This is a genomic window from Streptomyces sp. NPDC050617 (genome assembly GCF_040654795.1).
Taxonomy (GTDB): domain Bacteria; phylum Actinomycetota; class Actinomycetes; order Streptomycetales; family Streptomycetaceae; genus Streptomyces.
This window is the reverse complement of record NZ_JBFAIS010000027.1, coordinates 1-56,098: the sequence shown is the minus strand read 5'-3', so window position 1 is coordinate 56,098 and position 56,098 is coordinate 1. Positions and strand designations below refer to the sequence as shown.

The 56,098-nt window shown below is 69.5% G+C and carries 55 protein-coding genes and 1 pseudogene (1 of these 56 cut by a window edge); 31 read left to right on the top strand and 25 right to left on the bottom strand.

Translation table 11 applies throughout. The features are described from left to right. From AB0I49_RS29480 to AB0I49_RS29460, 5 genes are all read right to left on the bottom strand, one after another. Positions 1–584, bottom strand: partial view of a hypothetical protein gene (locus tag AB0I49_RS29480; protein ID WP_363230160.1) — the 5' portion only. It extends 352 nt beyond the left edge of the window; only the first 584 of its 936 coding nucleotides appear in the window; its start codon is at positions 582–584; the stop codon falls past the left edge of the window. After that, complete coding sequence (locus AB0I49_RS29475; protein ID WP_363230159.1) at positions 581–1,033, bottom strand: BlaI/MecI/CopY family transcriptional regulator; 453 nt, start codon at positions 1,031–1,033, stop codon at positions 581–583. The genes AB0I49_RS29480 and AB0I49_RS29475 overlap by 4 nt, the downstream gene beginning before the upstream one ends. A gap of 181 nt (positions 1,034–1,214) precedes the next feature. Continuing rightward, the gene (locus tag AB0I49_RS29470; protein WP_363230158.1) at positions 1,215–1,754 is read right to left on the bottom strand and encodes a GNAT family N-acetyltransferase; all 540 of its coding nucleotides are present in this window, start codon (positions 1,752–1,754) and stop codon (positions 1,215–1,217) included. A gap of 377 nt (positions 1,755–2,131) precedes the next feature. Next, entirely contained in the window at positions 2,132–2,725 is a 594-nt protein-coding gene (locus tag AB0I49_RS29465) for a snapalysin family zinc-dependent metalloprotease (RefSeq protein WP_363230157.1), read from the bottom strand. Between the two features lie 201 nt (positions 2,726–2,926). Beyond that, positions 2,927–3,367, bottom strand: a complete 441-nt coding sequence (locus AB0I49_RS29460; RefSeq protein WP_363230156.1) for an SRPBCC family protein — start codon at positions 3,365–3,367, stop codon at positions 2,927–2,929. 402 nt (positions 3,368–3,769) lie between these two features. On the opposite strand from AB0I49_RS29460, the gene AB0I49_RS29455 reads away from it, so the two are divergent. The 4 genes and pseudogenes from AB0I49_RS29455 (at position 3,770) to AB0I49_RS29440 (ending at position 6,869) form a co-directional block, all read left to right on the top strand. Next, on the top strand, positions 3,770–4,639 hold the full coding sequence (locus AB0I49_RS29455; RefSeq protein ID WP_363230155.1) for a helix-turn-helix transcriptional regulator: 870 nt from the start codon (positions 3,770–3,772) through the stop codon (positions 4,637–4,639). Beyond that, a pseudogene (locus tag AB0I49_RS29450) lies at positions 4,636–5,081 on the top strand (aldo/keto reductase). Before AB0I49_RS29455 ends, AB0I49_RS29450 begins: the two are co-directional and overlap by 4 nt. 127 nt (positions 5,082–5,208) lie before the next feature. Further along, on the top strand, positions 5,209–5,985 hold the full coding sequence (locus AB0I49_RS29445; protein ID WP_363230154.1) for an alpha/beta hydrolase: 777 nt from the start codon (positions 5,209–5,211) through the stop codon (positions 5,983–5,985). A gap of 677 nt (positions 5,986–6,662) precedes the next feature. Then, the gene (locus tag AB0I49_RS29440; protein ID WP_363230153.1) at positions 6,663–6,869 is read left to right on the top strand and encodes a hypothetical protein; all 207 of its coding nucleotides are present in this window, start codon (positions 6,663–6,665) and stop codon (positions 6,867–6,869) included. Positions 6,870–6,899: 30 nt separating this feature from the next. Here the strand turns inward: AB0I49_RS29440 and AB0I49_RS29435 are convergent, their stop codons facing one another. The 3 genes from AB0I49_RS29435 to AB0I49_RS29425 form a co-directional block, all read right to left on the bottom strand. Beyond that, positions 6,900–8,072, bottom strand: a complete 1,173-nt coding sequence (locus AB0I49_RS29435) for a DUF6183 family protein (RefSeq protein ID WP_363230152.1) — start codon at positions 8,070–8,072, stop codon at positions 6,900–6,902. A gap of 148 nt (positions 8,073–8,220) precedes the next feature. Beyond that, complete coding sequence (locus AB0I49_RS29430) at positions 8,221–9,207, bottom strand: SDR family NAD(P)-dependent oxidoreductase (RefSeq protein ID WP_363230151.1); 987 nt, start codon at positions 9,205–9,207, stop codon at positions 8,221–8,223. A 116-nt stretch (positions 9,208–9,323) separates the two neighbouring features. Then, the gene (locus tag AB0I49_RS29425) at positions 9,324–10,769 is read right to left on the bottom strand and encodes a carotenoid oxygenase family protein (RefSeq protein ID WP_363230217.1); all 1,446 of its coding nucleotides are present in this window, start codon (positions 10,767–10,769) and stop codon (positions 9,324–9,326) included. A gap of 847 nt (positions 10,770–11,616) precedes the next feature. Between AB0I49_RS29425 and AB0I49_RS29420 the strand changes: the two genes are divergently transcribed. From AB0I49_RS29420 to AB0I49_RS29410, 3 genes are all read left to right on the top strand, one after another. After that, positions 11,617–13,029 carry a family 2B encapsulin nanocompartment shell protein gene (locus AB0I49_RS29420; RefSeq protein ID WP_363230150.1) on the top strand — a complete coding sequence of 471 codons (1,413 nt, stop codon included), beginning with the start codon at positions 11,617–11,619 and terminating at the stop codon, positions 13,027–13,029. A gap of 241 nt (positions 13,030–13,270) precedes the next feature. Next, the gene (locus tag AB0I49_RS29415; RefSeq protein WP_363230149.1) at positions 13,271–14,578 is read left to right on the top strand and encodes a family 2 encapsulin nanocompartment cargo protein terpene cyclase; all 1,308 of its coding nucleotides are present in this window, start codon (positions 13,271–13,273) and stop codon (positions 14,576–14,578) included. Positions 14,579–14,581: 3 nt separating this feature from the next. Then, positions 14,582–15,478 carry a geranyl diphosphate 2-C-methyltransferase gene (locus tag AB0I49_RS29410; RefSeq protein ID WP_363230148.1) on the top strand — a complete coding sequence of 299 codons (897 nt, stop codon included), beginning with the start codon at positions 14,582–14,584 and terminating at the stop codon, positions 15,476–15,478. Between the two features lie 188 nt (positions 15,479–15,666). Here the strand turns inward: AB0I49_RS29410 and AB0I49_RS29405 are convergent, their stop codons facing one another. Continuing rightward, positions 15,667–16,260, bottom strand: a complete 594-nt coding sequence (locus tag AB0I49_RS29405; protein ID WP_363230147.1) for a 3'-5' exonuclease — start codon at positions 16,258–16,260, stop codon at positions 15,667–15,669. A gap of 163 nt (positions 16,261–16,423) precedes the next feature. Between AB0I49_RS29405 and AB0I49_RS29400 the strand changes: the two genes are divergently transcribed. From AB0I49_RS29400 to AB0I49_RS29350, 11 genes are all read left to right on the top strand, one after another. Beyond that, on the top strand, positions 16,424–17,257 hold the full coding sequence (locus AB0I49_RS29400; protein ID WP_363230146.1) for a phytanoyl-CoA dioxygenase family protein: 834 nt from the start codon (positions 16,424–16,426) through the stop codon (positions 17,255–17,257). Between the two features lie 61 nt (positions 17,258–17,318). Beyond that, positions 17,319–18,686, top strand: a complete 1,368-nt coding sequence (locus tag AB0I49_RS29395) for an MFS transporter (protein ID WP_363230145.1) — start codon at positions 17,319–17,321, stop codon at positions 18,684–18,686. Between the two features lie 177 nt (positions 18,687–18,863). Next, on the top strand, positions 18,864–19,931 hold the full coding sequence (locus AB0I49_RS29390; protein ID WP_363230144.1) for an XRE family transcriptional regulator: 1,068 nt from the start codon (positions 18,864–18,866) through the stop codon (positions 19,929–19,931). A 188-nt stretch (positions 19,932–20,119) separates the two neighbouring features. Then, positions 20,120–20,293, top strand: a complete 174-nt coding sequence (locus AB0I49_RS29385; RefSeq protein WP_363230143.1) for a hypothetical protein — start codon at positions 20,120–20,122, stop codon at positions 20,291–20,293. Positions 20,294–20,478: 185 nt separating this feature from the next. Next, the gene (locus tag AB0I49_RS29380) at positions 20,479–21,036 is read left to right on the top strand and encodes a MauE/DoxX family redox-associated membrane protein (RefSeq protein ID WP_363230142.1); all 558 of its coding nucleotides are present in this window, start codon (positions 20,479–20,481) and stop codon (positions 21,034–21,036) included. A 2-nt stretch (positions 21,037–21,038) separates the two neighbouring features. Then, a complete protein-coding gene (locus AB0I49_RS29375) occupies positions 21,039–21,719 on the top strand; it encodes a hypothetical protein (RefSeq protein ID WP_363230141.1) in 681 nt (226 codons plus the stop codon). Next, entirely contained in the window at positions 21,716–22,225 is a 510-nt protein-coding gene (locus tag AB0I49_RS29370) for a hypothetical protein (protein ID WP_363230140.1), read from the top strand. Before AB0I49_RS29375 ends, AB0I49_RS29370 begins: the two co-directional genes overlap by 4 nt. Continuing rightward, entirely contained in the window at positions 22,216–23,622 is a 1,407-nt protein-coding gene (locus AB0I49_RS29365; RefSeq protein WP_363230139.1) for an ABC transporter ATP-binding protein, read from the top strand. The genes AB0I49_RS29370 and AB0I49_RS29365 overlap by 10 nt, the downstream gene beginning before the upstream one ends. 44 nt (positions 23,623–23,666) lie before the next feature. Next, positions 23,667–24,287, top strand: a complete 621-nt coding sequence (locus tag AB0I49_RS29360) for a S26 family signal peptidase (protein ID WP_363230138.1) — start codon at positions 23,667–23,669, stop codon at positions 24,285–24,287. 379 nt (positions 24,288–24,666) lie between these two features. Next, positions 24,667–25,197 carry a VOC family protein gene (locus AB0I49_RS29355; RefSeq protein ID WP_363230137.1) on the top strand — a complete coding sequence of 177 codons (531 nt, stop codon included), beginning with the start codon at positions 24,667–24,669 and terminating at the stop codon, positions 25,195–25,197. Positions 25,198–25,713: 516 nt separating this feature from the next. Beyond that, positions 25,714–26,445, top strand: a complete 732-nt coding sequence (locus AB0I49_RS29350) for a nucleotidyltransferase family protein (protein ID WP_363230136.1) — start codon at positions 25,714–25,716, stop codon at positions 26,443–26,445. Positions 26,446–26,578: 133 nt separating this feature from the next. Here AB0I49_RS29350 and AB0I49_RS29345 read toward each other — a convergent pair whose 3' ends face one another. After that, complete coding sequence (locus AB0I49_RS29345) at positions 26,579–28,123, bottom strand: FAD-binding protein (RefSeq protein WP_363230135.1); 1,545 nt, start codon at positions 28,121–28,123, stop codon at positions 26,579–26,581. A 368-nt stretch (positions 28,124–28,491) separates the two neighbouring features. Between AB0I49_RS29345 and AB0I49_RS29340 the strand changes: the two genes are divergently transcribed. Next, on the top strand, positions 28,492–29,439 hold the full coding sequence (locus AB0I49_RS29340) for a chlorophyllase (protein WP_363230134.1): 948 nt from the start codon (positions 28,492–28,494) through the stop codon (positions 29,437–29,439). A gap of 185 nt (positions 29,440–29,624) precedes the next feature. Beyond that, a complete protein-coding gene (locus AB0I49_RS29335) occupies positions 29,625–30,575 on the top strand; it encodes an NAD(P)-dependent oxidoreductase (protein WP_363230133.1) in 951 nt (316 codons plus the stop codon). A gap of 119 nt (positions 30,576–30,694) precedes the next feature. On the opposite strand, the gene AB0I49_RS29330 is transcribed toward AB0I49_RS29335, so the two are convergent. Further along, the gene (locus AB0I49_RS29330) at positions 30,695–31,261 is read right to left on the bottom strand and encodes a nucleoside deaminase (RefSeq protein WP_363230132.1); all 567 of its coding nucleotides are present in this window, start codon (positions 31,259–31,261) and stop codon (positions 30,695–30,697) included. Positions 31,262–31,524: 263 nt separating this feature from the next. Continuing rightward, the gene (locus AB0I49_RS29325; protein WP_363230131.1) at positions 31,525–32,271 is read right to left on the bottom strand and encodes a TetR/AcrR family transcriptional regulator; all 747 of its coding nucleotides are present in this window, start codon (positions 32,269–32,271) and stop codon (positions 31,525–31,527) included. Between the two features lie 98 nt (positions 32,272–32,369). On the opposite strand from AB0I49_RS29325, the gene AB0I49_RS29320 reads away from it, so the two are divergent. After that, the gene (locus tag AB0I49_RS29320; RefSeq protein WP_363230130.1) at positions 32,370–33,233 is read left to right on the top strand and encodes an NmrA family NAD(P)-binding protein; all 864 of its coding nucleotides are present in this window, start codon (positions 32,370–32,372) and stop codon (positions 33,231–33,233) included. Between the two features lie 170 nt (positions 33,234–33,403). Here the strand turns inward: AB0I49_RS29320 and AB0I49_RS29315 are convergent, their stop codons facing one another. The 3 genes from AB0I49_RS29315 to AB0I49_RS29305 form a co-directional block, all read right to left on the bottom strand. Next, positions 33,404–33,745 (bottom strand): hypothetical protein, encoded by a 342-nt coding sequence (locus AB0I49_RS29315; protein ID WP_363230129.1) that lies wholly within the window; start codon positions 33,743–33,745, stop codon positions 33,404–33,406. Between the two features lie 432 nt (positions 33,746–34,177). Continuing rightward, a complete protein-coding gene (locus AB0I49_RS29310) occupies positions 34,178–34,552 on the bottom strand; it encodes a 2-oxo acid dehydrogenase subunit E2 (protein ID WP_363230216.1) in 375 nt (124 codons plus the stop codon). Between the two features lie 305 nt (positions 34,553–34,857). Continuing rightward, positions 34,858–35,196, bottom strand: coding sequence for a helix-turn-helix domain-containing protein (locus AB0I49_RS29305; protein ID WP_363230128.1), 339 nt, complete (start codon positions 35,194–35,196; stop codon positions 34,858–34,860). A gap of 85 nt (positions 35,197–35,281) precedes the next feature. Between AB0I49_RS29305 and AB0I49_RS29300 the strand changes: the two genes are divergently transcribed. Genes AB0I49_RS29300 through AB0I49_RS29290 form a run of 3 tightly spaced genes read left to right on the top strand, consistent with a single transcriptional unit; the run spans position 35,282 to position 37,867 of the window. Beyond that, positions 35,282–36,646 (top strand): MFS transporter, encoded by a 1,365-nt coding sequence (locus AB0I49_RS29300; RefSeq protein WP_363230127.1) that lies wholly within the window; start codon positions 35,282–35,284, stop codon positions 36,644–36,646. A gap of 11 nt (positions 36,647–36,657) precedes the next feature. Beyond that, positions 36,658–37,677 (top strand): LLM class flavin-dependent oxidoreductase, encoded by a 1,020-nt coding sequence (locus AB0I49_RS29295; protein WP_363230126.1) that lies wholly within the window; start codon positions 36,658–36,660, stop codon positions 37,675–37,677. Positions 37,678–37,696: 19 nt separating this feature from the next. Continuing rightward, the gene (locus AB0I49_RS29290; RefSeq protein ID WP_363230125.1) at positions 37,697–37,867 is read left to right on the top strand and encodes a hypothetical protein; all 171 of its coding nucleotides are present in this window, start codon (positions 37,697–37,699) and stop codon (positions 37,865–37,867) included. A 77-nt stretch (positions 37,868–37,944) separates the two neighbouring features. Here AB0I49_RS29290 and AB0I49_RS29285 read toward each other — a convergent pair whose 3' ends face one another. Continuing rightward, complete coding sequence (locus AB0I49_RS29285) at positions 37,945–39,222, bottom strand: MFS transporter (RefSeq protein WP_363230124.1); 1,278 nt, start codon at positions 39,220–39,222, stop codon at positions 37,945–37,947. Positions 39,223–39,310: 88 nt separating this feature from the next. Here AB0I49_RS29285 and AB0I49_RS29280 point away from each other — a divergent pair, with 88 nt between their 5' ends. Continuing rightward, positions 39,311–40,375 carry an AraC family transcriptional regulator gene (locus AB0I49_RS29280; RefSeq protein WP_363230123.1) on the top strand — a complete coding sequence of 355 codons (1,065 nt, stop codon included), beginning with the start codon at positions 39,311–39,313 and terminating at the stop codon, positions 40,373–40,375. A 58-nt stretch (positions 40,376–40,433) separates the two neighbouring features. Here AB0I49_RS29280 and AB0I49_RS29275 read toward each other — a convergent pair whose 3' ends face one another. Beyond that, positions 40,434–40,835, bottom strand: coding sequence for a RidA family protein (locus tag AB0I49_RS29275; protein ID WP_363230122.1), 402 nt, complete (start codon positions 40,833–40,835; stop codon positions 40,434–40,436). A gap of 104 nt (positions 40,836–40,939) precedes the next feature. Between AB0I49_RS29275 and AB0I49_RS29270 the strand changes: the two genes are divergently transcribed. After that, on the top strand, positions 40,940–41,323 hold the full coding sequence (locus tag AB0I49_RS29270) for a helix-turn-helix domain-containing protein (protein ID WP_363230121.1): 384 nt from the start codon (positions 40,940–40,942) through the stop codon (positions 41,321–41,323). Between the two features lie 91 nt (positions 41,324–41,414). Then, entirely contained in the window at positions 41,415–42,122 is a 708-nt protein-coding gene (locus AB0I49_RS29265; RefSeq protein WP_363230120.1) for a methyltransferase domain-containing protein, read from the top strand. 59 nt (positions 42,123–42,181) lie between these two features. Here the strand turns inward: AB0I49_RS29265 and AB0I49_RS29260 are convergent, their stop codons facing one another. The 6 genes from AB0I49_RS29260 to AB0I49_RS29235 form a co-directional block, all read right to left on the bottom strand. Further along, entirely contained in the window at positions 42,182–42,925 is a 744-nt protein-coding gene (locus AB0I49_RS29260) for a DUF5825 family protein (RefSeq protein WP_363230119.1), read from the bottom strand. After that, positions 42,922–44,961, bottom strand: coding sequence for a RiPP maturation radical SAM C-methyltransferase (locus AB0I49_RS29255; RefSeq protein WP_363230118.1), 2,040 nt, complete (start codon positions 44,959–44,961; stop codon positions 42,922–42,924). Before AB0I49_RS29255 ends, AB0I49_RS29260 begins: the two co-directional genes overlap by 4 nt. A 61-nt stretch (positions 44,962–45,022) precedes the next feature. Then, positions 45,023–45,898 (bottom strand): hypothetical protein, encoded by an 876-nt coding sequence (locus AB0I49_RS29250; protein ID WP_363230117.1) that lies wholly within the window; start codon positions 45,896–45,898, stop codon positions 45,023–45,025. A gap of 47 nt (positions 45,899–45,945) precedes the next feature. Next, entirely contained in the window at positions 45,946–46,959 is a 1,014-nt protein-coding gene (locus tag AB0I49_RS29245) for a DUF692 family multinuclear iron-containing protein (RefSeq protein WP_363230116.1), read from the bottom strand. After that, a complete protein-coding gene (locus tag AB0I49_RS29240) occupies positions 46,956–49,109 on the bottom strand; it encodes a radical SAM protein (RefSeq protein WP_363230115.1) in 2,154 nt (717 codons plus the stop codon). Before AB0I49_RS29240 ends, AB0I49_RS29245 begins: the two co-directional genes overlap by 4 nt. Before the next feature lie 126 nt (positions 49,110–49,235). Further along, complete coding sequence (locus tag AB0I49_RS29235; RefSeq protein ID WP_363230114.1) at positions 49,236–49,388, bottom strand: hypothetical protein; 153 nt, start codon at positions 49,386–49,388, stop codon at positions 49,236–49,238. Between the two features lie 413 nt (positions 49,389–49,801). Between AB0I49_RS29235 and AB0I49_RS29230 the strand changes: the two genes are divergently transcribed. After that, on the top strand, positions 49,802–50,440 hold the full coding sequence (locus AB0I49_RS29230; protein ID WP_363230113.1) for a class I SAM-dependent methyltransferase: 639 nt from the start codon (positions 49,802–49,804) through the stop codon (positions 50,438–50,440). Positions 50,441–50,581: 141 nt separating this feature from the next. On the opposite strand, the gene AB0I49_RS29225 is transcribed toward AB0I49_RS29230, so the two are convergent. Beyond that, positions 50,582–51,358: a helix-turn-helix domain-containing protein gene (locus tag AB0I49_RS29225; RefSeq protein WP_363230215.1), complete on the bottom strand. Its 777-nt coding sequence runs from the start codon at positions 51,356–51,358 to the stop codon at positions 50,582–50,584. Between the two features lie 6 nt (positions 51,359–51,364). On the opposite strand from AB0I49_RS29225, the gene AB0I49_RS29220 reads away from it, so the two are divergent. After that, positions 51,365–51,760 carry a hypothetical protein gene (locus tag AB0I49_RS29220; RefSeq protein ID WP_363230112.1) on the top strand — a complete coding sequence of 132 codons (396 nt, stop codon included), beginning with the start codon at positions 51,365–51,367 and terminating at the stop codon, positions 51,758–51,760. A gap of 320 nt (positions 51,761–52,080) precedes the next feature. Next, positions 52,081–54,285 (top strand): prolyl oligopeptidase family serine peptidase, encoded by a 2,205-nt coding sequence (locus AB0I49_RS29215; RefSeq protein WP_363230111.1) that lies wholly within the window; start codon positions 52,081–52,083, stop codon positions 54,283–54,285. 61 nt (positions 54,286–54,346) lie between these two features. Here the strand turns inward: AB0I49_RS29215 and AB0I49_RS29210 are convergent, their stop codons facing one another. Next, positions 54,347–55,057 carry a hypothetical protein gene (locus tag AB0I49_RS29210; protein WP_363230110.1) on the bottom strand — a complete coding sequence of 237 codons (711 nt, stop codon included), beginning with the start codon at positions 55,055–55,057 and terminating at the stop codon, positions 54,347–54,349. 286 nt (positions 55,058–55,343) lie between these two features. Between AB0I49_RS29210 and AB0I49_RS29205 the strand changes: the two genes are divergently transcribed. Next, positions 55,344–56,042, top strand: a complete 699-nt coding sequence (locus tag AB0I49_RS29205) for a helix-turn-helix domain-containing protein (RefSeq protein ID WP_363230109.1) — start codon at positions 55,344–55,346, stop codon at positions 56,040–56,042. Positions 56,043–56,098: the final 56 nt, after the last annotated feature.

Genomic DNA, 56,098 nt, shown 5'->3' with positions numbered 1-56,098 from the left:
ATCCACAGCGGGTGGCGCGCTCTGGCGTGGGCGCGCTCGTGCTCGATGATCGCTGACGCCTCGGCAGAGTTGATCACCTGGGGGCCGAGGATGATACGCGGGCGCAGCAGGCCGACCGTGGAGGCTACGTCCTGAACGGCCCGGCCCGGCGCTGTGGTGATCCAGATGTCGCCATACCGCTGCGGCGCCAGCATCGCGACGGCGCGTCCCGTACGTACCGCCTTGGCAGCCCCCGCGGCGAATGACACGACCAGGCAGACCAGAGGTGCTACCGAGGCGGCGAGCATGAGCTGTGTCGTGAGGGCTGTCAGTGGGTGGCGGCCGTCGACGTCTGTGATGCCGCTGCTGATCCCCCATGCCATCGGTGCCCGCCATGGCAGCGCGTCGCGCAGCGGACTGTGTGGAACGTAGGGGACCGCCAACGCCATGAGCGGCGTGACGGCCGTAGCCATCGCGAGAATGAACCGCTCGCGGGCCGGCAGCCGCACTGATAGGCGGCGGAGGAGGTGCCACAGGCCGACCGCGACCAGTGGACACCAGCAGGCGAGCACCACCTGGGGATAGCCCAGCCAGCTCGCTCTCACGAGTCGGCCTCCGGCTCAGCCCGGTTGGCCCCTCGGGCCTCGACGTCTTCCTGTGGCTCGGCGATCCCGGCCAGCAGGGCGCGTACCTGGGCCAGCTGCTCGGCATCACCGCTCACGGTCTGGACGAAGTTGGCTACGGCCAGGTCGCCGAACCCGTCCATCACGCGGCGCACCTGCTCGGCCGCCACATTCTGCTCGACTTCGCGGCGGGTCTGCTCGGGCCAGTACACATAGTGGCGGCCCTGCTTCTCCCGCCCCAGCAGACTCTTGACGACCAGGCGCTCCATCACGGTCTTGACCGTGGTGTACGCCTGGCCACTGCCGAGGCGTCGAGCGCACTCGGCGACGTCCATTGCGCCCCCTGACCACATGACATCCAGGATCGCCAGCTCAAGTGGTCCGAAGTGACCCTCCAGGCCGGAGCGTTGGGACTTTCGCCACGATGACATGCTACGCAGTGTAGCAGTTGGATTTCCGACCCACAGGGGATCGGTGTTTGCTGAATGGGTTGGTGCGCCGGGGAGGGGGGTCTTCACACTGCGCGGTGCTGTCTACGTGCAGTGTGCGAGGTAGGGCAGTCCGAGAGAGGTCTCCCCTCGGGCTGCCCAGCCTGGCCTGGCGATGTTGGGCTCAAGCGGGCGGCGCGGCCGGGGGGCGGAGGCCGAGCCACTGTTCGGAGTCCCAGGCCTGGAACCGCTCTACCTCGGTGAACCCCAGCTTCGCCGCGAGGCGCATCGAGCCGATGTTGGCGCTCTGGGTGGTGAGCACCACGGGCTCGCCGGGAAGGGCGCCGTCGAACCAGTCGAGTGCCGCCGCGCACGCCTCGGCGGCGTACCCGAACCCCCACGCTCGCGGCAGGAACAGGTAGCCGAGGTCGGCTTTCCCCCTGGCGGCCGGGCGGCGGTGCTCCGTCGCCCTCCTGAGCAGGACCTGACCGATCATCGAACCATCGAGCTCGACGACAAAGCTCCCGGGCCACCGCTCGGGAATCGCGGGTATCTCGCGCTCGAGCTCGTCACGCGGGCGCGGACCGCCGAGATAGGCATGCACCTCTGGCGAGGCGAGCAACTCGACGAACCCCGCACGGTCTTGGGCCTCGGACTCGCGGAGCACGAGCCTCTCGGTCTTGATCGGCTCCGGCGGCCAGGTGATGGGTCCCAGGTCTGACATGCGTGCACGCTACAGCAGATCTTCTCGCAGGGCGTTGCGGGATCAGCAACTTCAGCGGCGTCGCGAGGATCTCTTGCATTGCATTGCATTGCATTGCGTTGCGTGGCGGCGGGGGTGGGTCGGGGCCGACTGCCTATCGGTACGCGGCCGGGGTGTGCCGAATTACGCGACGACCCATCAGGGCCCCGGAAGAACTCCACGTTCAACTGCATCTGCCGCTTCCGTTCCGCTCCCGGCCCGCAGAGGCCCTGTACGGTCCCGCGGTCGTCGCGGTACCGCACAGGGGGCGCGCGTGCCTGCGTGGCGCGGTTCGCCTCCGGTTCTGCGGTCAGGTGGCGGCCCCGGAAGCGTTCGCGGTGAGTGAGCGCCAGCGAGTGTCAGTGAGCGCCGGAGTGAACCTGGCCGGGCCAGACGTCGATGACCACCTGGTGCTGCTGCCGGGTACGCGTCGCCGAGGCGCCCGAAGCGTAGTTCCTCTCGACCCGGGCGGCCTCGGCCGCGTTGGGTTTGGCGTTCGTGCAGGAGGGGCCTGGGCCGTGGCCGGACATGAGTTCCGAGCACGGGCCGTTGTAGGTGTCGCGCAGCCCGAGGATGTGCCCGGTCTCGTGTGCCGTTATCCGGGTTACGTCGTAGCCCTGGTCCACCGCCTGCTGGCCGAGCTGTACGTTGCCGCGGCCGCCGGGGAAGATCGGCCCCAGCGTGGTCATCGGCCAGCCGCTGGTCGCCTTGTAGATGTAGTCGGCCCGGCCGGGGGTGCTCGTCGGCTTCAGCTGTACGTTGTGCACCGCGGCGTTCCAGATCTGTACGGCCTGCCGGACCGCGCCCTTCCACTGACCGGCCCGGCTGTCGTCGTAGGTCAGGGTGACCACTGCCCGGTCCGCGTGCGGTGCGGGGGCCGCCGAGGCGACGCCGACCGTGGTGCTCAGCAGGGCAGGTATGAGTGCCGTCAGAACGGCCATTCGCTTGCGCATGGGACGGGTGCGCCTCCTCGAGTCTCAACTGCTGCACGTAGTAAAGAATGTAGACGCGGACATGACAACCCCCTGGCCCCTCCCTCGGTTCTCGAGAGCCAGAGGCCTTCAAGTCGGTGCGGCATGGACGACGGTGACAGCGGGGCCGGATCGGATTGGATTGGATCGGCCCGGACGGGACAAGCGGCAGGGTGCAGGCGATCATGGCGTGTAACAGTGATCGGCCAGGCCACGCAGCCCCGCCGTGAAGATGCCGGTGCGGAAGGTCTCCGTCAGCTCGTCGGTGTCGGCCCGGTCGCAGTCGAAGGCCACCGACCAGTAGATGAACGTCTCGTCGGTGGCGGTAACCGGCGCGACTCGCATGGTCGCTCGGTACGACTGCACTGGGTACGGGGAGCTGACGATGCCGTAGGTCAGGGACAGCGCGTGGTCGTCCAGTGCCAGGAGAGATTCCACGACGGTCTCCCCGTCGGACATGGACAGGGTGCGGACGCAGCCGACGCGGTCCGGTGCGTCCGAGCTTGTCAGTACGCAGCTGGTGACGGCGGGTTGCCAGGCGGCCAGGCCGCCGAAGTCGCGGACCGCGCGCCACACCCTGGTGACCGGAACCGGGATGACAGCGCTGGCGAATGCTTCGGGCATGAAAGGACTCAGGTTCTGTTCTGATCTGATCTGAGCGGAAGGGGTCGGTGGTCGGCGGCCGAATGCCGTGCCGCCCTTCCCCCGGCCTGTCGTCCCGGGAAAGGGCGGCAGGGGGAGCCAGCGTGCGGTCGGCGGCGCGGTGACCTGTGGCAGCGCCAAACGCTACGAGGGCGGCCGCAGACGCGGGAGGGTGCGCTACGGCTACCCAGCCGTACTGGCCCGACTGCCGCCGCGCTTCGGTGGGGGAGTGGTACGGGCCCGGCTGCCGCACCCCGATGGGTCCGCGGGTAGGGGCGCGACTGCCGCCCCCCGGCGGGCTCCGGAATGCGGGCCCGGCCTGCGCATCCGGGTGGGTGCAGCGCACCCACGCCCCGGCGCCGGTCCGCGATTAGCGTGGCGGGCATGGAAAGCGAGAACGAACTCGGCGATTACCTCCGTGCCCGCCGCGCGGCGGTCGGGCCGGCGGACGTCGGACTGCCCGATGACGGGCCCCGACGGGTGCCGGGGCTGCGGCGCGACGAGGTGGCGCTGCTGGCCGGGATGAGCACCGATTACTACATCCGGCTGGAGCAGGGGCGCGAGCGGCGCCCGTCCGAGCAGGTGCTGCGGGCGATCGCCGGGGCGCTGCGGCTGGACGACGCGGCGGCCGCCCACCTCTTCCGGCTGGGCCTGTCCGTCTTCGGGACGGCGGCCGCCGCGACGACCGTTTCGCCGGCGTTGCTGCGGATGATGGACGGCATGCGTGATGTGCCGGCCTTCGTGGTCGGGTCGGCGCAGGACGTACTGGCGGCCAACGCGATGGCGCGCGAGCTGTACAGCGGATTCGCCCGTTACGACAACCTGCTGCGGATGATCTTCCTCGATCCCTTCGCGCGCGAGTTCTACGCCGACTGGGACCACGCCGCGCGTATCGCGGTGGGCAATCTTCGGGCGTCCTCGTCGCAGTTCCCGCAGGACGAGAGGATCGAGCGGGTCGTCGGCGAGCTGAGCGTGCGCAGCCCCGCCTTTACGGGCTTGTGGGCGCGCTACGAGGTCCGCCCCCGTACCCACGAGGACAAGCACTTCCGCCACCCGCGCGTGGGGGAGGTGCGCCTGCACTTCGAGGCGCTCGCCGTCACCAGCGCCCTCGGACAGCACCTGTCCGTCTACAGCGCGGACCCCGGCAGCGCCGACGCCGACGCCCTGGTCCTGCTCCGCCGGCTGTGCGAGCAGAAAGAGGAGGCATCGACAGGCCAGGCCACGTCCTCGAAGGAAGGAAATATCCGCTCATGAACGTCTCTCTGTCCGACGCCGCCGGCACCTCCGAGATCGCGGGCAAGAAGGTCGCCCGTCTCGGGTTCGGCGCCATGCGTCTGACCGGGCCCGGGATATCTCGGGGTACGGGGGGGGAACCCGATGACCGTGCGGAGTGCGTCCGCGTGGTGCGCCGCGCCGTCGAACTCGGCGTGCCGCTGATCGACACTGCCGACTCCTACGGCCCGTACGTGAGCCGGCCCGCCTCGGCGGCCCGGTCGACCACATCGCGGCCGCCCACCGTGCCATCCCGTCGCAGGTGGTGCCGGCCTGGCTGCTGGCACGCTCCGGAGTCGTCCTGCCGATCCCCGGTACGTCGAAGGTCGCGCACCTGGAGGAGAACCTGACCGCGGCGACCTTGCGGCTGAGCGACGCGGAAATAGCGGAAATAGACGAACTGACCGCCGCCGCCACGGCCTGACGACCGCCCCAGGAAGGCGGCCCCCCGCTCGTAGAAGCCCATAGCCCAAAGCGCTGCCCCCTTTCCCGCCCCCCGACTGCACTCACCCCCCTGTCTGCACCGAAGAAGAGAAGAAAAGACGCACACCATGCTGCTTCCCTCCGATGAGGCGGGCCGAGGCCGGCCCGTCGTCCTGCTGCACGCCCGTCCCACCGACCGCACCATGTGGGCCGCCCACCTTCCCCTGCTCGCCGACGCGGGCGTACGGGCCATCGCCCTGGACCTGCCCGGCCACGGTGACGCGCACGTACCCGCCGACCGTGCGGCGGCCCCCTGGACGGACGTGCTCGACACGCTCGACCACCTCGGGGTCGACCGCTTCGTCCTGGCCGGAAACTCCCTCGGCGCCCTGACGGCGCTCCAGGCCGCCGTCACGGCGCCCGAACGGGTCGAGGGCCTGGTGCTCGTCGGGTACCGGCCCCACGACCAGCCGGCCTCCCCGCGTCTGCAAGCCGCGTGGGACGCGGAAAGGACGGCACTCGCCGCCGGCGACCTGGACGCGGCGGTGGCAGCCGGCGTCGAGGCGTGGACCTCGGCCGGCGCGAACGACGACGTACGCGCCCACGCGGCACGTATGCTTCGCGCCCGACTCACCGAACAACTCGCCCACGGCGAGCCGCCACTGGCCCCGGACCCGCTCGGCGAAGGCACGGCGGCGCTGCGAGCCCTCGTCGCTCCCGCCCTGGTCGGCGTCGGTGAACACGACATGCCCGACTTCTTCGAGGGCGGCGAGGGACTGGCCCGCGACCTCGACGCAGGCCGGCCCGTGGTCATCCCCGCCGCAGGACACCTCGCGCCGCTGGAACAGCCTGAGGCGTTCTGCACCCTGCTACTGGACTTCGTCCGCCGCCTCCCGGAGCAGTAGCCCCGCCCTCTGTAAAGACCACCTCTCACGGCGCTGCGGCACCGCCTGCGAAGATATCTGCTCTGCTCTGCTCCGCTCTGTTCGCGAACTGGGCCAGGGTGTAGCGAGCGCCGGACGTCAGTGCCCCCGGCATTCGAAAGGAGGGCGCGCGTAATGACGGATGGTGTGCGTAATGCCAGAGCTGGCGAGGCAGGGGCCGAAGTGTTGAGGGAGCCCGCGTTGGAGCTTGTGTCGGACGACGATTCGCTGGGCGGTATGCGCCCGTTGCTGGAAGGGAGCGAGGCCGTCCTGGGGTACGAGCCTCAGGAGGGTTTCCCGGATCGTTGCTGGATTCTGCACGCCGTCTCCTTGGGAGGGAAGAGCGTCACCTGGGGCGACGTATTGGCGCGGGTCGGCAAGCGACTTGACGACTGGCCGCACACCCCTTCCTTCAGGGTTTTCGAGGGGCTGGACCTGCCCCTCGAAAACCTTGAAGGGCCGGGGGGGGGGAAATCGACCGTGGCAGTCTGGTCCGCCTGGTCGAAATCCTTTCCCGCCACAGCCTCTACGGAGCGCGGACACAGTGCTACTGGGCACAGGCGGCCATCGAGGACATCGGCCGGCCGGTTCAGGCACGCCGCGGCCGACTGGACGAGGCCATTGCCCACCACGACGCCTGCGCGTGGCCCGACCGGACCGTGGGGACCCAGTTCCCCGCGCACTGGTGGCCCCTGGAGGGTTCCTGGTTTGTTCTCAGTGACTGGGACCTGAGTGCGACCGAGGTCTTCGGCGCCCCGGCCCTGATCGCAGACCTCCTCGCCGATGACCGGCTGGACGCCGTGCGGCACCTCAGCATCGCCGAGGTTCAGGGCAACTCCGCGAAATGGCGCGAGCGGGCGAATTGAGCCCGCTGTGCATCTCGTCGCCTGCCGCGATCAGTCCGTGTCGGTGGCGGCCAGGACGGTGAGGCATCGGGCCCCCGGAGCGACGGAGGCCAGGCCGACGTCCCACGCCACGCCCTCGAACCACTTCGTGGCGGCCCCGAAGCTGTACCAGTCGCATGCCTGGGCGCTGCGCTCCACCTCGTCAGGCGCCGCTTCCGCGGGCGCTCCGGACAAGGCGGCGACGGAACGCCAGGCTGCCAGGCGTCCGTAGGCGCCGTACTCGCCGTTGTTGTACGCACCGCCGGTCGATGCCGCCGCGAAAAGGATGTGCCAGGCGTTTTCCGGGTGGCAGGCGGCGAGTGCCAGGCGTTTGCGCGGCCCGACCCCTCGCAGGCACTCCAGGTCCAGTGACACCAGTAGATCGGGCAGGCTCCCCGCCTCGACCGACTCGGCCAGGTCGTACGTCCGGGTCTCGCTGCGTCCGTTGGACTCCTCGGCCCAGTTGGCCACGGCGGCGGCAGCGGCCTCGCTGAATGCCTCCGTTGTCGTCTCGGTTGCCGGTGGAACGCGTGTGGCGTTGCTCAGCGTGGCCCCAGGGCCGTCCTGGGGCCCGTACGGCATCGAGTAGCTGCTCCCACCCACCGTGTAGCTTGGCAGGGGCGGAGCCTCTTCGAGCGCGGAGAGTTCGAGGGGAAGCCAGGCGAGCGGATGGTGGCGCCAGTGCGGTGATGTCGCCCATCTCTCGATCTCCGGCAGGTCCCCGAGCGCCACGCCTCTGAGCACCAGCTCGTGTACGAGGCAGCTGCGGAGTTCCTCCGAAGCGCCGGCGCGTGAGCTGCCGCCCGCGAAGACGACGGTCAGGTTTTCCGGGGCCTGGCCCGCGGCGAGCAACGACGCCGCATACCGGGCGGGCTTCCGCTTGGCGGACCCGGACCCGGACCCGGACGCGGGCCTTGCCCCGGCAGCGGACAGAAGTCGCAATGCCTGCTCGACGTGCCCCTGACCGGGGGTAGTGGTCAACAGGCGGAGCAGACGGTCGAAAACGCTCCCGTATTGCCAGACCTCAGCGGCGCGAGAGCCGTACCTGTTCGCCAGGGCAATGCCGAGGTCGGCCACGAATGCGGCGTCGCCTTCGGCGAGGCGGCTTTCAGCCGTGTTCCATACCTCGGTCACGTTCTTCAGGTCGGGCAGCCGCGCCACGATCTTCTGTATTCGGTCGCTCACGTCGTGTTCCTGTTGGGGGGCGATCAGGGCTGATCGGGACCGATCGGGTCGGATCGGTGGGTCGGGTAAACATATGGCGCGCGAGTGCCTTTATGCACGTCCTAATCGCTCTCTCCGCCCTTACCGCCCCTACCACCCCCTACCGCCCTTATGCGTCTCCGGACCTTCCGGCCGCGAAGGCGTCAAGGCCGGTCAGTTCGGCTGAGAGGGCCCACAGGCGGGCAGCCTGTTCGGGGTCGGACGCGTGGGGGGCCACACCGGTGAGCGGCGTGCCGTCGCCGTCGCCCGTAGCGGGCTCGGCGATGTCGCAGTCCTCGCAGTAGACGCCGCCGAGGCCCTTCAGGCGCGGGGAGGTGGCCGCCCACACCTGCGTCGCCGCACCCTGCTCGGGTGTCTTGAACGTGGGATCCACCAGATTGCCATGCTCGTCGATCCAGCCGGCGGCGATCATCTCCTGCGCGGAGAGGTGCCGCTGCAAGGGGGTGAGGATGCTGCCGGGGTGGAGCGAGAAGGCTCGTACGCCCGTGTGGCGGGCGAGTGCGTCCAGGTGCACGGCGAACAGTGCGTTGGCGGTCTTCGCCTGCCCGTACGCCTGCGTCTTGTCGTAGCCGCGCTCGAAGTGCACGTCGTCCCAGCGGATGCCCGAATAATGGTGGCCCGCGGAGGACACGGCGATCACACGGGCCCCGCCGCGCGCGATCGCCGGCCAGAGGCGGTTGACGAGGGCGTAGTGGCCGAGGTGGTTGACGGCGAACTGGGCCTCCCAGCCGGGCCCGACCCGCTGCTGGGGGCAGGCCATGATCCCGGCGTTGTTGATGACGATGTCGATGTCACGGCCCGAGGCGAGGAATCGCTCGGCGAAGGAGCGGACGCTGTCGAGGTCGGCGAGATCGAGTTCGTCGACCTCGGCCCCCGCGATGCCCTCGACCGTTTTCCGGGCCGTCTCGCGCCGTCGGGCAGGGACGACGACGGCGGCGCCGGCGTCGGAGAGCGCTCGTGTGGTCTCCAGACCCAGGCCCGAATAACCGCCGGTCACGATGGCGAGTTTCCCGGAGAGGTCGATGCCGCGCAGTACGTCTTCTGCGGTGCTCCGGACCCCGAACCCGGAAGCCACCTTGTGCTGAGGCGTAGTCATGAGCCGCACAGTACGAATTGGAGCGCGCTCCATGGCAAGGCGACCACCGCTCGTCCGCGGAGCGCCCGAACCGCCTCGCCGCTGGGTGACATTCGGAGGTGGAACATGTCGGCGGGCTACGGGGACGGGGGCGGGGCGGCCGGTTCGGATAGGCGTGCTGGTATCCAGTTGCCGTGGAAGCCTGCCGGTATGCGGACGGGCACATGGATCTCGGCGATCGGGTCGGCGTCGAGGTCGGCGGCGTCCAGGATGGCCAGGTAGCCGGTGCCACGGGCGCGGTCGTGGGCGAAGGTCATGAGGTAGCCGTCGTCCTCCCGGTCCGGGCCGGCGCCGGAGCGGGGGACGAAGACGGCTTCGCCGCAGGTGTGGCCGGTGGGGAAGCGGTGGGTACCGCGCAGGGCGCCGTGCGTCAGGTCGTACTTGTAGATCTCGGCGTGATCGGGTTCGGCGTCCAGGGTGAAGCTTGTGGTGTAGCCGTAGCGGTGCGGCAGTCCTATGCGGTCGTCGGCGATGCGGGGGTATTCGCTGGGGGTGTCGTCCAGTGGTGTCTCGGTTACGCGGCCGGTGGCCAGGTGGAGTACCCACTGGTGCAGGGCGGGCAGGCCGCCGTTCAGGTCCTGTGGTCCGTGGCGCCACAGGGTCGGGACGCGGGTGCCGGTCAGGGTGAGCGTCCCGTGGGATTCGAAGGCGTTCAGGGTGTGCCATACGTAGCAGGGAGCGATGTCGAACCACCGCACAGAGTCGTGCGGTCCGTCCTGTCCGCCCTGCCTGTCCTGTCCACCTTGCCCACCGCGCCCGGTCCGGGGCAGGACGCCGAACCGGGCGTGGTGGCTGTCCTCCCACCGCCAGGGCAGCCCGCCCGCCGCGGCCTGCTCGGCGTCGAAGACGACGGGCAGGTCCATGAAGACGACGTGCCGTGCGGTGATGGCGAAGTCGTGCATCATCGTGGCCCGCGGCACCTCCACGGTCTGTCGTTGTAGGACCTGCCCCGCCGAGTTGGCCCGGTAGTACGTCAGATACGGCGGCCGGACGCGGTAGCCGAAGAAGTGCAGCTCCCCGGTGAGCGGGCAGGTCTTGGGGTGGGCGGTCATGGGGGACTCCAACGCCCCGTCGAAGGTGAAGGCGTCGAGAGTCGCCAGGTCGGGGGTCACCTCGTAGGGGAAACCGCCTTCTTCGAGGGCGAAGAGCCGGCCGGCGTGGGCGATGAGGTGCGTGTTGGCCGTGGTGACGCGGTAGTCGAGCCGCGAGGTGACCGGGTCGAAGGCGAGGGCGAACCGGGACGCGCCGGGCTGCGCGTACAGCGGTGTACGGACGTAGCGGTTGCGATACCAGGTGGCCCGCCCGCCGGCCAGCGCAATGGTGTGGATCATGCCGTCACCGGCGAAGAAGTGCGGAGACCAACCGCTGCGCGGATTGGGCCCGTTACGGAAATACTGACCGCGCAGCTCCTCGGGAACCGCGCCGATCACCGCGCTCGGCTGACATGTGACCTCGGCCGAAACCGGCGCGTTGTTGCCCGACAGATGCAGGGGCGCACGGGAGCCGGATGGCTCCGAAGACATCATCATGGGCCGTCTCCTGCCATGAGGTGAGACCCCCAGCGTCCCCCAGCCCGCCCCCCGACGGCAGTCTTGAACTTTCCCCCGGCCTCAGCCGCACCCGCTGCGCCCCCCCCCGCATGCTGCCCGCGCCTGCCGCCTCTTCCAGGGGAGCGGCCGAGGGCGGCTACGTACTCACCGTCGGCCCCTGTTCCTCGTAGTAGCGCAGATACACCAGGGCTACCGCCGAGGCCCAGGGGAGCCCAGGGAAGTGATGAGCCGCTGCGGTCCCGTACAGCCGTTGTGTCTGTACCGAATGATTCGGCTACGGCGCGGCCGTCGGCCGCGCCGTCGACCGAGTTGAGCGTCGAAGGCCGGTGCACAGGTGGCTGAATTCGGCTTGATTCCCGTGCTTTCAGGTGCTTTCAGAGAAGGTGGGGTTCATGCCGTGCGGACCGGCGGTGACCTCTATATCGGAACGGGATAGCCCCAAGCCGCTACCCGACATGCCGTGTTCAAGGCCCTCCCTACGCCTGCTCGCGGGCTGCCGCCGTCGGATCATCCCGCCGGCGGCGGAGCGATGACGGAGATGCGGGAATGGCGTCCGGATGACCGTATGGGCTCGGGCGGATGGCTTAAAACTCGTCACCATTCGGATAAACATTTTGCAGGGCAAGATCACTGCATTGAGGTAACTCCCACGGCCTCGCCCGGCTGTCCGGGCACCGTGGCCGCTACGGTTCCCCGAGATCGGCGCGAATTCTCGCGGCAACAACTCACCCCAATGCCTAGGCCCCAGTCGGCTGCCCGAGTCGACGCCGCGTGCGTACGTCGTCCGTCGTCACCGCATCAACGAAGGAGAGCCCGCCCGATGTCCACTGAGACCAGCCTGGAACCGCTGATGGGTGCGCCCCGGCAGTCCAGTCTGAGCACCGAGGCCGCCCGCAACCTCGCCACCACGACCAAGACCGTTCCGCAGATGCAGGGGATCACCTCCCGGTGGCTGCTGCGGGCGCTTCCCTGGGTCGAGGTCAAGGGCGGCACCTACCGGGTGAACCGGCGGCTGACCCATACCGTCGGCGACGGGCGGATCGAGTTCGTACAGGAGGGCGGCGACGTCCGCGTCATCCCCCGTGAGCTGGGCGAACTTGCTCTGTTGCGCGGGTTCGAGGACGTCGAGGTGTTGACCGCGATCGCCGACCGGTGCGCGCGGCGCGACTTCCGCGCCGGGGAGACGCTGGTCGAGCGTGGCGCCTCCGCCGAGCAGATCCACCTGATCGCCCACGGCCGCGTCCGTCTGACCTCCGCCGGTGAGTACGACGACGAGGTCCGCGTCGCGGTGCTCGCCGACGGCGACCGGTTCGGCGACGACGCCCTCCTGGACGACAGCGCCAGTTGGGACCACACGGCCACCGCCGAGACCTCCGGCACCCTCCTGACCCTCTCCCGCGCCGACTTCGCCGCCGTACTGGCCGGGGCGCCGAACCTCCAAGCGCATATCGAGCAGTTCCGCGCGCTCGCCGACCGGCCGCAGAATCGTCACGGCGAGGCCGAGATCGCGATGTCGGCCGGGCACACCGGGGAAGTGGGACTGCCGAGCACCTTCGTCGACTACGAGCTCAAGCCGCGCGAGTACGAACTCTCCGTCGCCCAGACCGTTCTCCGCGTCCACACGCGGGTCGCCGATCTCTACAACGACCCGATGAACCAGACCGAGGAACAGCTCCGGCTCACCATCGAGGCGCTGCGCGAGCGCCAGGAGCACGAGCTGATCAACAACCGGGAGTTCGGCCTGCTCCACAACGCCGACTTCAAGCAGCGGATCCAGCCCCACTCCGGGCCGCCCACCCCGGACGACCTCGACGAACTGCTCAGCCGTCGCCGCGGCACCAAGGTCTTCCTCGCCCACCCGAAGGCGATCGCGGCCATCGGGCGCGGTTTCAACGAGCGCGGGCTCTACCCGACCCACGTCGACCTCGGCGGGCAGCAGGTACCAGCCTGGCGCGGGGTCCCGATCCTGCCGTGCAACAAGATCCCCGTCAGCGAGGAGGGGACCAGCTCGATCCTGGCCATGCGCACCGGCGAGGACAACCAGGGCGTCGTCGGACTGCACCAGACGGGTCTGCCGGAGGAGTACGAACCGGGCCTGTCGGTGCGCTTCATGGGCATCAGCGAGCAGGCCATCATCTCGTACCTGGTCAGCACCTACTACTCCGCCGCCATCCTGGTGCCCGACGCCCTCGGCGTGCTCGAGAACGTACAGATCGCTCGTACGGGCGGCTAACGGGTCCGTACGTATCTGTACGTAACGGGCCGCCTGTACGCAAAGAGTCGCCTGTACGTAGAGGGCCTGTACTTGCAGGGCCTCTACGTAGAGGGGCCGTACGGAAGCCCGTACGCAGAGGGGCTGTTCGTCGACGGCCCTACGTCAAGGCTCGCACGACAGCCGACGACGACCCGGAGTCCGCGCCCGGCGAGCATGCCCGGCGCCTGCGCAGCCCACCCACCTCATCAAGGAGCCACGGATGCCCGTTCCTGGGGTCTCCCTTCCTCCGCCCAGGCCGCCCGTCACCGCGGCCGGCCCCGGCGCCCAGCCCCAACCCAGAGCTCACCAGCCCCAACCCCACCTCGACGCCGCCGCCCCACCCGCCGCGCGACCGCCGCGCCCCACCCTGGAGCGGCTGCTCGGCGGACCCAACGGCCTGGGCACGGCCGGCCTGCGCCTGGCCCGGCGCGGGGAGCCGGCGGCGCCCGAAGCGCGACCGGAGGACGCGCCGGCGGCGGGCGACCCCGTCCTGGGCCTGGGCCGGCCGACGGCGGACGGCTCCGCTCCGGGCCTGTGTCCGCCGGCGGCAGGCGACGCGGTTCCGGGCCTCTACCACCACCCGGTGCCGGAGCCCGACCCGGTGCGGGTCGAGGAGGTCAGCCGCAGGATCAAGACATGGGCCGTGGACGAGGTCCAGACGGTCCCGCCGGAATGGGAGGACCAGTTCGACGGATTTTCCGTCGGCACGTACATGGTCGCCTGCCATCCGGACGCCCCCACCATCGACCACCTGATGATCGCCGCACGGCTGATGGTCGCCGAGAACGCGGTCGACGACTGCTACTGCGAGGACCACGGCGGCTCGCCCGTCGGCCTCGGCAGCCGCCTCCTGCTGGCCCACACGGCGCTCGACGCGCTGCACACGACGCCGGAGTACGAGCAGGAGTGGGCGAAGTCGCTCCAGTCGGACGCCCCCCGGCGTGCCTACCGCTCCGCCATGGACTACTTCTCCCGGCAGTCCACCCCTTCCCAGGCCGACCGGTTCCGCCACGACATGGCCCGGCTGCACCTGGGATACCTGGCGGAGGCCGCCTGGGCAGAGACGGGACACATGCCGGAGGTGTGGGAGTACCTGGCGATGCGTCAGTTCAACAACTTCCGCCCCTGCCCCACGATCACCGACACCGTCGGCGGCTACGAACTCCCGGCGGACCTGCACGCCCAGCCGGCCATGCAGCGGGTCATCGCGCTCGCCGGCAACGCGACCACGATCGTCAACGACCTGTACTCGTACACCAAGGAGCTCAAGAGTCCGGGTACGCACCTCAACCTGCCCGTAGTGATCGCACAGCGCGAGAACATCTCCGACCGCGATGCCTATCTGAAGGCGGTCGAGGTCCACAACGACCTCATGCACGCCTTCGAAGCCGAGGCCGCCGGCCTGGCCGCCGCCTGTCCCGTGCCGAGCGTGCTGCGCTTCCTGAGGGGCGTGGCCGTCTGGGTCGACGGCAACCACTACTGGCACCGGTCCAACACCTACCGCTACAGCCTGCCCGACTTCTGGTAAGAAATGGATACACGTGTGACCAGCATCGAGCACACCACCGCCCAGGGCGCCACCGCGTTCGTCCCCTCCCCGGCGTCGCCCTACCAGGGTGACATCGCCCGCTACTGGGACCAGGAGGCCAGGCCCGTGAACCTGCGCCTGGGCGACGTCGACGGCCTCTACCACCACCACTACGGCATCGGCGAGATCGACCGCGCCGCCCTCGGGGACACCGCCGACAGCGCGTACGAGAAGAAGCTGATCGCCGAGCTCCACCGCCTGGAGTCGGCGCAGGCCGGAGTCCTCATCGACCACCTCGGCCCCGTCGGCGGCGAGGCCGCGCTCGTCGACGCCGGCTGCGGCCGGGGCGGTTCGATGGTGATGGCCCACCAGCGCTTCGGCTGCCACGTCGACGGCGTCACCCTGTCGGCCAAGCAGGCCGACTTCGCCAACCGGCGCGCCCGCGAACTCCGCATCGACAGCCATGTGCGGGCGCGCGTGTGCAACATGCTCGACATGCCGTTCGGCACGGGCCAGATCCGCGCCTCGTGGAACAACGAGTCGACCATGTACGTCGATCTGCACGACCTCTTCGCCGAGCACTCCCGCATCCTGGAGATCGGCGGGCGCTACGTGACCATCACGGGCTGCTGGAACCCGCGCTACGGCCAGCCCTCGAAGTGGGTCTCCCAGATCAACGCGCACTTCGAGTGCAACATCCACTCCCGCCGCGAGTACATGCGCGCCATGGCCGACAACCGCCTCGTACCGCAGACCGTCGTCGACCTGACGGCCGCGACGCTGCCCTACTGGGAGCTGCGTGCCACGTCCTCCCTGGTCACCGGCATCGAGGAGGCGTTCATCAACTCCTACAAGGACGGTTCCTTCCAGTACCTCCTGATCGCGGCCGACCGGGTCTGAGGTCTGCCCCCCCACCTCTTGTGCGCGCCTTGTGCGCGAACGGGCCGTTGGCCCCGCCCCCGGACCGCGGGAGCAGGGCCGACGGCCTCGTGCCATGAGCTGCGAACAGCCTCTGAGCTGCGAACAACCTGCGGGCTACGGACAGGCCGTGGGCGACGAACAGCCCACGGGTTACGCCCCTCCGTGAGCTACAAGCACCCCACGGGCAGTTCAGCCCCGTGATGGCGCAGATGACCGATGGCGGCGGCGAAGGAGTGGCAGTCGAACAGCGCTGAATGCTCCCGTCCGGCAGCGGGCTTGGGCAGCCCCAGCACACTCCATAGGCGGCCCACATTCGACTGCGCAGTCTCCGGCGCCACGGTGTTCAGCCAAGGCCGGATGTTCACGAAGGCCGCGTCGAGAAAGCTGTTCTTGATCTCCTCTCCGCGTGCGCGCGCCCAGGCGATGTTCTCTCCCATCACCACCATGTCGTTGCCGTAGGACAGCACGGTCTGGCCCCGGCAGAACCCCAGGAATTCGCCCAGGGCCTGCGCCGCGGGGACGCCTTCCCTGTCGACGGTCTCCTGGGCGATGCCGGTGAGTTCGGTGAAGTAGGGGGACAGCCGGGCATTGACCGTAGGCGTCACCAGCGTCTCGTACTCCTCGACGACCGAGCAGTCCTCGCTCAGACGCAAGGCCCCGATCTGCACGATCTCGCGGAGTTGTCCTGGCTCCCCCCAATCGTGCTCCAGGGCTCCGGGCCACGATGTGAACTCAAGGTCGAATACAACGAAGGTAGACACCCCGGCACTCTCTCAATGATCGCGTGCGAGGACGGCCGCGTCACGGTATCTCCCGTACCTGTTAATGACCTGTACACACGACATTGACTTGTACAACGAAGAATGGCCGCACTGCTCTCACCGGAACGACCCGATCGAGCCCGTCTCAGTACAGGAGTTATCGGTGACCACAGCCCTTTTCCCGCCCGCGGAGTTAGCGGATCGTGTGGCCGACGACGGCTGGGCCGTCGCACGGCGGCGGCTCGACGCGGATGAGATTCACAGCGCCCGGACTCTGATCGCCGCGCACTTTCAAGCCGGCCACGGGGTGCGGCTGGACGGAGCGCGGGTGCAGCCGGCCGCGGCGCACTTCGTTCCCGGCCTGGCCTGGCTTTACGCACATCCCCAGGTCATCGACCTCGCCCGCGCTGCTCTCGGTACCCGGGACATCGTGTTCACCGGGCACAGCGACGCCCACCACGGTTTCACCCAAGGGTGGCACAAGGACAGCGGCAGTTTGGCTTCGGGCGATCCGCTCTCCGGCTACTTCGGCGAATCGGCGGCATCGCTGTTCCGGGACGCACCCGAGGTGGTGAAGGTGGGCATTTACCTCCAGGATTCGACGAGCGTCAATTGCCTGCGTGTCGACCCTGGTTCGCATCTGCGTCCGGATCTGAAACCTGTACGGCCCCGGCAGGTGCTGATGGACGCGGGCGATCTCGTGGTGTTCGATGTGCGGATCACTCACGCCGGCGCCATGGTTCCCGATCCGGACTCTCTGGAATCCCCGGACTTCGCGGGCTCTGCGGACACTCCGGATCTGGACGCGCTGCGCGAGCGAATATCCGCCTTCGTCACCTTCGGCCGGGACACGCAGCGCACAAAAGCCTTCGCCCGCGCGAACATGGCCCGCCAGAAAGGACAGATGGGCCTCGGCGAGGACACCACGGTGGCCGTGGACCACGGGCACGCGGCGCTTCTCGCGTCCCAGGGGGTGCGTACGTGGGAAGAAAACTGAATCCTCCGGGATCGAGCCCGGAATCCGATCGGCGCCAGTGGGGTTCCGGCCCGGTGACGGGGTGAGCGCTCCTCGGGAGCCGGCGACGCGATACGAGCAGAAGCGCGAGCGGGCGGCGGAGGCGGAGGCAGCGGCGGGAACGGCGGCGAAGGTCCCCGTACGGGCATGGGTGTCATGGGGTGCGGCAGCGCTCACGTACGTCGTCGCCATCTTCAACCGGGGCAGCCTCGGCGTCGCCGGACCGATGGCGGCGGACCGCCTGGGCGTGGACGCCACCGCGCTGTCCGCGTTCGCCGCGGTCCAGCTCGGCGTCTTCGCGGCCACCCAGATACCGGTCGGCCTGCTGGTCGACCGGCACGGGCCCCGCAGGATGCTCACGCTGAGCCTGACGGTCATGGCCGCCGGCCAGGCCCTCGTGGCGGGCGGCGACGCCTTCGCCGTCGTACTGGCGGGCCGCGCCCTGCTGGGCTGCGGCGACGCGATGGTGATGATCAGCGTGCTGCGCCTGATCGCGGCATGGTTCCCCGCGGCCCGTACCCCTGTCCTCGCCCAGGTGACGGTCGTGGTCGGCACCGCGGGCGGCCTGGCGGCCACCCCGCCGCTGTCCGCCGCGCTACGGGCCTTCGGCTGGCAACCCGTGTTCTTCTCCGTCGCGCTGGCCACTGCGTGCATGACCATCGCGGTATGGCTGAGCGTCCGCGATACCCCTGACGGCCGACCGCTGTACGAGCCGGAGAAAGTACCGCCAGTGCCGCCAGTACCGCCAGGGTCACCGATATCGCTACCGCGCGAATCCATGCGGACCGCCCTCGCCGAAGCGTGGCGGCAGCCCACTACGGCCGTCGGGCTGTGGCTGATGTTCACCGTCCACTCCCCGGTCCAGGTGTTCGTACTGCTCTGGGGCTATCCCTTCCTGACCCAAGGCCAAGGGCTGCCCGCCGGCACCGCCAGCTATCTGATCGCGGTGCCGCTCGTGGTCACCATGCTCCTCGGCCCCGTCTTCGGAGTCGTCTCTGGCCGCCGCCCCCACTGGCGCGTACCTCTGGTGCTCACCATCACCTCCACCACCACCGTCACGTGGGCGACCGTCCTGCTGTGGCCGGGGGCGCACGCCCCTCTGCCTCTCCTGTTCCTGCTGGTGACCGTGCTCGGACTCGGGAACCCCGCCGCGGTCTTCGGCCTGGACATCGCGCGCTCCGGCAGCCGCCCGCACCGCGTCGGCGCGGCGTCGGGCATCGCCAACATCGGCGGCTACACGGCCGCGCTGCTGGCCATGATGCTGATCGGCGTCACCCTCGACCACGCACAGGGCCCGGCCGCCGACCCCGACCTCGCGGATTTCCGTATCGCCATGGCCACGCAGCTTCTGCTCCAGGCGATCGGCGTGGTCCTGCTCTTCTGCGGCATGCGCCGGTTGCGCGACCGGTGATCCCGAGGCTGTCCCTTTCGCGAACTCGCCATCGGCGCACTCACCGCTTTCCGGTGCCATGGACTGCCCCGGGAGCTGTCCGGGCTGGTCAGGGCCTGTCCGGAGCGTGTACCGGACCGCAGAGGCGAGGCGGCATTTGTCCTTGTGCGCTTGGTTGCCCATCAGCATGATGACGCTGTGGGGGGCCCAGGGGAACTATCGCCCCGCGATGCCCGAGACGCCGCCGCCTTCGTCGAGTTGATGCGACGGCTCAAGGAGCGTTCCGGGCTGACGTATCGCGAACTGGAGGAACGGGCTGCCCGCCGTGGCGACGTACTGGCGCGCAGCACGCTGGCCGACGTCTTGAGGCGGGGGAGCCTGCCGAGGGCCGACGTGGTGGCCGCGTTCGTCCGCGCTTGCGGGGACGAACGCACCGACGGGGGCGGCCGGTGGGTTGATGCCTGGCTGGAGGTCAGGGCTCGGCTCGCGGAGGAGGTTGAGGCCGTACCCGCGGGCGATGCCGCAGCCGTGTCCGTAGCGGCACCCAGTGCCGAGGCCATCGAGACGGCCGAGAGCGCCGACACCGCTGACACTGTCGAGAGCGCCGAGACCGCAGCTCAGTCGCCGCCCGAAGCCACAGGCGCTACGGAATCCGGGCCGAGCCGGACCAAGGTCCGCCTGGTCACGCTCACGGCCGCGCTCATGGTCCCCCTGATCGCCTCGGTCATCTGGGTTCTGCTGCCCGGCAGTTCGGGGGCGGGGGACGCGAGCTCCTCGGGTGCTCCGACGGTCACCGCCTCGACGGCGCCCGCGGCGCCCGTGGACGGATGGGCCACGATCAGGCCCGCCCGCGCGCCCGCGCTCTGCATGACCGACGGACGCGACCGGGGCGGCGCCTACGGCAGCGCGGTCGCGGTCCAACTTCCCTGTGCCAAGGCCACCGTGCCGCGAACGTACCTTGAGCCTGCCGGTGAGGGCCTGTACCGCATCCAGTGGCACCACCCCCAGATGGGGAAGGGGTGCCTGACGGTCGTGGGCGACGGCCCGGTGAAGGGCATGCTCGAACCCCGGAACGACTGTGCCCAGGCCACCCTGTTCCGCCTGGAGGCCATCGCCGCCGACAGCGCCGATGGATTTCTGATCCGCCCGGCCGACAGCGGCCGGTGCGTCGGCATCGCTGACAGCGTCGCCGCTGAAGGAGCCGAAGCGGTCGAACAACGATGCACTGGCGCGATCGGCCAGAGGTTCCTCATCCGGAGGGGCTGACCGTATCCGACCCGGGCGCTGTCCGGATGCGGCCCGGACACCGGGCCCGGCCAGGCCGGACAGGTGGGGAGCCGTCCGGGACAGCCCCGTGGTGTTGTGCCCGCCGGGCCGCACACAGCACGCTCCACTTCCACCACCTCTAGTCGCGCCGCTCATCGGCGACGCGCCCTCAGGAGAAGGAGCCTCAGATGACCACATTCGTGCAGGCGCTCACCGATCGCCTCGTAGAACGGTTGCTGCCCGGAGAGACAGCTCATGCGGTCAAGTGCCGCAGGGTCGGATCGAAGTGCATCAACGGCAGCTGCGGCGGCCAGAAGAAGTACACCCAGTACCGGGTGAACTGCGACGACGGCAGTTGGTAAAACGAGTACGGCCACTGCGGCTGCTGATGCCGGCTGCCCCGCCGGACCCTCGGTCCCACCGACTGATCAACTGAAGCAGTAGGCCGGGGGAGTCAGGGGGGCCAGGGGCCCCGGTGGCCGCACGTGGGGAGGCCACCGGGGCCCCGTCTTCGTATCCCGTCAGGCGGAAAGGTGTGTCTCTCGCTATGGAACTCGCCGCGGTGTCCTGTCGGACGCTGCTCGTAGTCGTCTTCGCAGTCGCGGTGGTGAGCAAACTCAGCAGCGCGGAGTCCTTCAGCGCGTTCGTACGCTCCGTACGGGAGTTGGCCGGGCTGTCTCCGAGCCGTGGACGCGCCGCGGCTCGGCTGGTCGTCGGGGCGGAGGCGGCCGGGGCCGTCCTGCTCATGCTGCCGCGGCCGCGGCCGCTGACGATGGCGGGGTTCGTGCTGCTGGGGTGCCTGCTCGGGGCGTTCACCATCGCGATGGCGGCATCGCTCCGGCGGGGCCTGCGGGTGCCGTGCCGGTGTTTCGGCGCCTCTACGAGCAGCGCGGGCGCCCTCCCTCTCGTACGGAACGGCTTGCTGATCGTCGCGGCGGTGACCGGCGCCGCCGGGACGTTCCACGGTGTGCCCACAGCGCCGGGCGGCCTCGCGGTGGCCGCCGGCACCGGCCTCGTACTCGGTGCTGTGGTGACTGTTTTCGACGACATATACGAGGTGCTGCGCGACTTCCTGCCTGTCGCCGCGCCGAAAGGACACGGGTGACCATGGCGTATCTCATCGCGGCCGTCGTGCTTGTCGGGGCGCTGTGCCTGCTCGACCTCCTGCTGACGGTGGGGCTGATCCGAAGGCTGCGCGCCCAGCAGGCCGCGCGCACGCCCTCGTACGCGGGCGGGTTCGCCGGCACAGGGATGGACCGGGGGATGGATCAGGGGATGGATCAGGCAATGGACGAGGGAATGCTTCCGCCGGGCGCGCTCGTCGGGGCCTTCGAGACCCGGACCGTCGACGGGAGGCCCCTTCGCAATCGCGATCTCGTGGCTGGGGGTGGGGCGGGAGCGGGAGCCAGGGGCGGGACCGGGACCGGAGTACGTGCCGGGGGAGGTGCCGGGGCCGGGGCCGTCGTGGTGTTCCTGTCTCCCGGCTGTCCTCCGTGCCACGCACAGTTGCCGCGGGTGGCGGCGGCGCTCGGAGCGGCTCCCGTGAACGGCGCCGTCGTCGCCGTCGTCGCGGGCGGGGCGGACGGCGACGCCGAGACCGAACAGATGGTGACGGAACTGGGACCGCTCACCACGGTCGTACGGGAATCCATCGCGGGACCCGTGACGGAGGCGTTCGGGGTCCGCGCCTTCCCGTCCATGTGCCGGGTCCGCGCCGCCGGCGACGAACTCGTGGTGGACGCCGTGGGCGAGCACGTGCTGCCGGCTCCCTCACCCGCAACCCGGTGAGGGCGGAAGCGGGGTCCTCACCGGGACCGCGACGGCTGGCCGGAGTCTTCCGCGCGGCGACCGGGCTGGCCTTCAGAGCCGCGCCCCGGCACGTAGCGGCGCTCACGCTGCTCGCCGCCCTCGGCGCGGTGCTGCCCATCGCCTTCGCGTGGACGGTACGGACGGTGCTGGACCGGCTGGCCGCGGGCGGCGGGCTCGCCGCGCTCCTCGCGCCGGCCGGGCTGCTCGCCGCGGTGGGCATCCTGGCCGCCGCGGTGCCGCAGCTCGCCCAGTACGTACAGGCCCAGGCACAGCGCGCGGCCGGGCTGCGCGCCCAGGACTCCCTCTACCGGGCCGTGGACGCCCTGACCGGGTTGAGCAAATTCGAGGACCCACGGTTCCTCGACCGGCTGCGACTGGCCCAGCAGGCCGGGGGCATGACGCCGACGCAGGCGGTCAACAGCGGACTGGGGGCGCTGCAGGCCACGCTCACCATTGGGGGTTCCTCGGCTCGCTCATGGTGCTGAGTCCGGTCCTGGCCGCCGCGGTACTCCTGTCCGGGGTGCCGGTGCTGGTCGGAGAACTGGCGATGAGCCGCCGACGGGCGGCGATGTTCTGGGACATCGGCCCCGTGGAGCGCCGGGAGCTGTTCTACTTCCAGCTCCTGACCAGTCCGCGGGCCGCCAAGGAGATCCGGTTGTTCGGCATCGGCGGATTCCTGCGCGGGCGGATGCTCGCCGAACGCCGCCGGGCCGACAGGGCCAAGCAGGCGGTGGACCGCCAGGAGGCAGTGATCCAGCTCGAACTCGGCGTACTGGCGGCCGTGGTCGCGGGTCTCGGCCTGCTGTGGGCGGTACGGGCCGCCGGACAGGGCCGTATCAGCGTCGGCGGCGTCGCGCTGCTCGTCACCGCGCTGCCCGCCGTACAGGCCGCACTCGCTTCACTGGCGAGCGAGATCGCGGGCGGCCACCAGGCGCTGCTGCTCTTCGACCACTACGTCGCGGTCCGGGAGACCGAGGACGACGTGCTGGTGTGCGCCGACCCCCGACCCGTGCCCCGCCTCAGGAAGGGCATCGAACTGCGGGACGTCTGGTTCCGCTACGGCCCGGAGCACCCCTGGGTGCTGCGCGGCGTGAATCTGACGATCCCCGCGGGCAGTTCCGTCGGCCTGGTGGGACTCAACGGAGCGGGGAAGACGACGCTGATCAAGCTCCTGTGCCGGTTGTACGACCCGGACCGCGGCCAGGTGCTGTGGGACGGGACCGATCTGCGGGCGTTCCATCCCGCCGAGGTGCGCGGGCGCATCGGGGCCACATTCCAGGACTACATGGAGTACGGCTTCACCGCCGGCGAGAACATCGGAATCGGCGATCTGGACCGGCTGACCGAGCAGCACAGCATCGAAAAGGCCGCCCGACTGGCCGGAATGCACGAGTTCATCGCCGCCCTGCCCGGCGGCCGCGGCTACCGGACGCTGCTGAGCCGGACCTTCTTCTCGGAAGAGGAGAAGGACGATCCGGTCACCGGCGTCGTCCTGTCCGGCGGGCAGTGGCAACGCCTTGCCCTGGCCCGGTCGTTCCTGCGGGACGACGCCGATCTGCTCATCCTCGACGAGCCGAGCTCCGGCCTCGACGCCGAGGCCGAACACGAGATCCACCTGCGTCTGCGCGACCACCGGGCAGGTCGTACCAGCTTGCTGATCTCGCACCGGCTGGGCGCGCTCCGGGACGCGGACCTCCTGCTGGTACTGGAGCACGGCCGGATCACCGAACGCGGCACACACGACGAGCTGATGCGGGAAGACGGCGCCTACGCCCGCCTGTTCACGATGCAGGCTCGCGGCTACCGCCGGGGGAGGGCGCTGACGCCGTCCGGCACCACGGCGCCGGAACCGGAACTTGACCTGGGCAAGGCGATTCCGTGAGACCGATCCCGTGAGCGTGAGGCAGCTCTCATGAGGTCGATGCCATGAGGTCGATGCCATGGAGGCCAAGGCCATTCGTTCGCCGGCCGGCCCCGATCGCGCCGTTCGTCCTGGTCGCGGCACCTCTGCTGGGCGTACTGCTGGCACGACGCCGCTTCGCCGTCATCACCGTCGCCGGCGCCAGCATGGAACCGGCCTACACGGGCGGTGACCGGGTGCTGGTCCGAAGGCTCGGCCGGAGCCGGAGCCGGGGCCGGAGCTGGGGCCGGAGCTGGGGCCTCGGGGTCGGTGGGGGGATCGGCAGGGGGGATGTGGTGGTGGCGATGTGGCGCCCACCCTCCGGTGATCCACCGGGCGAGCTCGCGAAGGCGATAGCGCCGGCGCTGACGCCGCCACCGACGCCCCCGGAACCTCGTCAACCGGGCGACGAGCCGTCGAACACCCGAATTCGACTGATCAAACGAGTCGCGGCGGGCCCCGGCGACCTGGTCCCCGCAGGCTTGGGCCCGGCCCTCGCCGCCGATGCCGGTCGGCCCGTACCGCCGGATCAATTCGTGCTCCTCGGCGACAACACCGCCCACAGCCACGACTCCCGTCACATCGGCTATCTCGAACGCGGCGACATCCTGGGCGTGGTGATCCGCGGGCTCGAACGCCACCGATGACATTAGATATCCCTCTTTATCTCGATGAATGCCTGTTGCCGAGGCTCGATTGGGCGGGGCACCGGGCAGATAAGGACACATTGGCGTTCCGTTCGGCGGAATCGATCTCATCCGGAGTATTGCCTGGTCGGGGTGGTCGTCGGGGTGTGCGTGGGGGATGAGGGCGGGGCTCGTGCGGAGGCTGACGTACTGATCGGTGCTCGCTGCCCGGTTCCTGTTCTTGCAGGTCAGCCGGTTGAAGATCGAATTCGGCCGGGATGAGGGAGCCGGTGGCGAAAAGTAGTTCAACGTTAAACCAAGTAGGGTATTCTGATTGAGGAGTCGGCAGCCACCCGAGTGCCGGTCCAAGACCCAGCCTCGTCAAAGGAGATGACCCGACGTGAGCCAGACCCTTCCTCTCCGCCTCCACCACCACGCATGGGTGACCGACGACCAGGAAGCCACCCGGCGCTTCTACGAGGACGTGCTCGGCCTGCCTCTTGTGGCCACGTGGACCGAGCGTGAGGTGATGCGCGGTGTCGAACGCGTCTACTGCCACACCTTCTACGGCCTGGAGGACGGCGGCGCCCTGGCCTTCTTCCAGTTCGCCGACCCCGAGGACCAGAAGGAATTTCAGACCGAAATCAACTTCACTCCTCTCCGTCACATCGCCTTCAAGGTCGAGCAGGGGACGCAGGACGCGATGTGGAAGCGGATCACCGAGGCCGGCTATACGGAGCCGGAAACCATCGTGCTGGATCACGGATTCTGCGTTTCGCTGTACATCACGGACCCCAATGGGCTGAGGCTCGAATTCGCCGTCGACCACCCCGACGTGGAGAAGATCGATGCCGAGCGACGCGCGACGGCCCACGCCGACCTCGCCCGCTGGCTCGCCGGCGACCACACCAGCAACAACTCCTGGCGCTGACCCCCGCCGCGCCGGACCGAACCAAAGCCGAGGGCGCGTTCACGTGCCCGTACGGCATGAAAACGCGTACGGTCCGGCGCGACTCCGGAGTGTTGCTATCGAGCCGGGCTTTCCCGGTCTCCGGCCTTGAGGCCCATGGGTCTTGTGTGGTGGCAGCAGGCACGACGCCGTCGTGCTGGCGGCTGGCGAGTCGCTGATGTCTGCCCTGCGTGAGCGCATAGTGGGCGATCGGCTGACGCCACCGCCTTCATGGGAGTGGGCCACACGTGTCCGCTGTCCGCCCTGCGCGGAGGAGGTGGATGGGGAAGGGCGTAATGGCGCGATGAACGACTCGGTGCCGGCGACCGGTGCGGGATTCCCCTTCCTCGCGCCGGGTGGGCCGCGTATCCGGATGACGCGGATGGGTACTTTGCGTTTATGGCTGACAACTCAAGGGAGTTGCGAGGGTCGCGGGAAGCATTGGAGCGGCGGAGGCCGACCGCGTCGGCGGTCCTCGACGGTGGGGGAGGGGAGGCGGTGGCCGATGCGGAATACGGGGCGACTGCGTGCCAGGCGGTCGTGCTGGCGGGAGGGTTCGGGCAGCGGTTGCTTCCCTTGACGCGTGATCGGCCGAAGGCGATGGTCGAGGTGTGCGGCACGCCGATCCTGCGGCGCCAGATCAACTGGTTCGCCGAGTCCGGAGTGGAGCACGTCACCATCGCGGCTGGGCACCTGGCCGCCGTCATCATCGACTATCTGGAGTCGCACAAGCTGCCACTCCGCGTAGAAGTGGTGGTGGAAGAGCGGCCGTTGGGGCGGGGCGGAGGACTCAAGCGGAGCGCCAAGGCGTTGCCGTACCCCGATGAGCCCTGGCTCGCCGCCTACGGCGACATCTGCACCTGCTTCCCCCTCGCGGACATGTACGCCCATCACGTACGGCATGGCGCGTCGGCGACCGTGGCCCTGGCCCACCCCACCCGGCCGCGTGCCGGTGTCGAGTGCGACGAGCGGGGCCGGGTGACGACGCTGGAGTCGGCGCGGCCCCCGTCTCCTCGGGTGAACGCCGGCATCTACCTCTTCGACCCCGACGTGATCGGCCTGCTCCCCGATGAAGGTGACCACGTGCCCAGTACGCTCGCCCGTCTGATCCGGAGTCGCCAGCTCGTGGGGTACCCGGTGGACGTTCCATGGTGGGCCGTGAACACCTCCCGAGATCTCGCGGACTTGGAGCGCGAGCTCGATGGACGGCCGTCTGCGCACCGGGTGTGACGGCCGGGGCACTCCCGGCTCAAGCTCTGACGGCGTACCTCACCGAAGGCAGGCAGAGGCCACCGATCGGCAGACAACTGCCCGGTAGTCCCCTGCCAGGCAGTCACCTGTCTGGAAGTCCCCTGTCCGGCAGTCAGCCGATCGGCATGGGCGTCGCCTGGAAGACGCCGTCCGGGTCAACCGCCTCCTTGATCGCCATCAACCGGGCGGTGTTGGAGCCGTACAAGTGCGGGTGCTGGTCAACCGCCTCCGGTCCGACCAGGTTCTGGTAGCCGCCCGGGAACGCGTGCGGGGTCAGTTCCCGCGACATCGTCTCCGCCCAGGCGCGGTGCCGCGCACCGTGGGCGGGGTCGGCGGCGTCGGTTGCTCCAGTGGTGGCAGCGGTGGAAGTGGTGGCAGTGGCGGCGGTGAGAGCAGTGGCGTCAGAGGAGGCGGGCCAGATCGCCACGATTTCCGCCATCTGGTGCGGTTCCCGCCGGACGAAGGCGGTCTCAGCGGGGCCTACCCGGCTGGCGGCGCCGTGGAAGTGGTGCACCGAGATCGCCGACATCGGCGAGGTCAACGCCTCTCCTCCGGCGATCAGCACGTCGATGACGTCCGGGCCGAGGTCGGGGACCGAGCGGGTGCGGATGCTGACGCCTCGCCCGGCCGGGAACATCGCGTCCCGTTCGGCCACCGCCGCGGCGTGGTTCACTGCCACGAGCTGCGCCATCGCGGGCGTGCCCAGGCGGGTGAGGCGTTGTACCGGGCCGTTCGGATCGATGCCTACGGCCGGGTCCCCGCACCAAGTGGGCAGTACCAGCACCATCGGGGCGCCCTCGGGCCCCAGCATGACGCAGGTCTGTACGGTCAGTTCGTCCGGGCAGCCCGACTGGATCTCGCGCACCGCGGTGAACACCTGCTGGGCCTGCTTCCAGGGGTACGCGACGCTGCCGGTCACCACGCCGGGCACCGTGTGCACCCGCACGTCGGCCGATGTCACCACGCCGAAGTTGCCGCCGCCTCCGCGCAACGCCCAGAACAGATCGGGCTCGTGCTCGGCGTCGGTCCGTACCGCCGAGCCGTCGGCCAGCACCAGTTCGGCCCCGAGCAGATTGTCCGCGGCCAGCCCGAACCGGCCGCACAACGGGCCGTAGCCGCCGCCCAACAGGAGGCCGACGAGGCCGACGCCGCCGATCGTGCCGGTGACGGCGACCAGTCCCTGCCGGTCGACCGCGGCGAGGACTTCGTTGATGCTGGCTCCTCCGCCGACTGTCGCGGTACGCCGCGCCGGGTCGACCCGTACCGAGCGCATCGGCGCCAGATCCAGCGTCAGCCCGCCGTCGCGCAGCGACCGCCCCGCCCAGTCGTGCCCCTGGCCGCGCACCGATACCGGCAGCCCGAACTTCCTGGCCGTCCTGACGCCTGCCTGGACGTCCGCGGTCGTCGTGCAGCGGAGCAGGACGGCCGGACTGCGCCGTACCGCCGCGTTCCACAAGGTGACCGCCGCGTCGTAGCCGGGCCCGCTGGTCAGCACCTGATCGGCGGGGACCAGGCAGCGCAGCTCTGCCGCGGCCTGCTGCCCCGCCGCGGCCTGTTGTCCCGCAGCTTGCTCTCCCGCGGTCCGTTCTCCTGCGGCCTGTTCTGCCGCGGCCGGGTCGGCCGTCTTCGCCGAGCCGGTGGGGAGTTCCGTGTTCATGTCCACTCCATTTTGGCGGCGACGCCGGCCTGGACGGCCAGGAGACGTCTTCCTCTGGTTCTTCGGACGGGGGTGACGTGACTATCTGTGCCGCCCTCCGCAGGGGACGGTCTACCGCCGATCAACGACCCAGATCAGCGGCCGAGATCAGCGGCCGAGATCAACGACCAACTGGGCGGTGACTGGCCTTGCGAAGCGGAACACGGTTCCGTATAGTTAGCGGAACGAGGTTCCGTTTCAATCATGACAGACGGGGCGACGGCTGACCAGGCTGCCGTCGCGACCACGCTCAGCCCTGCCCGATGGGTTCACGCCCACGAGTGCGAGAGCACCGAAAGAACCGAAAGACCCGAAGGAAAGGCACGACCATGTCCGACCCGAACTCCGCGAACAATCAGCAGGCCACGCCCACGCCCACGCCCACCGCGGTGGTCTCCGCGAAGCCGGTCGTCCTGGCCGCCCCAGGGCGCGGCGAGGACCTCCAGGTCCGCGTATCCGCCCCCGCGACCGGCGGCGACCTGCCCGTCATCGTCTTCTCGCATGGCTTCGGCTGGTCGCTGAACGGCTACGGTCCGCTGGCGGACTTCTGGGCTGCCCACGGCTTCGTGGTGGTGCAGCCCACCCACCTCGACTCCAGGACGCTCGGCCTGCCCGCCGAGGACCCCCGTACGCCGCGGATCTGGCGAATCCGTATCGAGGACCTCACGCGGGTACTGGACGGGCTCGACACTCTGGAGACCGCGGTGCCGGGCCTCGGCGGGCGTATAGACCACAGCCGCATCGCCGTGGCCGGCCACTCCTGGGGAGCGCAGACGGCGAGTACGCTGCTGGGCGCGCGCGTCCTCGGCTCCGACGGCGTTCCCGGCGAGGACATGTCCGACCCCCGGGTCAAGGCGGGCGTGCTGCTCGCCCTGACCGGCCTGGGCGACAGCCTGACGCCGTTCGCCGCCGAGCACCTCCCCTTCATGAAGCCGTCCTTCGACACCATGACCCCGCCGGCTCTCATCGTCGCCGGGGACCGCGACGACTCCGCGCTGTCCACTCGCGGACCCGACTGGTTCACCGATCCCTACACCTACAGCCCGGGAAACAAGAGCCTGCTGACGCTGTTCGAGGCCGAGCACTCGCTCGGCGGCATCCCCGGATACGAGGCCGCCGAGACGACGGACGAGAGCCCCGAGCGTGTCGCCCTGATCCAGCGGCTCACCACGGCCTTCCTGCGCAGCGCCCTCTACCCCGAGGACACCGGCTGGCGGGCGGCGGCCGCCGCGCTGGAGGGAGACCCCAAGCCGCTGGGGAAGGTGCAGAGCAAGTAGGCAACCCTCCTCCGGATTTACGGGCGCTGGCCGGCCCCGCCACCGCCCGGTCCGTCCAGCAGGGCTGCCAGAGCCCTCAGCGCTATCAGAGCCACCGGCGCTATCAGATCCATCAGGTCCACGAGATCCATCAGGGTCACCAGTGCTATCAGCGCTGATCAGGATTGCTACAGGAAGGACGTGTGATGATCCTCGTCACCGGAGGTCTTGGCTTCATCGGATCCCACACCGTGCGGGCACTGCTCGATCTGGGCGAAGACTGCGTCGTGGTCCAGCGCAGCACTCGCGAACTCCCGGCCGTGCTCGCCGGAGAGCGGGTGGAGGTGGAACAGGCCGACGTCGCCGATCGCGACGCCCTGCTCGCGATCGGCGACCGCCACGACATCACCGGCATCGTCCATTTGGCGGGGTCTCATCCCTGGCCCCCTGTCCCGGACGCACCGGTCGAGTCGATGCGGCAGGCGCTCGGCGGACTGCTGAACGTCGTGCAGGCGGCCCAGAATTGGGGTGTGCGGCGCCTGGGCGTCGCCAGCACCATCGGGGTCTACTTCGGCGCCGAGAACGACGGACCGCTGCGCGAGGACGCTCCGCTGTCGATGAGCGCCTCCGCATCGATCCCCACGTACAAGAAAGTCGGCGAACTGCTGGGCGGGTTCCTCGCCGACACGACGGGCATCGACATCGTCGACTACCGCATCTCCGGCACCTGGGGACCGCTCGGCCACCCGGACCCGTTCTTCGCCGCCCCCGCCCTCATCCACGCCGCAGCCCGCGGCACCGCCCCGGATCTCTCCAACCTCGTGGGTCCGGCCTTCGCCGAGGACGGCCTCGACCTCAACTACGTGAAGGACACCGGGCGCGCGATCGCCCTCCTCCAGCTCGCGGAGAAGCTGAACCACCGCACGTACAACGTCGGTTCCGGCCGAGCTACGACCAACGCCCAGCTCATCGCAGCCATCAAGAAGACAGTCCCCGGCGCCCAGGTCGACCTGCCCACCGGAGGCGAAGGCGACGCATCGCACCTCGTCCTCGATATCAGCCGTCTCCAAGAGGACACCGGTTATGAGGCCGCGTACGACACCGAGCGGGCCGTCGCGGACTACATAGCCTGGCTCCGCGCAGGCAACAGCAGCTGAGCCCGGCCTGGCCCGCCCTTGCCGCTCTCCATCGGCTGCCCGCCCGTACCGCTTCGTCGTGCAGGGCGAGCAGCCCCTCCACGCCGACCACGTCGTTGGCCTGGGCTGCCCGGCGCGCGTCAGTAGGGGTGCTTGTTGAGCCTGTTCGCCCATGCCTCGTACGCGGCTTCGCCGAGTCGTGGATAGCTGTGCACCATGCGGATGCTGCGCTCGTGGATCGGCTTCTTGAAGTCCTCGTACTGGAACTCGTCACTGAACCCGATGTCCTCCGTGGCCTTCAGATCGCGGCTGAAGTAGACGGCGTCGAACCGCGACCAGTAGATGGCGCTCATGCACATCGGGCACGGTTGGCCGCTGGTGTAGATCTCACAGCCCTTGAGCATCCGGGCCCGATACAGTTCCCGGTCCGGGGAATCGGGGTCGCGCTTGATGAGCTTCAGCGTGCTCTTGTCCTGGTACTTCAACGCGATCGACGGCGCCTCCGGATTCAGTACCTGAATCGCCTTGCGAATAGCCTCCACCTCGCCGTGCGCTGTCGGGTCGCCGGTCAGCAGGACCCGGTTCTGACCGCGGGCGATGATCTCATCGTCACAGGTGACCACCGCTCCGAACGGCCCGCCCCAGCCGTTCACCACCGACTCCATCGCGAGGCGCACTGCCTCTTTCATGAACTTCTTCTTCGCCATGACGCCTCTCCGGCACCCGTATCCGGCCTCCTCTCCCGGGGGACTCATGGCAAGAAAAGGCAAGTCGGCATATCTGCTTATTCCAGAAGATAGCCGTCATCCCGAACCGGGCAACTCCGACCACCCGCATGGCGGGTAGTTACGGCGGTCGGTCGAGGTCAGGACCGTCCCGCGGGCACTGTTCGCCGATCGGTGGTCGCAGGGTCGTTGCCCCGAGGTGCGGGCCGGGGGAGTCGGCCCCGGCGGGTGTGAGGCGCCGGTGATCAGTCGTCGGTGGCCAGGCGGTTCAGCCATTCCCTCAGCAGGTGCTGCTCGGCGCTGCTGAGGTTCGTCTGATCGGGGAGCGAGGCGCGTAGGGCGCGGGCGGCGCCGGCTGGGCCCGAGTCCTGGACGGTGGGCTGCTGGTTGGTGACGGCGGCGACCATGGACTCTCGCAGAGTGGTGAACAAGGCCGGGTCGCGCCGGTCTTGGGGCAGGGACAGCCAGGTGAGGACCGCGCCGCGCGCCGTGGCGTGGATGATCTGGGCCGCGAGTTCCTCGTCGACGCGGAGCCAGCCGCCGGCGGCCAGCCGCCGGATGCGGCCCATCAGGACCCCCATGCCGGTCTTGAAGGCGGCCGAGTCGGTTCTGGTGGGTTCGGTGTACATCAGCGTGTACAGCGCGGGATTGGCCAGGCCGAACTCGATCGCGACGTCCCAACCGGCTCTCAGGTCCTCGATGGGGTCCTGGGGGTCGGGGTCGACATTCTTGGTGGCGAGGAACGCGGTGAAGCCGTGTTCGGCCACCGCGTCGAGCAGCCCGTCCTTGTCGCCGAACAGCCGGTAGATGGCGGGTGGTTGCAGGCCCGCCGCAGCGGCGACCGCGCGCGTGGTGACCGCGTCGCGGCCGCCACGCGTCAGCAGGTCGATGGCGGCCTCGATGACCAGCTGCCGGGTCTGATCCCGGCCCGGGGACGCGGTGTCGGACTTGACGGCTGTGGTGCCGTCTTCGCTGCGTGGATGCGATGGCATGAATCAATGGTACTGCACGGATGTTTTCGTCGTTAGTATCGATGGTAGCTTATAAGTGGTTCCACTGGAAACGGCTCGTTACGGCATAGGAGTGCATCATGATCATCGTGACCGGGGCCACCGGACGACTGGGGCGTCAGGTCGTCGAGAGCCTGCTCAGGCGTGTGCCGGCGGGTCGAATCGGCGTCAGCGTTCGCGAGCCGCAGCAGGCCCAGGCGTTCGCCGACAGGGGAGTGCGGGTGCGGCGGGGCAGTTTCACCGACGCCGCCAGCCTTGCCTACGCCTTCGAGGGCGCCTCGCAGGCGCTCATCGTCTCCGTCGACAAAATGGGTGAGGAGTGCGTGAAGCAGCACCGCGTGGCGATCGAAGCGGCCGTCGCGGCGGGCGCTCGTCGCATCCTCTACACCAGCCAGATGGGCGCCGACGCGACATCGCACTTCCAGGCGTGCCGTGACCACGCGGCCACAGACGAGTCGCTGCGCGCCTGCGGCGTGCCGTTCACCTCGCTGCGCAACGGCTTCTATGCCATGAGCGCGGTACATTTCCTCGGCCGCGCGGCAGAGTCCGGGCAGGTCGTACTTCCCGTAGACGGGCCGGTGGCCTGGACCGCGCACGCCGACCTCGCCGACGCGACCGCCGCCCTCCTGGTCGATGAGGGCCGTTTCGACGGCCCCACGCCGCCGCTCACGGGGGGACAGGCGCTCACCTTTGATGACATCGCCGATATCGCCACCGGCGTCACGGGTCGTGCTGTGAGGCGGATCGTCGCCTCTGACGACGAATTCCGGCAGCAGCTGACAGGCCGGGGTGTTCCCACGGAGTCGGCCGATCAGTTGCTCGGCATCTTCACCGCGAGCCGAGCCGGCGAGTTCGCCACCGTCGACCCGACCTTGGCCACCCTGCTCGGCCGCGAACCCATAACCCTGGAGGCGATGCTGCGCGAGCAACTGTCCCAAGACTGATCTGGAGAGGGGCCGGTCATCGATGCTCAGGCTTGGCTACGTTCGCCGACGGATACCCGAACGCCTTCAAGCGGCCGAGGCGGAGCCTGCGGAGCCACGGTCTGCCCCTCGCCTCCCTCGCGCTGGCGTGCCGGGCGAAGCCGAACCACGTCCTGGGGGTGGGCGGGCGGTCAGGCCGAGGTGCGGCTGCCGATGGTCAGCTCGACCTCGTCTCCTCGAAGGGTGAACTCTCGGACATGCCAAGAGCGTTGATCGATCCGCGTGCCTGCTCCGGTGGTGTAGGCCGGGACGGCGAGGAAGGGCCCTTCCGGGACGCCGGTGTGCAGCTCCGCGTCAGCGCCCACCGCGTCGGAGAAGCGCAGGTCCACGCCGATCGACCTGGGGGCGGTCGCGAAGACTTGGGGGTCGGGCAGTCCCTGTAGACGGAGGCGGGCGCCTGGAAAGAGGTGCGTGTGGCTGCACAGGGCCGGGAAGGTCTCTTCCTCGGCGGGGCCGGTGGCGGGGTGCGGCACGGTGGGCTCCGGTGGGCGCGGCGGTGATCGGTGCTCGTAGTGTGGCGGCCAGGGCTGGTGCGCCACGGTATGTCAGGGCCACCCGGCCTCTGTGGTCACCTGGTCGGAGCCAGGAGCCAGGAGCCAGGAGCCAGGAGCCAGGAGCCAGGAGCCAGATGCCAGGAGCCGTGGGGCTGCTACGCGCTCGGGCCTGGTGGGCGAGGGCGCGAGCAATCGGCAGGGTTCCGTGCGGGCCCTGAACGCATCGCCGTGGCCGCTGCTCGCGGGGCAAGCACTGGAGCGGCCACCGGCCGCTCGGATTCCGAACGGGCGGTGGCCTGCCTGGGCGGTCGGTGAACTCGACCCCGTGCACGCAGAGGGCGGTAGGAGGCCTGATATCCGGTTTTTCGTTTCGTGTGGGACAGGCGGGCAGGTCGTGGCGATGTCGGTCGACTACGGCCGGGGCTGGGTGAACAAGCCTGGCTCGGTCTCGGCCAGGATCCCGCGGCCGGCCAGCCGCTTGAGCTTGAGGCGGACGTTGTTGATGTTGTTGGGCGCGACCGCCACGTCCATCGCCTCGCACACCTGCCGCGCACGCAGCGGATGGTCGGCCTCGGTGAACACCGCCATGATCTGCTGGTAGGTGATCGTGCCGCCCCGCTGGTCGGACAGCGACGTCTTTCCCTCGCGAGCGCGAGCCGTCATCGCCAGCTGTGTGATCGCGGCGGCGAGTTCGCGGGCAGAAAGGTCCTGCGCCTTCTTGATGTTGGGCACGATGAGACCTCGCGGCGTCGCGACGGCGGTTCCGAGGTTCACGTCACGATGGATGCGGATGAACGCGCCGTTCGGTTCATCCCCATGCGGCTTTCGCGGTCGGAGTCCGGCGGATCGCGCGCAGGACTGCCAGCGAGACGACGAGCAGTGGAGGCGCCTTCGCGCCCTCGAAGGTGCACGCGGAGCGAAGGCGACGGAGATAGTCCATCGTCTATGTCACGTCGACCTCGGTCTACACGCTCGCCTGCGGGGCTTCGCGCACCGAGGCCACCGTCGCCGCAGTCGTCGCCTTCCGCACCCGCGGGCGGGGACGAGTTCGACCTGCGAGTCTTGCTGCGCAAAGCGTGTCGGCGGCGCTGCTAGCCATTTGCGTGTTCCGGCTTGTGCGCCTCCGCTGCGAGGATCCCGAGCAGACCAGGGAAACGTACGTCGATGTCCGACCGGCGCAGTCGGATGCCCTTCCGGTTCCCGTAGTCAATCTCGCAGATCAGTCCGACCTCCCGAAGCGCACGGAAGTGGTGCGTCTGGGTCTGCTTCGAGATCGGCAGATCGAACGAGTTACATGTGCGCTCGCGATCCTCCTCGTCTGCGGCGAGCTCGACCATCACCGCACGACGGTGCTCATCGGAGAGCGCTCGGAGGACGATGCCGAGCTCCATCTCCGCAGCCGCCGGCCCCGAAGGTGTTTCCTTCACCATTCGCTTCCACCTCAGGTCTGATTTGCGTCGTACCTTACGTGCATGCTTCCATCAGGTACGACACGCATCGTACCTAGGAGGAGTCTTGTCGCCCACTCACGCCACCCCCGAGCGTCCATCACCATCGCCGTTGCTGCTGCCCGTCGTGCTGCTGGGCATCTTCGTGATGCCGATCAGCATCACTGGCGCCGCGATCGCGCTTCCCGACATCTCGCGGGACCTCGGCAGCGACCCAACTATGCTGCAGGGCGTCGTCAACGGCTTCAACATCGCCCTGACGATCTCCACGCTGCTATGGGGGCAGATCGGCAACCGGATCGGGCTGCGACGGACGTTCGTCATCGGCCTCGCCACGGTCCTGCTCGGAGCAGTCGGAAGCGCCCTCGCCGGAAACTTGATCCTCCTCGACCTCGCACGGATCATCACCGGCGTCGGCGCGGCCGCCATTGCGACCGGCGGCACCTCGATCATCTCCCACGCCTACGACGGCAAGAGACGCGCGCATGCCTTCGCTCTCCTGGGCACGATCGTGGGCATCGGCCTGGCGGCCGGCCCCACGCTCAGCGGCCTGCTCGTCACGGCGCTCGGATGGCGTGGTGTCTTCGGCGTGGTCGCCGGGGTCGCCGCGCTCGTGCTGGCGGCTGCAGCGTTCAGAGTCCTGCCGGCACCGTCCGCCACGTCGACGGGCGATGCGCCCCGCCGAGGCTTCCTCAATCTGTCGCCGCTGCGCAGCCCTCGCTTCCTTGCAGTCGCGCTAGTCCCCGTCGCCGCATCGTTCGCCTACGTCTCAGTCCTCACCTACGCACCCATCGCGCTGAGCGCCGTCCACGGTCAGGACGCGGCGACCGCGGGACTGTTCATGCTCCCGCTGACGCTCCCCGTCCTCGTCGGCCCGCTGCTCACCGGCGCGCTGATCACCCGCACCCGCGTCTCGCCGCACACGATCATCAACACCGCCATCATCCTGCTCATCACCGGCGACGTGCTGTTCCTGCTGTTCGACCCGAGCCTGTCCCCGGTGCTGCTCGTTATCCCGATGATCCTGCTGGGATTCGGATGGGGGCTCCCCCTCGGGCTCGTCGACGGCGAAGCACTCGCCTCCGTCCCCGCACACAGCAGCGCCGCCGCAGCCGGCGTACTCAACTTCCTCCGACTCGGCAGCGAAGCGCTCGCCGTCGCCGTCTTCGGCGCCGCCCTCACCGCGATCATCGGCGCCCAGCTCAGCAACCCAACTCTCGGTGCCGAGGTCGCAGCCGGGGCCACCGGCCATGCAGCCGTCTACGCCACCGTGTTCCGCATGATGATGATCGCCTGCGCCGTCGTCACCACGGTCATCGGCGCCGCCGTCATCCTCCTGCGCCGAGCCGGCGGCACGCCCACCCCCAACTCCACCGAGGACGAGCTGCCCACTGCGGCGGAGTCGCCCACCGATTCCGTCCCGGTCCTGTGAAAGGAGCCACGATGACGAAGAACCTGGGGTTCCTCTCCTTCGGCCACTATCAGCCCCGCCACCACCTGTCCGCAGCCGACTCGCTGACGCAGGGGATCGAGATCGCGGTCGGCGCGGAAGAACTCGGCTTCGACGGCGCCTGGATGCGCGTGCACCACTATCAGCACCAGTTCGCCAGCCCCTGGTCCTTCCTGGGAGCCATGGCCGCGAGAACTCAGCGACTCGAGCTCGGCACCGCCGTGATCGACATGCGGTACGAGAACCCGCTCATCATGGCCGAGCTCTCCGCCGCAGCCGACCTCATCAGCGGCGGACGTCTTCAGCTCGGCATCAGCCGAGGATCACAGGAACCCGCACTGCGCGGATGGGAGAGCTTCGGCTTCCATCCGTCCGCCGACAGCAACGCCGCAGACATGGCACGCGAGCACACCGACCGCTTCCGCGCCGCCATCGCCGGGACCCCGATGGCGATCAGCGACCCCGCCCAGGCCGGCGTGCAGGTGCCGTTGCCGATCCAGCCGCAGTCAGAGACCCTTCCGCAGCGCATCTGGTGGGGTTCGGCCACGCGACAGAGCGCACAGTGGGCCGGTGAACAGGGTATGCACCTGCTCAGTAGCACCTTGCTCTCTGAGGACACGGGTGTTCCGTTCTCGGAGCTCCAGGCCGAACAGGTCAGGGTCTTCCGCGCCGCCTGGGATCGCGCGGGCCATCGAGGTGCGCCCCGCGTCGCCGTCGTGCGCAGCATCCTGCCGATCGTCTCCGACCGTGACCGATCCTTGTTCGGCCCCGCGGCGCTCCAAGCACAAGAAAACGTCGGCGTCCTTGGAGGTGCCATCTCCCGTTTCGGGAAGAGCTTCATCGGAGAGCCGGAGGCCGTCATCAGAGAGATTCAGCAAGATCACGCAGTGAAGGAGGCGGACACCCTGCTTGTCACGATCCCCAACACACTCGGCGTGCAGGAGAACCTGCGCATCCTCGGCAATATTGCAGAGCACCTCGCGCCAACTATTCACGCCCTGAGAGCGGGTTGACTCAAGGGAGCTATTGGCGGTGTTCACCGAGGCCGACCATCCGCTGCGTGCGCGGCAGGTGTGCGAGGCGATGGACGTGGCGGTCGCGCCCAACAACATCAACAACGCCCGCCTCAAGCTCAAGCGGCTGGCCGGCCGCGGGATCCTGGCCGAGACCGAGCCAGGCTTGTTCACCCAGCCCCGGCCGTAGGCGACCGACATCGCCACGACCTGAGCGCCTGTCCCACACGAGACAAAAAACCGGACATCAGGCCTCGTACCGCCCTCTCAGTTCATCGTGGGGTTCCGGGGCGCCTTGACCCGCAGGACGATCAGCAGGGCGGAGGCGACCAGTACGACGCCGGAGATGGTGAACACGGTGACGGTGCCGCCGAGGCCGAACATCACGCCGCCTGCCGCGGCCCCGCCGGCGATGGCGGACTGGACGCCTACGACCACGAGCCCGCCCGCGCTCTCCGCCTGGTCGGGCACCATGCGGGTGGCCCAGTTCGACCAGGCCACCGACACGCCGCCGAAGGCCAGGCCCCAGAGGATCACCAGGGCCACGTACCCGATCTGCCCGGCGGGGAGGAGCGCCAGGCCCAGGGCCGCGATGCCCATCAGCGCCGGCGTCAGCGACAAGGTCAGGCGCAGGCTGACCTGGAGCAGCCAGCCGGCCACGAGCGTGCCCACGAAGTTCGCGACTCCGAAGACGAACAACAGCAGCGCCAGCTTGTTCGCGTCGACTTTCACCACGTTTTCCAGAGCGGGCCGGATATAGGTGAACAGTGCGTAGTGACCGATGTGAACCAGCAGCATTCCCATGATTCCCACCCCGAAGCCGGGGCGCCGCAGCACCTCCCACAGTGTGCCCAGCCGTGCCGTGCCGCGGGGCGTCATCCGGGGCAGCGTGAATACCTGGAACACCAGCGTCAGGACACCGAGGGCGGCCGCCGCCAGGAAGGTGTTGCGCCAGCCGGTCAGATCGCCGAGGTAGCTGCCGAGCGGCACCGCCACGATGGTCGCCACCGCGATACCGCTGAAAATGATCGATACCGCACGCGGGACCAGGGCCGCGGGCACCAGGCGCATCGCCACTGCCGCCGCCATGCTCCAGAAACCGCCGAGCGCGATTCCCAGCAGGATGCGCATCAGCATCAGCATCGCCATGTTGGTGGCCACGGCCACCAGCAGGTTGGACACAATCAAGAGGAGGGTGAAGCCGAGCAATACGATCCGCCGGTCGATCTTCCGGGTCAGGCTCGCCGTCAACAACCCGGAGAGCATCGCCGCCACCGCCGTGATCGTCACTGCCTGTCCCGCCAAAGCCTCCGATATGCCGAGGTCGGTGGCCATCGGAGTCAGCAAACTGGCCGGCAGGTATTCCGCGGTCAGCAGCCCGAATACACCTACCGCAAGAGAGAACACCGCCGCCCAGGAGGAGGAAGTCGGTTCGGGCGGCACCCTTTCCGCGTCGACGGGTTTGCCGGGGCCGCTACGGGCGTCGGAATCGACATTGGCGTCGGAATCGGCAACAGGCGCGGTGTCGCACACATCACTGCTCAACGGTTTACTTCCCCTGAATCGCATGAAAAGTTCAAGTCAAGCCTGCACGCGAACTTCAGGATGAGCTATGACAGAAAGTCTGCGATCTTTGACCGAGACCCCGGACAGGACCCCGGAGGGGACCCCGGACGAGGGGCCCGAGGGGCAGTTCGCCCTGTCGTCGGACCTCATCAGCGAACTGCTCACCAACATGCGGCTGCGCGGTGTCCGGTACCGCCGCGTCCATGCCGGCCCCCGGTTCGGCCTCACCTTCGACGCCAAGCCCGGACACGTCTATTTCCACTTCCTCGCCGTCGGCTCCGCGGTCCTGCGCACCGAGGACGGGACACTCCATGAGCTCTCGGCCGGCAATGCCGTATTCATGCCCCGCGGCCAGTCCCATCAGCTGCTCTCCGGTCCGGACATACCGGCCCGGGGCATAGAGAGCTTCGCCGCGGTGCCCCTCAGCGATGCGGTCTGCGACGTGGACGCCTGCCCGAGCACCGCCCCGGACGGCGCCGCGCCGCCGCCCAGCGCGATCTTCTTCACCGGCTCCATGGAGTTCGACCTCGGCGGAATGCAGGGCCTCAGCCAGCTGATGCCCGACATCATGCTGGTCAACGCCACGGGAAAGCGTTACCCCGGCCTCATGCCGATCCTCGCCTCCATGAGGCGCGAGCTCTGCTCCGCGCGCGTGGGCTTCGCAGGCATCCTCGCCCGGCTGGCCGAGGTGGCGGCGGCCATCATCGTACGAGGCTGGATCGAATGCGGCTGCGACAGCAGTTCCGGGCTGGTGGCCGCGTTGCGCGACCCCCGCCTGGCCCGCGCCATCCTGGCCCTGCACCGGCGGCCCGGCCATCACTGGACCGTGGCGGAGCTGGCAGCCGAATGCAACGTCTCCCGGTCCGTCTTCGCCGACCGATTCCAGACCACGATCGGCATGCCGCCCCTCCGCTACGCCACGGAACTGCGGATGCTCCTCGCCGGCCAGTGGCTGGCACAGGACACGCTGCCGATCCAGTCCGTGGCGCTGCGCCTCGGCTACACCTCCCAGGCCGCTTTCAGCCGCGCCTTCAAACGCGTCACCGGCCAGTCACCCGGTGCCAGCAGGGGCACCGGGTCCCTCGTCGGGGCGGCTTCCGTCGCCGGGGCGGCGAGTCCGGGCGGTGAGTGAGGGTCGCCAGCGGGGCGCGGTCCGCCGGGCGGCGGCCACTCCTCGCACGGGCGGCCGGTCAGGCGGGCAGCCGTGTGTCGACGATGAAGCTGATCTCGATGACCTGACCCGGGAAGGTCAGCTCACTGACGCCGACGACCGTGCTGACCGGGCGGTGGCCGCCGTAGTACTTCGGGTTGCCCGCGATCGTCGCCTCGGCGTTCTGCTGCAGGTTCACCACGTACAGGGTCTGCGAGACGATCTGGTTCCGGGTGGCGCCGTAGTGGGCGAGCACCTTGTCCATGTTGGTGTAGGTCAGCTCCAGTTGGGCGGCGAAGTCGTGCGCGTGGCGGAATTCCCCGGCTTCGTCGACCGAGACCTGTCCGGAGACGTGGATCAGGTCGCCGGACTTGATCGCCTGCGAGTAGCCGAAGTCGCTCTCGGCGGGCATGTCGTGGTTGAAGACATCGATGGTGGCCATAGCGGTGTTCGCCCTTCTGTCGTGCTCTCTTGTGGTTACTCGGGAACTGTAGGAGAGTGGCCGTTGACCTGGAAGAACGCACTTTTTGGTGACTGGGGAACCTGATGGTTACTAAGCAGCTGCTCAAGGGGTTGCCCGAGGACGCCGACCTGCGGCGGGCGGACTCCCTGGCGCGGGAGATCTTCTCGGACGTCGCCAACAAGTGGGCGTTGCTGATCATCGAGGCGCTCGGCGAGCGCACCCTGCGCTTCAGTGAGCTGCGCGACGAGGTCGAGGGCGTCAGCCACAAGATGCTCACCCAGAACCTGCGCATGCTGGAGCGCAACGGTCTGGTCGAGCGGAAGGTGCACCCCACCGTGCCGCCGCGCGTCGAATACACCCTTACCGAGCCGGGGCAGGGCCTGCGCGCCACGGTCGACGCCATGTGCGGCTGGACCCACCGATACCTCGGCAGCATCGAGGACGCGCGCCGCCGATTCGACGGCTGAGCGCCCAGTACTTCTGGAGCACCTGAGCGTGGGTGCCAGTCCGGTCGCGTATCCGTACCGCTGCTGAACGTGAATCGACAGGGGGCGTCAGATGGGCGAGAGGGCACACGGGCCCGCGCGTCGTGGTGAGGGGACCGGTCCTGGGGCGTTCACGCCGGACGGGAACGCGGTGGAGTTGTACTCCCGGCTTCCTGCCGGAACCGAACCGGAGACCATCGCGCGAGTCGTTCCGCCGGGCGCCTCGATCCTCGAACTGGGCGCGGGGGCGGGGCGGGTGACCCATGCGCTGCTGGAGCGCGGCTATCGCATCGTCGCCGTGGACGAGTCGGAGGAAATGCTCAGCCGGGTCAAGGGGGCTCGTACGGTGCACAGTTCCATCGAGGCACTGGACCTCGGCGAGCGGTTCGACGCCGTACTGCTGGCCTCGCATCTGCTCAACACCGTCGATCCGTCGTCCCGCGACGCGATGGTGCGAAGCTGCCGACGCCATGTCGCCGACAGCGGACGGGTCCTGGTGGAGCGTCAGGGCGATGACTGGTTCGAGTCCCGCATGGCGATGACGTCGGCCGGCCGGACGAGGGCGGATATCGGCATGCGGATCGTGTCCGTGGAACGCTCGGCGCCCGGCGTCGCCGACGTACGTATCGAGTACGAGGCCGACGGCGCGCGGTGGACCCACTCCTTCCGCGCCTGGGACGTACCGGACGCGGAACTGGAGCGCATCCTGATGGCCGCCGGGCTGCGTCTGGTCCGGTACCTCACCGACGACCACAGCTGGGTGGAAGCGGTTCCCGTCTGAGCACCCGCGCCCGCTGCGCGCGCCCTCTGCGAACGCACCTTGCGACCCTCTGTACGTGGCTACGGAATGGTGGTGCTCAGCGGCCAGCGGCGGATCCGGTACGGCGTCCACCACAGAAAGCGTCCCGCCCGATGGATCAGGCCGGGCGGCAGATACCTCGCGACGACCGATGGGGGCACGCCAGTCTCCGGCAAGCCGCGTAGCAGGGCCTGGATCAGCTGATCGTGCTCGGATGTACGGATGACCAGGCGCTTGAACGAGTCGCCGCGACGGTCCCGCACCTCGAGGAAACCGGGACCACGGCGGTAACCGCACTTCGCGGCGTGGAACGAGTCGCGCCAACGGACGACGATGTCTTGAGCGGAGTTGCCGAAGCGGCCGGAGTTGTCGGAGCTTCCCGAGCCCTCGTGGCCGTCGCGGAATACGGCAGTGGGCGGGTGGAGGTGGCTGAGCGGCTGCCACTCGGCCATCGCGTCGGCGCGGGCGCCGGGATCGGCGTCGGTTCCCCGTCCGGGCAGGCGCAGTGTCCAGTCGACGGCGATGCCGAAGGCGGTGAGTTCGCGTACGGCCACGAGTGCCGTGACCGCGGCATCGCCATGGCGGTCAGTCAGGTCAATGACCCTCGGGAGCCTGGCGAACTGAACTCCTTGGGAGGCGAGTTCCGTTACGGCGCCCTCGACCTGGCTGCCCATCAGGTCGACCGTACCGACGTACACCCCCGGTATGTCCCAGGCCACCGGATCGCGTTCTTTCCATAGCGCCAAGGTCACTGGTGCGAGAGGCGGGGCGGCGAGCGGGCTCATCCGGTCCCTCCGGTTCCTCCGGTGGCGGTGACGGTGACGGTGACGGGAGTTGGGGCTGAGGTTGGGGCAGCGGGGGCGGCGGGGGAAGCGGCCAGGGCCGGGGCGAGGGGCTCGGCGCTGTGCAGGCGGCTGCCGTCCAGGCGCATCAGATCCTGGTTGGCGGCCACCGGGGCGACATGGATGCACTGGCCGCCGTCGGTGAAGACGATGCCCATGTGGCGCCAGCGGTCGAGGAGTTCAGTGATCCGCTCCTCGGTCGCGTCCTCGTGGCGGGCCGCCGCCTTGCGCAGCAGGGACGCGGGGGAGTGGGGCATGTCGAGGAGGCGGAAGACGGCCACCTCCAGAGGGTCCGTCAGGTCGAGCAGGCGCCACACGAATCCGGGGCGGGTGTCGACGAGGACGATGCGGTCGCCGAGGTCGCAGTGGGTCAACCGGCAGTGCAGATAGGCGTCCTTCCAGCCGCTCACGGCCCGCTTCAGACGGTCCAGGCAGGACGGCGAGACGCCGAGATCGCGCGAGTCGAAGAGGTAGACCAATTCGGCGAGTTCGGACTCCGGCAGGTCATAGATGTGGCGGTAGTGGGCGGCGGGGCGCAGCTCGTCGAAGCCGAGCTCCGGCTGGTCGAAGTACGGGCTGAAGCGCTCGACCTTGATGCGGGTGGCGTTGAAAGGCGGGGTGAGGTGATGCAGGGCGGGCGCCTGGTCGCAGATCGCGTCGTAGTCCTCGTCCGATTCGCCGGGGAAGCCGTAGAGATAGTTCCAGTTCAGGTTCATCCCGACGGTTTCCGCGTCGCGCAGCAGCCGGACGTTCTGACAGCCGGTCACACCCTTGTCCATGAGTTGGAGCACCCGGCTGCTGAGGTTCTCGACTCCGGCCTGGATGTAGCCGATGCCGGCCGCGCTCAGGGTCCGCAGCTGTTCGCGCCGCAGGTTCGACTTGATCTCGTAGCACAGCCGCAGGTCGTAGCCGGACTCCTGGAGCCGGGGCGCCATCGAGGTGAGGTAGGCCATGTCGAGGATGTTGTCGGTGACCCACACGTCGAGGATGCGGTACCGCTCGACGAGGCCGAGGATCTCGTCGACGAACCGCTGCGGGTTCTTGCTGCGGAACTCCATGAACGACCCGTTGAGCCCGCAGAACGCGCAATGGTGCTTCTCTCCCCACCAGCATCCGCGCGAGCCCTCCACGACGATGCGGGGCTCCACCCAGCTGCCCGCGGTGGACCGCGCGTGACGGTCGAAGTAGTCGCCATACTCGGGGGTGACCAGCGCTCCTGGAGGAAGGGGCTTGTCCTCCATCGGGTTGGCGACGCACCGGCCGCCGCTGTCCCGCCAGCACAGGCCGGAGATTCCCGAAAGGCCGCCTTCACCGTCCCTGTCGCTGCTGCCGCTGCCGCCGTCACCTTCGTCGCCGTCACCGTCGCCGTGACGGAGCGCTGTCAGCAGTTGAGGGAAGGTCGCCTCGCCCTCGCCCCGTACGACGAAGTCGACGAACGGGAAGTTCCGGTGCAGCGCCGCGCCCTGCGGGCCGTCGCAGTTCGCCCCGCCGAACACCGTAGCGGCGTACGGAGCAAAGGACTTGACCGCGCGGGCGGTTGCCAGAGCGGCGGCGTTCTGCGCGAACGTCGTGGTGAAGCCGACGACGTCGGGCGCGCCGGCGGCGATCCTCGCGGCGATGTCCCGTACGAACCGCGGGGCGAGTTCGTGCAGCTCCCGAGCCTTGGCGAGCAGCGGCTCGGGCACCTTTTCCCCTATCGACTCATTGAACTCCCGCACGTTCCAGTGCGGTTGCTCATTGAGGGCTGCCGAGAAGATCCATTCACTGTGCCCGGAGAAGTACGAGCTCGCGCAGAAGTCGTACTCCTCGAACGTGAAGCCGGTGTGTGCCGTCAGCCAGTCGACGTAGTCGAGGTTGGCGTGCACGACATCGACCGAGGCGTTCGGGAAGACGTCGAGGACCCGGCGTTTGAGGATGCCGAGGGCGAGTGACGGTGCGTCGATCGCCGACCACGGCATGTCCACCAACACGATGCGCATGACAGTCCGTTTCCTTTCTCGCCGGAACCGTCCGGCGCGTGCGCGGAGGCGGCCGGCGGCCTCACCAGAGCCCGCGCCCGGAGAGCGCGCGGCGGGCGGCGTCGCCCTCGGCCGATGGGGTGGTCCCGAACGCCGCGGCGATCTGCGCGGAGACGGCCCCGCGCGTGACCCCGGCGGGTGTCGCGAAGTAGGCGTAGGCCACGGCCGGCTCCGCGCTCTCCCGCCGGGCGGCAGCCGCCGGGCGGTCCGACCAGGAGACGACGGACCTGGGTGCGTACCGGCGCAGGGCCGCGTGGCCTCGGCCGGTCGTGACGATTCCCTCGACGGCGATGTCGAACGACAACGGCTGCTCGCAGACCAGCGCCGTGAACAGAGCCGTCATCAACTCGTGCGTCACGGTCTCGCGCAGCACGACATACGCTTCCGCCGCGCTACCGCACCCGCCCACGCTCATGGTCATGCCCGCGCCCGCGCCCCCGCCCCCGCCCGCCGTTGTGCCCACGCCCGCGAGTCGGTGGTCCCGGTGCGCGGCGACGAAGCCGAGCAAGTACGAGGCGAACGACTCCTCCACGGAGAGTCCGCGTCCCGCGTGGGGAACGAGCCGGAACCTGCCGAACTCCTCCGAGCCGAGGAACCCGGTGAGCAGTTCCGCGTCCTTGACGCCCGCCGCCGTGAGAATGCGCAGGCTGCGCGGGAACGCGGAAGCGATGCCGCCGCTCCTGCCCATCTTCCAGACGGCATTGCGGAACTGCCTTGCCGCGCTGTTGAGTTCGGTGAGATCGACTGTCTCCAGGCACTCCCGCTCACCCGGCCCGGAGGCGACCGCAGCAGGCCCCTCGGAGGCGAGCCGCGTCCTGAGGCGCTCGTCCAGCAGTAGCCGCATCAGGAGGTCCGTGAGCTGCGAGCCGTTCAACTGCTCCACAGACGTCGCCTTCATGTCAGCCCTGGACGCGGCGGCCCTCATGGCAGCCTCAGGCGCGGCCCTCATGGCGATCCCTCGTGCTGCCACTCGGCGACCAGCGCCCTGAGCCGGTCGTAATTGCGCCGGGACTTCTCCACCAGCCGGCCGTCCGCGCGGAACACCGGGTCTTCGTAGGTGACTCCGATGAGGTTCGGACAGCGCGTCAGCAGATGGGCGGCGAGGTCGATCTGCTCATCGAGGAGTACGCCGTGGTGCAGGTCGCGGAACTTCCCGCCGACGATCTGACAGCCCGACAGGTGAAGTTCGCGGCAGCGGCGCAGCGGCAGCGCCTCGATCCCGTCGAACATGTGAGGGCCGGTGCGCCCGCGCAGCCACTGGTAGCTGAGCAGGTGTCCGACGTCGAGCGTCACCCATACATCGGCGTCCTCGGCCAGCCTGGCGAAGTACTCGAACGCGTCGAGGCCGCCCAGCGCGAACGAGCCGCCCTCGGTGAAGCCGGGGAATTCGACGTGCAGCGGCGGCACCAGGAGCCGCGCGGCCTCAGCCGCGTTCCGCGTGGCGATGTCCAGACCGGGACCGGTGAGCGGCGGCGGCAGTGGGTACGGCAAAGGGCAGCCGCGCAGGCTCCAGATTCCCAAGTCCTCCACCACCCAGGCGAATTGGTATCGGGCGTGGAGCTCATTGGCGAACTCGGCGGCCGACTCGCGGTCGTAGCGCTCGGGCGTGCCCATATTGAGCTCGGTGTGGTGGAACGCCCGGGGCAGGCCGGCGGGCAGCGCCTGCCCGAACCGGTCGTAGGCGCGCACATAGTCGGCCACTCGGGGGAGGGCGCGCGAGCGCGGCTGGAAGGAGTGCGCCGCGTATCCGAAGTCGTCGCCGTGGCGCTGGAAGAAGGCCCTCAGCCGGGGGTGGATGTCGCCGCCGCCGTCGTCCGTGTCCACGAACCCGATGCCCCGCCCGCCGACGCCCTGTCCGGACCACGGCATGTCCACGAGCACGCCGAGCCCGAGCCGACGCGCCGCCCTGGCGTCGGCACTGCGCGCGACGGCGGGAGAGGGCGCGGCCATAGCGGTCATATCGGCCTCCTGGCGTGCTGGGCGGCTGCGGGTGAAGGCAGGGGCGAGGGCGCGGCTACGGTTGCGGTTGTGGTCGTGGGTACCGCCGGGAGCGGTTCGGCGGCCGATACGTCGACCAGACGCGCCAGCAGCCGTCGGCCACGGGCGGTGCGGGCCGTGAGCAGACCGTCGGGGCGCTGTTCCACGTCACGGCGGGGCAGCGCGTAGAACTGCTCCCACACCAGGTCGGCGACCACGATGCGGTCGGGCGCCGCGTCGAGACGGGCGGGCACGGTACGTACCCACGGACGCGGCCTCGCGGCGTCGGGCGGATACGGGCCGCCCCGGTCCGCCGCGCGGCGGGAGGGCGGGTGGGCGGCGCTCACGCGGCCGGGCCGCACCGACCGGAAGACCCGCTCCAGCCGGGCGAGGGCCTCGGCGCGTGTCGGGCCGCCGCGGACCGTCAGCGGATAGCCGACCCGGCCGGTGAGGTAGCTCAGCTCCGGGTTTCCGGCGAGCGGGCCCGAGGTGTCCAGCGAGATCCCGTAGCGCTCCGGGGCCTGGGCGAGCCTGCTGCCCGGTTCGGGCACCAGCAGTTCGAGCGCGTCGATGCCGATGTGCTGCTCATTGGCGACCAGGAACCGCAGGGACTCCTCGAATTCCTCCGGCCGTTCGTCCAGGACGTGGCCCATCACCGAGAACCGCAGGGTGATCCCCGCCCCGGTGAGGTTGTCCACGATCCGCTGGTAGTCGGCCGCGCACACGCCCCGGTCCATCAGGTCGAGCAGGCGCTGCGAGTTCCCCTCGTATCCGACGGCGATCATCGCGCAGCCCGTCTCGGCCAGCGTCCGGCAGAACTCCGGCTCGGTCAGGCTGGGTTCCAGCCTGCTGCGCACCCCGAACCGCACCCGAACACCGCGTTCGCGCACAGCGCGCATCGCCTTCGCGATCAGACGCAGATTGGTGTTCTCGTCCACGATCGCCACGAACCGGGTCCCTGTGTCGCGTACCACTGCCTCGACCGCGTCGGCGATCTGACGCACGGTGGCCTGCTGGTAATTGCCGGGCGAGAGTGACCTGTTGCCGTACGCGCAGAACGCGCAGCGCCCCCAGTAGCAGCCGATGCAGGAGATGATCGCTGCTTCCAGGCCCTCGTTGAGGTACGAGCGGACGGGGAGGCCGGTGTGGTCGGGCGGCCCGAGTTCGTGGAACCGCAGGGCCGGCTGCCGACGGGAGCGTACGGAGGGCCCCTCGCGCGAAATCCAGGTCATGCCGGGAACGGAAGCCGGAGGGGCAGTGCAGTTGTGGATGTTGTGGGGGTTGCGGCCGTTGCGGTTGACCGCGCCGTCGTGAGTGCCGTGGGTGTCGAGGGTGTCGAGGGTGTCGAGCCAGCGTTCGAGGGGTTCCTCCCCGGCGGTCCAGCACAGCGCGTCGACCGTGCGGCGGAGGCCGGGCAGGTCGGCGAGGTCCGCTTCGCGGAGCATGATCTGCTGCCCGCCCAGGCAGATCCTGCTGCCCGGTGCGAGTCTCCTGACCCAGGCGGCGATCAGCAGCGCGGGGCCGAGCTGGCTGAAGAACGCCACCGACAGGCCCACTACACGTGGTTGATGGTTTGTCAGGAGCTCGGCAACCAGGCGGTGGAGCACCTCCACCGCGGTCCCGGAGGCTACGGGCGGCCGGTCCGCTGCCCATCGCACCGCACTGTCGAGGTCGCCGAGGTCGCCGAGGTTGTCGACGTCGCTCAGGTCGTTGAGGCCGGGCCAGGCCGATGTCAGGAAGGTGTCCTGGACGAACAGTTCGAGCGCCTGCCGGGCGAGCCGTATCGCGCCTGCGGCGCCCAGCTCACCTGGCGGCGCCTTCCGCATGACCTGCGCACGGACCTCGTGGATGTGCCGGCCGAGGGTGCGGACCATCTCCCCGCGGTACCAGTCGCTCATCCCGCCATCGCCCTGACCTCGCGCTGCCGCCGCCTCCAACAGGCTTGGATCTTGCAGCAGTTCGTGGAGCAGGGCGATGTTGAGGTCGGCCTGGTGGACCCGCCGACCGCGGCGCCGCAGATGTCCGGAGAGATACGGCAGGCTCAGATACGGGAAGAACCTGGCTTCGGTCTGCGGCGGGAAGAGGAGGAGCGCGTCGACGGGGGCGCCGTCCACCGCGGGTACGCGCGGCACGGCCCACCTCCTCTTCCGACGGACGGTCGTACATCACGGCGTGCTCCACGTGAATGCGCGAGGCGACCCGAACCCTCGGGAACAAGAGGGTCGGACAGCACGCAACCCGCAGAAACGGGATGGAGCTCAGTGCCCCGTCTCGTAGATGTCCTCCGCCGCGATATAGGCGTAGGTGTGGTAGGCCCCGCCGAGCTTGAGCTCCTTGGAATCAATCACTTCCAGTTCGTCGAGCTCGGAGAATTCATCCTCGACAGTTGCTTCGGGATGTAGAGCGGTCATGATCCCTCCCTGATGGGGAACGTGGCAGGCTGCCTAATGGAAGATCGGTTTCGCACCGATTCGGAGTCGCGTCGACACGGAGTCGCGTTGACGCGGAGTCGCGCCGATTCTGGGCCACGTTGGGTGTGTGTCGCCGGAGCGACTGCCGTACACGTTAGTTCCGGGCGAACTGGGTGCACAACTCCTAAGGAGGCGCTAATGTGCGAAGCGGTCCGAGATCTCTTTTGCGGAGCGGTGAGAGATCGATTCTGTGATGTGGTCGGTCGTAGTTGGCCGTGGATGTACGGGGCCCGGCGGAAAAGGAAATATGCCTTCCCGTAGCACGCATTCCGGTTCCGTGTTCAGCGGCCCTGTAGTCCGAGCTCCGACCGTTGGGAAGGCCAGGAAGAGAAGAACAAGAAGAATGGGCCACGATGGAAAAGTCACGGGACATGGAGCCCATGACGGCACAGGAGTGGAACCTGACATATCGGTTCGGGGAGCCGGTGTGGGACGAGCCGCCCACAGCGCTCCTCGCCCGCCTGCTCGCCCGGCACGTGCCGCCGCCCGTCGAAGTGCTCGACGTGGGCTGCGGGCTGGGCACGACCTCGCGCCGGCTCGCCGAACTCGGCTACCGGGTCACCGGGTGCGACTTCTCGGCGCGGGCGATCGAGCTGGCCCGTGCCCGTACCCCCGAGGCGCTCCCGGTCCGCTTCGCGACGGCCGACGTCACGCGCGAGCCGCCGCCGCTCGGCCGGTTTCCGGTGGTGTTGGAGCGGGGCGTACTGCACGCCGTACCGCGGATGACGGACCGGCGTCGCCTCGTCGCGGCCGTGGCGCGCGCCTGCCTGCCGGGAGGTCTCTGGGTGCACGTCGGCGCGAGCGCCATCACCGTGGAGGCGGAACGCTGCGTGGCCCGAGGCCCGTCCCGTATGGCCGAAGAAACCTTTCTCGCTTTAGTCGAACCCCACTTCACCGTCGTGGAGATCGACTACGCGCCGTTCGGCAGCCGCTGGGCCACCTGGCAGGCGCGGCACGCCGTACTCCGCAGCCGCCCGGCTCCTGACCTCTGACTCCGTTTGACTCCGCTACGCCGTATCCCGCGCTTTCTGCCTTGCCCTGACACCCCTCAGTCGCCGAGTCGCCGAAGCTCCCGTAGTTGCTGAGCCGCTGAAGACCCTGAAGTCGCTGAAGCCGCTGCGCGGGGTGGGGTCTCAGAGAGCGGGGCGCGTGATCGACGAGGGCGTACGTCCCAGAAGACGCCGGGCGGTACGGGTGAAATGGGCCTGGTCGGCGAAGCCCGCGAACGCGGCCGCCGCGGCTGCCGACTCGCGCGGCAGCTCGGTGACCGCGACCCGCAGCCGCGCCCACTGCCGCAGCCGCGTCAGGGGCACGCCCACCGAGGTACGCGCGAGCGCCCGCAAGCGCGGCGCGGAAATGCCCGCGTCGGAGGCGACGGCCTGGAGGGCATCGTCGGAGCCGACGCCCGCCTGCTCCTGGACCGACAGCACCGACAGCACCGACTGGATCGACTGGACAGCCCTGGCCAGTCGGCGGTCGAGGAGTGCTCCCGCCCCGATGAGGTCGGCGAGCTCGGTATGCGCCGCCGCCAGATCGGCCGCGGCGGCCGGCTGGTGGGGAGGGCCGAGAGCGGCCAGCACGCGCCGGCTGCCGGCGGCGTCGAGCCGCGTCGGCCCGGGATCGTGACGGAACATCCAGGGATCGAAGAACAGCGCGACATAGGCCGAGGACGTGGCGCAGGTGTGCACGAGCTGCGGAGGAATGATCATCCCGGCGGCCGTTACGGTCCCGCCGCCGTACCCGACCTCGACCTGACCGGCGAGGGGGAGCACGACCTTCCATGCCGGATGACAGTGCGGGGCGACCTCGAACGCGTCGGACTCGGCGAACATCGTGCCGGCGGGGCCGGTGACGAAGTCGGTGCGGCGATCGTTTTGTTCAAGCGCCCAACTGCGCGACGGGATCATCATCACCGTGTGAACGTTATAGCAACCTTTCTGTTCGGTCTATGGATGATCGCGTCAGGTATCGCACACTTCGTCAAGCCCGCCTATATGCGCGGTCTTATTCCGAGCTGGGTGAGCGAGCTGCTTCCGCGCCGACTCGGCCGGGTCGAATTTCTCGTTGCCGCCAGTGGGGTCGCGGATATTTTCGCCGGTTTCCTGATTCTGCTGCCGTCGGCCCGGACGGTGGGCGGATGGGCCGCGGCAGCCCTGGTCTGCCTTTATCTGGTCTCCCATGTGGATGCCTTGGTCCAGAAGCTCGGCGACCGTGCGCGTCCAAGGCGTCTGCCGATTTTTGAGATTTCCTGCCTGGTCGTCAATTTCGGTTATATCGGATGGGCGGTGGCGATTGCCCTGACCGCGCGGTGACGGGGTGCGGCGACATATGACGAGCGGACCGGCGGAAAGGCGCGACATCTGTCGAGGGACTGAGATCTTCGGGCTGCGTACGGTGTCCGATGGACACGTGACTACACATGACTACACGTGACTGTCGTCGCGAACGCGGTGGTGTCGCCCCACGCGCCACCGGTCGCCGCGGCGTGCAGCACGCGCCGCGGCACACCAGCCGAAGTCGCGACACACCGTCGACGGAAGCCGCGGCGCGCCACGAAGAAAGCATGAAGAAAGGTCGCGGCACGCCATGGACAGAAGCCGTGACACACCATCGACAGAAGGCGCACCAAGCAATGAAACGACCGCTGACCTATCCGGCCGCCCGTACCGAGGACGAACATGAGGTCGTCGCCGGCGTCAGCTTCCCCGACCCCTACCGATGGCTGGAGCGGGACTCGGACGAGACGGCAGCCTGGCAGCGCGCCCAGAACCTTCTGACCGACCAACTTGTGCGCGGTGAACCGCACTTCGAACGCCTGCTGCAACTGGTCGGATACTGCACAGCCGACGGCACGGGATCTCCCAACTGGATGGTCGACCCCACACCCCAGTTCGCCGGCGGGCGCTGGTTCCGGCTCGGGCGGCCCACTGGCGACGGCGGCGCGGCCTACCCGGAGGCGGCCGTGGTCATGGTCGCGGACTTCCCGGAGGAGGAGGGACGGGTCCTGCTCGACCCCCAGGCGGAGGGGATCCAGCACGTCTTCTGGCTCGCTCCCTCCCCTGACGGCGAGACGTTCGCGGTCGGAGTCACCACGGACGGCGGCGAACTCGGAGAGATCCGCCTCTACGACACCGAATCCGGGGACCGGCTCCCCGATGACATCCCGCACCGCGCCCACGGCCCGCTGGTCGTCCCGCAGTGGACGCCCGACAGCACCGGCTTCTTCTACACCGCCGCGGACCCTGCGGGCGACGCGTACGCCTTCCCCGTGTACTACCACCGCGTCGGCGCCGCGGCCCCGACCGTCCCGGAGGCGGTGGACGCCCCCGACGTCCCACTCGTCCAGGTCGACCCCGAGGGCCGGTACGCCGTCGCCACCAGCGTGTGGGCCCTGCCGCGGTACGTCTGCGAACTCCCCGGCCGCGAGTGGCGCCCCTTCGTCAAGGGCGTCGACGCCACGGTGCTGGGCGTCATCGACGGCGACCGCTACCTCGCCGTCACCAACCTCGACGCGCCCCGCGGCCGCGTGGTGGCCATCGCCTTCGACGACCCCGCGCCCCGTGACCCGGCCGGCTGGCGGGAGATCGTGCCGGAGTCCGACCGCGTGCTGAGCCACGTGCGCCTCGTCGGCGGCCGGCTCGTGGTCACCGGCTCCGTGGACACCGAGGCCAGGGCCTGGGTCTTCGACCGTGACGGCGCCGAGCTGGAGGAGGTCCCGCTGCCCCGCCCGGGGGCGTTCCCCAACGACGCGCTGCCGCACAACGCGCTGACGCCCGACGGCCACCCGGAGGACTTCGTCTTCCTCTACTCGACCCCGCGCTCCTCGCCGGGGCTGTACCGCTACCGGCTGGGATCGGGGCAGGTGGAGACGGTGCGGCCGCCGCGTGTGACCCTGCCGGGGGTCGACGTGTCCCTCCGCTGGGCCGAGTCCGGCGACGGCACCCGGGTCCCGTACCACCTCATCCTGCCCGAGGGAGTTGAGGGAGTTGAGGGAGTTGAGGGAGTTGGGGGAGTCGAGGGAGCCGAGAGCGCCGGGAGCGCCGGGAGCGACGAAGGGGCCGGGAGCGCCAAGAGCACCGACAGCGCCGGGAGCGGCGCGGGCCGGAAGGAGCCTCTCCCCACGCTCATCACCGCATACGGAGGCGGTCGCGTCGCCTGGCCGGCTCAGTACCCCGGCCCGCTGGCCGCGTTCGTCGCCTCCGGCGGGGCGCTCGTCATCTCCCACCAGCGGGGCGGCGCCGACCTGGGGTCCGACTGGGCCGACGCCGGCCGGGCGGAGGAGAAGCAGACCAGCTTCGACGACTTGTACGCCATCGCCGAGCACCTCCTGGCCACCGGCGTCACCACGACCGACCGGCTCGCGGTCACCGGGTGGAGCAACGGCGGCATCATGGCGGGCGCGGCCTTCGCGCAGCGCCCCGATCTGTGGGCCGTCGTCGTCGCCCAGTGCCCGATCCTCGACCTGGTCGGCAGCGGCCGGGACCCGTACGGCAGGTTCGCCGTCCCCCACGAGTTCGGCGGCGGCTTCGACGCACCCGACGCCGTACGTCACCTCGCGGCGATGTCGGCCTACCAACTGATCGACGAGAAGAGCAGCTACCCGTGGCTGTACGTGCACGCCGGAGCCGTCGACTCCGCGTGCCCCTCCGGCCAGATCCGCAAGACCGTCGCCCGTATCCAGGCCGCCGCCGGCCCCGACGCCCCTGCTCTCGTACGCATCTGGGACCGGGTCGGCCACGGCATGGCCTCCGGCCGCTCCGAAGCGGTCCTCCACACCGCCTATTGGCTCGCCTTCCTCATGCGACGCCTCGGCATGACGCCCGCGACCAGCGCGTGAAACGGCTGGGGCGCGGGGATCCCAGATGATTCTCGCGCCCCAGCCATGAACCACCCGGCTGTCAGAGCCCTGACTTGCCGGTGGCCCAGTAGGGCTTTGTGGTGACGGCCTGACGCGTCAGGGTCCGGCTGTCGGTGAGTGCGCGCCGTTGGCGCTGGATGGACTGGGCGTGTCCCAGGAGCAGCGCGCCATCGAGACCCGTCGTCGCGAACTCACCCTCGATGATGGCGCGTTCGAGCCATGACTGGAGCGCGTCGCCCGGTGCTCCGATGGCCGGCAGGAAGTGGTATTCGGGCCGGTGCTCGGCGAGCGGCGCGACGGCGTCGGCCGGCACCTCGACGGCTACGATCGGGGCGGCGCTGTTCCGGGCGTACGCGTCGAGGGTGCCGAGGGCGCAGCCGTCGCCGAGGTAGAGGCGCCGGGTTCCGTTCTCGCGCAGCGGGCGGTGCCGTGCGGCCAGCACCGTGGTCCGGCTGCCGGCGCGCAGGAGGCGCAGCCAGGCGGCGCCGGGGCCTTCGGCTGCGGTGGTGGCGAGCACGGTGATGTGTTCGCAGTCCGGGCCGCCCACGGTCCGCACCGAGTAGCGACGGCTGTGGGTGGGCGTGACACGGGCCTGGATCTCTTGGCCGGGGCGCCAGCCGCCGGGCGGCGCCGTGGCGTGCAGCTCCAACTCGATGAAGCCGGGGGCGGGTTCGTGGACGCCGAGCACCTGAGCCGGCCGCCCGATGACGGCGGCAGCGAGGTTGCCGACGAGGGCGGGTGCATGAGGCACGGGAATTCCTCTCTCGTGAGGGCTCGTGACGGATCGTGTGACATGGCGGGGTCGCGTGACGTGGACGGGGTCGCGTGACGTGACGTGGCGGGACGCGTGACGTGGCCGGGTGCGTGACGTCACGGATCGCGCGATGTCACGGATCGCGCGGCCGGTGTCGCGGTCCGCCTGGCCGGCGGATCGCGTGATCACGTCGATAAAGCTACACCGTATAGTGCAGTTAGTAAACTGCACGGTGTAGTTTGCTAGCTGCGCTGTGGCCTGTAGGCTTCACCAGGAGGTACAGATGAGCGCTGCGACGACGAACGCAGATAGGGGCCCGGGTACGCAGGCGCGTACGTACGCGGGTACGGAGAAGACGCTGCGCGAAGGGTCCGCGGAGAAGCGGACGGCGATCCTCGGCGCCGCCCGCGACCTGTTCGTGAGCCAAGGCGTGGACCGCACCAGCATGGATGCCATCGCGGCTCGGGCCGGGGTGTCCAAACGCACCGTGTACGACTACTTCGGCGACAAGAGGAGCCTCTTCGTGGCCATCCTCGCCGCGGTGTCGCAGTCGCTGTCGGTCACCGCGCATCGCGCGCTCGCCGAGCATCTCCCGCCGGACGAGCGGATCGAGACGGTGTCACGGCTGGAAGAGGCGCTCACCGCTCTGGCGGTCGACCTCGGCGCCGCGATCGTCGGCTCCGCCGAGTACGCCGCCGGGTTCGCTCTCGTCGCGCAGGAGCGCCTGCGGACGCCGCTGACCGAGGACGACATCGCGACGGCGGCGATCGAGGAAGTGCTCGCCGAACGCGTCGCCCTCTTCGCCGACGCCGGGCTCCTGGAGGTGGACAATCCGCGCGTGGCCGTCACCCATTTCGTCGCGCTGACCGTCCTGTTGGCCTACGAACGGCAGCCGGTCCCCGCGCATGCCGATCCGGACCGGACCCGCCAGATCATGGTCGACGGAGTGCACGCTTTCATCCGGGCCTACGCGAGGCGCTGACCCTCGCCCTCGATGGCGGCGGCGGCCGGGGTGGCGCGAGGCGGGGCGCGCCCCCC

Coding starts and splice junctions, on each gene's coding strand:
- AB0I49_RS29235 (WP_363230114.1), bottom strand. CDS start 49,388: ATGACCGCTCTACATCCCGAAGCAACTGTCGAGGATGAATTCTCCGAG.
- AB0I49_RS29375 (WP_363230141.1), top strand. CDS start 21,039: ATGGCGTATCTCATCGCGGCCGTCGTGCTTGTCGGGGCGCTGTGCCTG.
- AB0I49_RS29340 (WP_363230134.1), top strand. CDS start 28,492: ATGTCCGACCCGAACTCCGCGAACAATCAGCAGGCCACGCCCACGCCC.
- AB0I49_RS29380 (WP_363230142.1), top strand. CDS start 20,479: ATGGAACTCGCCGCGGTGTCCTGTCGGACGCTGCTCGTAGTCGTCTTC.
- AB0I49_RS29265 (WP_363230120.1), top strand. CDS start 41,415: ATGGGCGAGAGGGCACACGGGCCCGCGCGTCGTGGTGAGGGGACCGGT.
- AB0I49_RS29295 (WP_363230126.1), top strand. CDS start 36,658: ATGACGAAGAACCTGGGGTTCCTCTCCTTCGGCCACTATCAGCCCCGC.
- AB0I49_RS29425 (WP_363230217.1), bottom strand. CDS start 10,769: ATGTCTTCGGAGCCATCCGGCTCCCGTGCGCCCCTGCATCTGTCGGGC.
- AB0I49_RS29360 (WP_363230138.1), top strand. CDS start 23,667: ATGAGGTCGATGCCATGGAGGCCAAGGCCATTCGTTCGCCGGCCGGCC.
- AB0I49_RS29420 (WP_363230150.1), top strand. CDS start 11,617: ATGTCCACTGAGACCAGCCTGGAACCGCTGATGGGTGCGCCCCGGCAG.
- AB0I49_RS29260 (WP_363230119.1), bottom strand. CDS start 42,925: ATGAGCCCGCTCGCCGCCCCGCCTCTCGCACCAGTGACCTTGGCGCTA.
- AB0I49_RS29215 (WP_363230111.1), top strand. CDS start 52,081: ATGAAACGACCGCTGACCTATCCGGCCGCCCGTACCGAGGACGAACAT.
- AB0I49_RS29470 (WP_363230158.1), bottom strand. CDS start 1,754: ATGTCAGACCTGGGACCCATCACCTGGCCGCCGGAGCCGATCAAGACC.
- AB0I49_RS29205 (WP_363230109.1), top strand. CDS start 55,344: ATGAGCGCTGCGACGACGAACGCAGATAGGGGCCCGGGTACGCAGGCG.
- AB0I49_RS29465 (WP_363230157.1), bottom strand. CDS start 2,725: ATGCGCAAGCGAATGGCCGTTCTGACGGCACTCATACCTGCCCTGCTG.
- AB0I49_RS29445 (WP_363230154.1), top strand. CDS start 5,209: ATGCTGCTTCCCTCCGATGAGGCGGGCCGAGGCCGGCCCGTCGTCCTG.
- AB0I49_RS29250 (WP_363230117.1), bottom strand. CDS start 45,898: ATGAAGGCGACGTCTGTGGAGCAGTTGAACGGCTCGCAGCTCACGGAC.
- AB0I49_RS29270 (WP_363230121.1), top strand. CDS start 40,940: ATGGTTACTAAGCAGCTGCTCAAGGGGTTGCCCGAGGACGCCGACCTG.
- AB0I49_RS29255 (WP_363230118.1), bottom strand. CDS start 44,961: ATGCGCATCGTGTTGGTGGACATGCCGTGGTCGGCGATCGACGCACCG.
- AB0I49_RS29365 (WP_363230139.1), top strand. CDS start 22,216: ATGGTGCTGAGTCCGGTCCTGGCCGCCGCGGTACTCCTGTCCGGGGTG.
- AB0I49_RS29230 (WP_363230113.1), top strand. CDS start 49,802: ATGGAAAAGTCACGGGACATGGAGCCCATGACGGCACAGGAGTGGAAC.
- AB0I49_RS29345 (WP_363230135.1), bottom strand. CDS start 28,123: ATGAACACGGAACTCCCCACCGGCTCGGCGAAGACGGCCGACCCGGCC.
- AB0I49_RS29475 (WP_363230159.1), bottom strand. CDS start 1,033: ATGTCATCGTGGCGAAAGTCCCAACGCTCCGGCCTGGAGGGTCACTTC.
- AB0I49_RS29410 (WP_363230148.1), top strand. CDS start 14,582: ATGGATACACGTGTGACCAGCATCGAGCACACCACCGCCCAGGGCGCC.
- AB0I49_RS29430 (WP_363230151.1), bottom strand. CDS start 9,207: ATGACTACGCCTCAGCACAAGGTGGCTTCCGGGTTCGGGGTCCGGAGC.
- AB0I49_RS29335 (WP_363230133.1), top strand. CDS start 29,625: ATGATCCTCGTCACCGGAGGTCTTGGCTTCATCGGATCCCACACCGTG.
- AB0I49_RS29330 (WP_363230132.1), bottom strand. CDS start 31,261: ATGGCGAAGAAGAAGTTCATGAAAGAGGCAGTGCGCCTCGCGATGGAG.
- AB0I49_RS29225 (WP_363230215.1), bottom strand. CDS start 51,358: ATGATGATCCCGTCGCGCAGTTGGGCGCTTGAACAAAACGATCGCCGC.
- AB0I49_RS29415 (WP_363230149.1), top strand. CDS start 13,271: ATGCCCGTTCCTGGGGTCTCCCTTCCTCCGCCCAGGCCGCCCGTCACC.
- AB0I49_RS29275 (WP_363230122.1), bottom strand. CDS start 40,835: ATGGCCACCATCGATGTCTTCAACCACGACATGCCCGCCGAGAGCGAC.
- AB0I49_RS29325 (WP_363230131.1), bottom strand. CDS start 32,271: ATGCCATCGCATCCACGCAGCGAAGACGGCACCACAGCCGTCAAGTCC.
- AB0I49_RS29455 (WP_363230155.1), top strand. CDS start 3,770: ATGGAAAGCGAGAACGAACTCGGCGATTACCTCCGTGCCCGCCGCGCG.
- AB0I49_RS29305 (WP_363230128.1), bottom strand. CDS start 35,196: ATGGTGAAGGAAACACCTTCGGGGCCGGCGGCTGCGGAGATGGAGCTC.
- AB0I49_RS29320 (WP_363230130.1), top strand. CDS start 32,370: ATGATCATCGTGACCGGGGCCACCGGACGACTGGGGCGTCAGGTCGTC.
- AB0I49_RS29245 (WP_363230116.1), bottom strand. CDS start 46,959: ATGACCGCTATGGCCGCGCCCTCTCCCGCCGTCGCGCGCAGTGCCGAC.
- AB0I49_RS29460 (WP_363230156.1), bottom strand. CDS start 3,367: ATGCCCGAAGCATTCGCCAGCGCTGTCATCCCGGTTCCGGTCACCAGG.
- AB0I49_RS29385 (WP_363230143.1), top strand. CDS start 20,120: ATGACCACATTCGTGCAGGCGCTCACCGATCGCCTCGTAGAACGGTTG.